Raw genomic sequence first — 41,765 nt, 5'->3', positions numbered from 1 at the left:
GGACACCGCGACCCCCGCCCTCCGGGCGGACGTCGATACTTTGCGGACACTCCCTAGGACAGCATCCGGACCGGTCCCCAGCCCCGGGACACGGGGGGACGGCGATCCGCGGGCGGGCCGATCGGCGCTGGAAGGGCCGCCCCCCGGTGGCAGCCGCCGGACGCTGCCGATGAGGCGACGATGGGGAACGGGGGCTCGGGGGAACGGGATTCGGGAGCGTGGATCTACGCGTCGGAGCCGCAGTGCTCCACCGGGCGGGCGCCGGTGACCTGTTTCCGTAGCGCCGCATGCCACTGATTGCCGTGCGACCGCCGCGCCTCTTCGGGACTGATCCAGCCGCCTTCGAGTTCACCGGTGGATTCACGACGCCATCGACGGCCCTGAGCATCGCGGAACCAGAGTGTCCGTGCCTCGAGCGCGGTGTCGGGCGTCCAGTCCGGGCCGAGTTCAGCGCGTATCACACTGGCGGGAAGGAACACGGTGGAGCAGGGGGCGAGAGCCCGAATGCTCAGGGCAGGTCCGAGGTGTACGGATTCGGCGTTCCTGTCGGACGCACCGGGGATGGCGCTGACCCTCAGGTAGACGTCGGAGACGGGAGCCGGCGAGCGGTTGGTGAGGACCAGACCGGCTCCCCCGTTCTTCTCCCGCCGGGGCCAGACCGTCACCTGCTCGGCCTGCCGACTGTCCGACACGTATGCGTCCTGCACCGACTGTTCCAGTTGATCACGTGCGGTTCGGGAGCCGTAGTAGGTGCTGATGCCCGTGAAGAGTAAACCGGCGACGGCGGCGATGCCCGTCAGCATCGTCGCCGTCGCGTTCCAGTCGACCGCACGCCGACCACTCCCCGGGGCCGGGGGCGCCTCAACCGCCGGGCGTTCGGCCCTCTCCTCCGGGCCGGCCCGCCCACGTCCCGGGCGGCGGATCCGGATGGACCTGAGGCGCAGTCGCTCCCGTGGCATGTCTCTCTCCCCCCGCATGCTCATGGCTCCAGCCCCGAGCTTGTGCTCATACTGGCTCGCTGACGAGCCGGCCGTGCGGACAATCCCTGCTTTGCCCGGCGAGCATCCCTGCGGAGGGCCGGTACGCCGGCTGTACGGGCTGCGCGGCCTGGGTGCCGGACACACTCCTGCGGGCGCGCGGCCGGCCTCCTCTCCGCAGGACGAATGAACGGGCTGAGAAAAGACCTTGGCCGACTGCTCCCCGTATCGGTCGAGTGGCGGCACACAGGCTCATCGAGGGACGAGGGGCGTTTCTTTTCGCGCCACGGCCTCCGTACCCGTGTTTTCCGCCACCTTCTTATGCGCGTGCCCCCGCCGTCATGCCGTTGTTCCCACAGTTGAAGACGCCTTTTACGAGATTTTCCGCATGGTCCCGGCCGTGGCGCTAAATCCCCTCCTCCACAAGGCCTTCACACGGCATACTCAGGTCCGGCAGCCGGACGGCTGCCGGGCGCGTCGTCCCTCGTCGGCACAGGTGACGGCCACACCGCATGACCGGTCGTTCACGGGTGGAATTCCATCGCCCGCACAGTAAACGCTCATTGGTTGACCACGGGAATACCTCGGGCTTCGCGCGGCACGAACACGACCCGGTACGGGGAACAAAGAATTACAAGGGTCAACCACATGCGGATGCCGCCGAATCGAGCTGCTCGATGTCCTCGCACGCTTCTTCACTGGAGGCAGATCATGGCCAAGGCGTTATTCCGTACGGGGCTCCGCACCGCCGGTCTCATGACCGTGGTGCTCGGCTGCACGCTCGGCCTCACCCTCCCGGCGAGCGCCGCCCCCGGGGCCCGGACGCCGGGTCCGTCCGCCGCCGGCACACTGGTGAGCAGGACCGGGACGTCGGTCACCGTCACCGCCGCCGTGGGCCTGGGCAACTCCGTCTCGGTGTGGCAGGTCGGCGACACCATCCGGGTGCGAGACACCGGCGACACCGTCGTGGCCCTCGGCGCGTGCGTTCAGGCCGGCGCCTCGGAGGCCGTCTGCCCGGGGGCGGGGAGCCTCACGGAACTCGTCGTCAACGCCGGCGACCAGGCGGACAACGTCACGTCGCACCTCGCGAGTCCGGGCGTGACCCTGATCGGCGGCGCGGGTGACGACAGCCTCTACGGCGGCAGCGCCAACGACACCCTCGAAGGCGACGAGGGGGCCGACTTCCTCTCCGGCGGAGGGGGCAACGACACGCTCACCGGTGCCGCCGACCCGGACCGGATCTTCGGCGGGGCGGGCAACGACTCGATCGAGGGCCGCAACGGCGCCGACACCATCGACGCGGGCGCCGGCAACGACGTGGTGAACGGCGGTGACGGCCCCGACCGGGTGGTCGCGGGCACCGGCACCGACTTCGTGGAGGGCGGTGCGGGGCGGGACAACCTCAACGCCGTCGACGACACCGGCGGCAACGACTACGTCCAGGGCGGCACCCACACCGACACCTGCACGGCCGACCTGGGCGACAGCGTCACCGAGTGTCCGTGACCGGCGCCCGGCAGCGGGGCGGGGACGTCCCCGTCACTCACGTACCACGACCACGAAGGAGACGCGGAGACATGGCTGTGCGACGAACCCAACTGATCCTGTCGGCAGGAGCGCTTCTCTGCGCCGCGCTGACCGCCACCTCCGCCTCGGCGGCGCCTCTCGCCACCGTGTCGCCCAGGGTCCTCCCGGGCGACACGGTGGTCGAGATGTCCGGTCGCACACTGCTCGTCACCGCCGACCAGGGCGTCGCCAACGACATCACCGTCCGGCGGCAGGGCGGTGTCGTCCTGGTGTCGGACACCGCGGCCGTGATACGCGCCGCGGCGCCCTGCGTCGCGCGGTCGCCGCACACCGCGGAATGCCCGCTGCCCGCCGCCGTCCAGGTCAACGGCCAGGACGGCGACGACGCCATCACGGTCTCCCCGAACGTCGACGCCCCTGCGACGCTGTACGGGGGCGGCGGCAAGGACCTGCTCAACGGCGGCCCCCACGCCGACCACCTGGTCGGCGACGACCCGGCCGGCCCGCCCGGCGTCGCCGCGGCGACGCCGGGCAACGACACCATCAACGGCGGACCCGGCAACGACACCATCTCCGGCCTCGGCGGCAACGACACCATCAACGGCGCGGCGGGCAACGACACCCTCAACGGGAACGAGGGCAACGACACCCTCAACGGCAACACCGGGAACGACACCCTGACGGGTGCGACCGGCAACGACTCACTGAACGGCGAGGAGGGCAACGACACCCTCAACGCCACCGACGGCGTCAGCGCCAACGACACCCTCGACGGCGGTCTCGCCTTCGACTCCTGCACCCGCGACACGGGGGACCCCATGGTCAACTGCCCCTGACCCGGACCACCGCCGACGCCCCGGCCGACCCCACCGCGGTCGGCCGGGCCGGCCGGAGGAGGCGCGTGACCCCGTCCGGGCGGATCGCCGCTGACGTGGACCGCAACTGCTGCGCATGCCGGCCGCGCCGGGGCCCGGCCCGCCGCCGCGTACCGACTTGAGCGATCAGTCGCTCTGCTCCCGCCGCCCGCGGCCGGGCGGGAAGCCGATCTCAGCGGGCCGGGCGCCGGGGAGCACTCGCCACCCCCGACGTCCGGCCGCTCAGCGCGGCATCCAGCGTCTCCTGGGCCATGCGCATCGCCTCGGCGTACTTCGGCTCGGACATGCGCTCCCACGCGCGGTCCGGTGCGACGTCCTCGACCCGGCTCAACACCCACCAGATGTTGCCGAACGGATCCCGCACCCGGCCGCCGCGGTCCCCCCACGCGTTGTCGGCGGCCTCGGTGATCACCCGCGCTCCGTGCGTGACCGCTGCCGCCATGGCGGCGTCCGCGTCCGGGACGTAGACGCGCAGCAGCGAGGGCATCACCGGCCAGTCGGGCCGTCGGTCGAAGGCCAGCACGACCGTGTCGCCGACACGGATCTCGCCGTGGCCGATGGTGCCGTCCTCGACCGGCACCCGGGCAAGCTCCTCGCCGCCGAAAGCGGCGGTGATGAAGTCGAGCAGTGCACCGGTGTCATCGGTGACCACCCACGGCGCGACGCTGGTGTATCCCTCGGGTGCGGTGTGACTCATCGGTCTCGTCCCTTCGTCCGGTCCTTCGCGACATGACGACCCTAGGGGCCCAATAGGACAGGTTCGGACCTGGATCGACCGCGCCCGCGCAGACCACCGCCCGGGGCCCAGCCGTAGCCTTCGGGGCACCTGCTGTCGGGATGACGCCTCAGGGCGACCCGGGCCGTACGAACACCCCGATCCCGTTCGGCACGGCCCGCTGGGCGCCGCCGCTGGGGTGGTTGAGCACGCTCACCCTCGACGCCCCCTCCTTCCGGGCGACCAGCGTGGACGAACCGCCGCCGTCCAGGTTGACGGCGTCCGTGGCGCCCAGGTCCCGCATCGTGTCCGCCACCTCGACGACCGTCAGCCCCGTGCGGAAGCCCGCCGAACCGTCCAGGGCGAGCAGCAGCAGCCGCCGGCCGCCGTCCCGGACGCCCGCCGCCGTGCGGACCGCCGGCGTCACCCGGTCCATACCGTCCAGGGGCTGCCCGCCGCGCAGCACCGGATAGCCGCCCACCGCGAAGCGGAAGGCCCCGCCCTGCATGCCCTGTTCGGCCGCGACCAGCGCGTACGTCACGTGCACCCGGTCACCGACCGCCATGTGCCGCAGCTCCCGCGCGCCCGCCTCCCGGCCGAGCAGTACCTCCGTGCCCGGCTCGATCGTCCCCCGGCCGGGGGTTTCGGCCACCGCCACGACCTGGCCGCCGCGCAGCGTCACCTCGTAGGTCTCGTCGCTGCACGGCGCGTCCCGCCGGGTGTCCGTCCCGCACGTCGCGCGCGCCCGTGACGCGGCGCCCCAGTCCTTGGTGAACAGCCCCACCGAGTCGACCGGCAGCGCGTACTGGTTGAGCCCGCCCAGCGACAGCTCGCCCCGGGCCGACGACACCCGCCCCTCCAGCGCCAGTTCACCGATCCGCGCCAGCCCGTCCTCGCCGACGCCCAGCACCTGGCGGGTGTTCGTCCCGGGCGGCAGGGCGGGCCCGAACCGCTGCCCCGCGGGAACCGCGGCCTTCAGCGCCCGGCCCTCCGCCACCGCCGGGCCCACCGGGGCACCGGTCGCCTCCACACCCGGGTGCTGGGTCTCCGACAAGTGGAAGAAGTCACCGTTGACACCGCCCACCGCCCCCGCGCCGTCCGCGAGCGCCGACAACGAGGAACGCGCCGCCACCGCCCCCGGGTACAGCAGGCCCGCCGACACGCGCGCGTCACCGAGGTCCACCGACAGCAGGTGCGCGCGGGCAGTACCGCGCGAGGAGGTGATGTCGAACCACCGGTACTCCACGCCCGCGGCCACCCGCTGCCACACGGGCGCCGGGGCCGCGGAGGGGGCGCCCGCCAGCGAGGCCCCCAGCAACGACACCAGCAACAGCATCAGAAACGCACGGCCGCGCAGCACGGTCGCAGTCCCCCCACGGTCCAGGGCAACTCCCACAGGTCTCGGAAGAGTTGCCCCACCCGGACCGGCTACGAACCGGTCAGTCGCGAACGAATGAGGAAACGTACGCCATTCGGGGCCTCCAGGGAGAAGCCGCTGCCCCGCCCCTCGACCACGTCCACGATCAGCCGGGTGTGCCGCCATGTCCCGTACTGCGCCCGGGACATCCAGAACGGGACGAGTTCGGCCACCCCCTCCACGGCGAGCGATTCGAGCAGCACGTCCGCGTCACCCGTACGGAACTCGCCCGCCGGGAAGCACATGGGCGCGCTGCCGTCGCAGCAGCCACCCGACTGGTGGAACATCAGCGGACCGTGCGCCGCCCGCAGCCGCCGCACCAGCTCCGCGGCCGCCGGGGTCAGTTCGACGCGCGGCATGTGAGGACTCGTCATCCCCCACATCAACCACACCGCACGTTGCGACGGGGTTGCGCGCCGCCGTCACCGGTTCCGGGCGAACCAGAGCCGCGCGAAGTCCACCGCCTCGGCGAGCCCCACCAGCCGGCACCGCGCCGACCCCACCGCCCCGGACCGTACGGCCCCGCCGCCGTCCCGCTCCAGATCTGCACCCAGCGCGGCGAAGTCGCTGTCGTCGAGGGCGACGTCCTCGTACCGCCACCACCGGCGCACCCCACCGTCCCGCACCACGCAGCGGTACGTGCGCAGCGGCGGCCGCGCCACCCGGTACTCGCCGAGGTGGAAGGCCGTGCACGTGCCGAAGCCCGTCCCCAGCAGCAGGATCCGCGCCCGCAGGTCGTACAGCCGGGCGAGCGGGGAGTCCTCGCCCAGGTGGCAGTCGGGGCGGTGCGCCGAGACCACCTTCTCGGCGTACGGCCCCAGGGCGGCGAACGACGTCTGCGGGTGCGCGCTGCGCACCGCCCCGGGGCTCGTCCGGACGAGCTCCGGCAGCACCCCGAGCCCCGCGTCGCACGCCATGTGCTCCGCGTCGTACGGCGGCATCGCCGCCCGTACGGCCGCCCGCTGCGCCCCGCCGAGCCCGCGCACCCGCTCCCGGTAGGCGGGCGAGGTGTCCGAATTGCGCGCCGTGAACGCCGGTACCACCACCGTGCCGTCCGGCCCGAGCGCCCGGCGCACCGCCCGCAGCACCGCCTCACCGCCGCCCGCGACCGGGCCCACCGCCCGTAACGACGCGTGCACCAGCAGGAACCCGCCCGGCTCCACGCCCAGTCCGGCGAGCTGCGCCGCCAGCTGACGCTCCGTGTGAACCCCGGTCCCGGTCAAAGCCACTCATCTCCGTCCGACGATGGCCGTGGGCGCCCATCGTAGGGCCTGCGGCACCCCTCGTCGGCCCCCATAAGCAGCCAACCCGAGCCCCCGTCAGTACCGCGTCAAAAACCGGCGTCCGCCCGTCAGCACGGCGTGAACGGCGCTCCACCGGCAGGACCGGCCGGGCATACCGTCGAGGCTACGCCCCGGCGGCCTCCCCGCGCCGGGGCCCCGCTCGCTCCGCGGACCCCCTCCAGGAGGAACCCATGGCAGAGCTCCCCTCGGGCGACGATCCCGACCCCTTCCGGCCCGCCCCGGCCGGACCCCTGTACGTCCCCGTCCGGCCGGGGCACCGGGGCTGCGTCGTACGCCTGTTCCGCACCCCGCCCGGCGGCCGCACCGCCGTCGGCTTCACCACCGAGCACCGGCTCACCGCCGCCCTCGGACCGCACCAGCCGTGGATCCGGCTCGCCGCCCCCGCCCTGCGGGCGCTCACCGCGCCCCTGGGCGTCACCGCCGTCACCGTGGACCCCCGCTTCACCGCACCGGCGGCGACCCGCGTGCTGCCCGGCGCGGGGACGGCCCGCCCCACCCGCCCGACCCCCGCGCTGCCGCTGCGGACCGGCTGAAAGGACCGTCCATGACCACCCTCCACACGCCCCCGGAGACCACGGCGACACCCGACGGGAGCGACCTCTCCCTGTGGCCCGCCTCGACGCGGTGCCTGCCCGGCGGCGACCTGTCCGTGGGCGGCGTCCCGCTCACCGGGATCGCCGACCGGTTCGGCACCCCCGTCTACCTCCTGGACGAGGGCGAGGTACGCGCGCGCTGCCGCGCCTACCGGCGGGCCTTCCCGGACGCCGGCGTGTTCTACGCGGCCAAGGCGTTCCTGTCCCGTGCCATGGTGCGCTGGGCCGACGAGGAGGGCCTCGGGCTCGACGTGTGCTCCGCCGGTGAACTCCGGCTCGCCGTCACCGCAGGCTTCCCGCCCGGCGACATGGTGCTGCACGGCAACGCCAAGTCCCCGCACGACCTGGAGACCGCGCTGCGGCTCGGCGTGGGGCGCGTCGTCATCGACAGCCCCTCCGAGATCGCCCGGCTCGCCGCCGCCCTGGGACCGGACGGGCGCCAGAAGGTGATGGTCCGGGTGGCGCCCGGCATCAGCGCCGGCGGCCACGACAAGATCCGCACCGGCACCGAGGACCAGAAGTTCGGACTGGCGATCAGCGACGGCTCGGCGCAGCACGCCGTCGCCCGCGTCCTGGACCGGCCGGAACTCGAACTGACCGGCCTGCACTGCCACCTCGGCTCGCAGATCGCCTCGGTCAAGCCGTACGCCACGGCGGTGCGGCGGATGGTCGGGCTGATGGCGCGCATCCGCGACGCACACGGCGTCGTCCTGCCCGAACTGGACCTGGGCGGCGGCCACGCCGTCGCCTACCGGCCCGGCGAGCGGGCCCTCGACGTCGACCGGCTCGCCCGTACGGTCCGCGCGGCGCTGGCCGACAGCTGCGCCGCCGCCCGGCTGCCGGTGCCCCGGCTGCTCGTCGAACCGGGCCGTGCCGTCGTGGGCCCCGCCGGTGTCGCGCTCTACCGGGTGCTGGCCGTCAAGCACACCGGCGAGCGGCTCTTCGTCGCCGTGGACGGCGGCATGGGCGACAACCCCAGGCCCGCCCTGTACGGCGTGCGCTACACGCCGCGCCTCGTCGGACGGCTCCCGGCGGCCGCCCCGCGGGCGGTCACCGTCGTCGGACGGCACTGCGAGGCGGGCGACGTCCTGGCGGCGGACGCCGGCCTGCCGGGCGACGTCCGCCCCGGCGACCTGCTGGCCGTCCCGGTCTCCGGGGCCTACCACCTGTCCATGGCGTCCGGCTACAACCTCGTCGGCCGCCCACCGGTCGTCGCCGTCACGGAGGGCAGGGCACGGCTGCTGGTCCGCCGCGAGACGGCGGCCGACTTCCGCAGCAGGGACGTCGGACTGTGAACCCGGGCCGGTGCCGGACCCGGCCGCCGCACCGGCCCCGGTCGTGGTCCGGCCCCGGCCCGCCGGGCGCCCGGCCGCCTCAGACGGGCGCGGCCGTGCGGGCCTGGGAGATCACCGTGTCCAGGAGCGCGAGCAGCGCCGCCCGGACGTCGGCGCGGGCCCGCGCGTCGAGCATCAGGACCGGCGTGCCCGGGTCGCGCAGATGCAGCGCCGCCCTGATCTCCGCCTCCGTGTACGGCTGTTCGCCGTGGAAGCAGTTCGCGCCGACCACGAACGGCAGACCGCGGCTCTCGAAGAAGTCGACCGCCGCGAAGCTGCGGTCGAGGCGCCGCGTGTCGACCAGCACGATCGCCCCGAGCGCCCCGTTGAGCAGCTCGTCCCACATGAACCAGAAGCGTTCCTGCCCCGGCGTACCGAACAGGTAGAGCACGACCCCGGCGTCGTCGAGGGTGATCCGGCCGAAGTCCATGGCCACGGTGGTGGCCGCCTTCGACTCGATCCCGTCGAGGTCGTCGATCCCCACCCCGGCCGCCGTCAGCCGCTCCTCCGTGCGCAGGGGTTCGATCTCGGAGACGGTTTCCACCAGGGTCGTCTTGCCGACGCCGAACCCCCCGGCGATGAGGATCTTGACGGGGGCCGCTTCCTGGGCAGGGGTGTCATATCCGGGCAAGGTTGTCCCTGATTCTCATGAGCAGGTGGACGTTGGTCGTCGCGGCCCCCTCCAGGGGCGGCCGGTGGTGGATCAGTCCGCGGTCCGCGAGCTCACCGAGGACGAGCGTCATGGGGGTCAGGCGCATCCCCATCCGCGCCGCGATCTCGGCGACCGCCCGTCCTTCCGGCGGCGGACACAGGGAGAGGACGGCCCGCCACTCGGTCGGCAGGCTCTCGTGGGCGTCCCCGGCGACGGCGGCGGTGACGGTGGTGTCCATGGTGAGGACGGTGCGAGCCGCGGCTGTACGGCCATCGGTCATGGCGTACAGCCGCGTCCTGCGACGGCTTCCGCGCTGCGGCTCGTCGGTCATTACGACGTGGCGGTCCGCGTGCGCCCCGGTGTGCCCAGCCACTCGCCCAGTGCCTGGGCGGTCCGCACGGCCTCGCCGCCCAGCTCACCGAGCCGTGCCTTGCGGGACGTCACGACGATCAGCGTGCTGCCCTCGCCGCAGCCGACGATGCACAGGTAGCGGTCGTCCATCTCGACCAGCTGGCGGATCACCCGCCCGCCGTCGATCTCCCGGGAGATCGCCTTCATGGTCGACGCGATGCCGGAGGAGGCCGCGGCGATGCGCTCCGCCTGCGGACGGTCCAGCATGTACGCGCTCAGCTTGATCCCGTCGTTGGAGAGGAGAACGGCCCCCTGGATACCGGCGATCCGGCTGAGGTTGTTGTCCAGCACGCTGAAGATCATGTCGTTCGGTGTCGTCGTCATGGCTGATCCTGTCGGAGTTCGTTTTCCACTGTCCGGGTGCCCTGCTCGTAGTCGTCCCAGGCGTCGGCCACCTCCTGCGGCGTCGCCTCGTCCGGGGTGACCGCTTCCTCCGCGGCGCGCGGCTCACGGAGTTGCTCGGCCATGTGGGTCTGGGGCACACGCTCGGGGAGGGCCGGCCGGGCGGCCCCCGCCTCCGTCCGCTCCAGGGCGAGCCGGCCCCCGGCGGGCAGCTGCGGCGCCTCGCGGTCCGGCGCCTGGCGGGTCGGCGCCTGGCGGTCCGGCGCCTGACGGGCCGGCAGCTGTCGGGTCGGAATCCGGCGTACCGCCGTCTGCCGGACCGGCAGCGGATCCGCCACCCGCAGGGCCGGTACCTGCCGGTCGGCCGCGTCCGCGAGCCCGGCGGGCGTGAGCGGAGCCACGGAGGCGGACGCGGGGGTGGCCCCGCGCTCCGGCCCGGAGTCGTGGTCCGTCGGCACGAGGAGCTCCCGCGGGAGGATCACCACGGCCGACGTGCCGCCGTACACCGAGCGGCGCAGCGTCACGGTGGCGCCGAGCTGGTCGGCGAGGTGGCCGACCACGAAGAGGCCCAGCCGGTGCGCGTTCTCGGCCAGCACGGAGTACGGCGGGGCCGAGTGCAGGCGCCCGTTCATCTCCGCGTACCTGGCGGCCGTCACGCGCGGCCCCCGGTCCTCGATCTCCACCGACAGCCCGTCGGCCACCAGCTCGGCCCGGATGACGACCTTCGAGCGCGGCGGGGAGAACCGGGTGGCGTTGTCCAGCAGTTCCGCGAGCAGGTGGCTGATCTGGCTGATCACCCGCGGTTCCACGCTGATCTCGTCGAGGGCCTGCCGGTCGATCCGCCGGAAGTCCTCGACCTCGGCCGCGGCCTCGCGCAGCAGGTCGGCGACGCGCATGGGCTCGGTGTGCGGGTCGGGGATCTCGCCGCCCGCCAGGATGAGCAGGTTCTCGATCTGCCGCCGCATGCCGACCGTCAGCTGGTCGGACCGCATCAGCCGGGCCAGCAGCTCCTCGTCGCCGCCGAAGGTGTCCTGCAACTCCTCGGTCAGGGCCAGCTGGCGGCTGACCAGGTTGCCGGTACGGGAGGCGATGCCGGCCGCGAACATGCCGAACCCCTGCCGCTCGGCGGCGAGCCGGCGGTGCCCGTCCACGGACACGGCCACCACCCGGGCGAACGCGTCGCCGACCCTGCCCACTTCGTCCTGCTCGCCCCGGACCGGCGGGAGGGCCCCTTCGTCGACGGGCCGCCCCTGCTGGAGCCGGGCCACCACGCCGGGCAGCGTCTCCTCGGCGACGGTCACCGTCCGGTCGTGCAGGACGCGCAGGCGGCGCAGGACCGAGCGGGTGGTGAACACCACGACGAGCATGACGAGCAGCAGTGCTCCGCCGCTGACGCCGATCAGCCGGGTCACCTGTGCCTCGAGCTCGGCCGCCCGGGCGTTGCCGTGCGCGTGCAGCGCCCGGACCCGCTCGGTGTTCAGCGCGTCGAGCCGGGACGACCAGGTGTCGTGCGCCGCGGCCCAGCCGGTGATGCCGCGGGGCAGCTTCACGCCGGACTCGGAGTCCTTGTGGTCGGACAGGACCTGGTTCTCGATACGGGTCTTCGTCTGCCAGGCGTCCGACCCGCTGATCGTGGTGAACAGGCTGCTCTGCTCCGCCGGCAGGAACGGCACGATCCACCGGTCGTACAGATGGCGGTGCGCGCCCACCGCGTTGACGAAGTCGGCGAACCGCCGGGTGGTCAGCTCCCGGGAGGGACCGGCCAGCGCCAGGATCGCGTCCTCCAGGGCCACCATCTCCGCGGCCGAGAACATGGTGACGACGACACGGCTCTCCTGGGTGAGGCCGGCGTCGTCGGTGTGGCTGAACCCGTCCTCGAAGTAGCGGATCATCTGGCCGATGAGGTCGCCGTAGGAGACGAGCATGCTGTCGGCGCTGCCGATCCGGGCGTCCGCGCGTTCCCGGAGGGCGTCGAGGTCGTCGAGGCCCTTCATGATCTCCTGGAGCCGGCGGTCGGTCTCCTCGGTCCCCGGCCCCGCGGCGTCCGACGACCGGCGGAAGGCGTCCGCGGCCGCGTCGGTGGCCGCGCGCCGGGCGAGCACCGTGTCCTCGGGGACGGGAGTGCCCGCCCACCTGGCGGCGGTCGTCGTCCGCTCGGCCTGCATCTCGACCATGAGCGTGTGCAGGGGCAGACCGATCCGCTCGCCCGCCGCCACGTCGGCGCGCAGGTGCTCCGACTGCGCCAGCAACCGGTCCGCGGTGACGGCCACCTGGGTGCCCATCGCCGTGGTGGGGACCAGCGCCAGCAGGACGAGCAGCGTGCGCAGGCGCACGGTGCGCCGCCGCCGGCGGCGTACCGGTGGGACGGGTGGACCTTCGGGTTCTATGGGAGACATCGGCCCTCGGGAGCGGAATGCGGGGGAGCGGGTGGGCGGGAGACGGCTGGCGGGGACGGTTTGCGGGCGACGGGGACAGGGCGGCGGCCGGGACGGCACAACCCTGTTGAGGGCGTGGGGGGACGGCCGGTCCGGCTGCGGTGACGCATGCGGGTGCCGATCATAACCAGCCACGTCGGATTACGGAGAGGTTGCGTCCGTATTCGTAACGTGGTATTTCAGGCGGCCTTCGGGTGAACAAGAGCCGTGCCGGGCACCAACCCGCCGTTGATCCCGTGATGTTGTGAAAGGGGCGGAGGGGAGCGATTCGGCCACATACGGACCCGGGGGACGCCTCCGGCCGGTGGCTCACGAGGAACCACCGGCCGGAGAAGGGCGCTTGGCGGACGGTCCGGGCCGCCCGGCGCGGACGGGCCCGGGTGGGCCCGGGTGGGCCCGGGCGCCGGGCGCGGACGGGGCGCGGGCGTGCGGCGCGGACCGTCCGGGCGCTGGGCGCGCGGGGAGGGTCTCAGGCGCCGAGCGCCGCCGACACGACCGACGTGGCCTCCTCCTGCACACGGGCCAGGTGCTCCGGGCCCAGGAACGACTCCGCGTACACCTTGTACACGTCCTCGGTGCCCGAGGGCCGCGCCGCGAACCAGGCGTTCTCGGTGGACACCTTGATGCCCCCGATCGCCGCCCCGTTCCCCGGCGCCTCGGTGAGCACACCCGTGACCGGCTCCCCGGCGAGGGTGTCGGCCGTCACCTGCGAGGGCGACAGACGGCCCAGCACGGCCTTCTCCTCCCGGCTCGCGGGCGCGTCGATCCGCGCGTACGACGGCTCGCCGAACCGCGCGGTGAGCGCGGCGTAGTGCTCGCTGGGCGTCCGGCCCGTCACGGCCAGCATCTCGGACGCCAGCAGCGCCAGGATGATGCCGTCCTTGTCGGTGGTCCACACCGAGCCGTCCCGGCGCAGGAAGGACGCGCCGGCGGACTCCTCGCCGCCGAAGCCGAGCGACCCGTCGACCAGCCCGTCCACGAACCACTTGAACCCGACGGGCACTTCGACCAGCCGCCGCCCCAGGTCGGCGGCGACCCGGTCGATCATGCCGGACGACACGAGGGTCTTGCCGACGCCCGCAGCGGCCGGCCACCGCTCACGGTGCCGGAACAGGTAGGCGATGGCGGCGGCGAGGTAGTGGTTCGGGTTCATCAGCCCCCCGTCCGGGGTGACGATGCCGTGCCGGTCGGCGTCCGCATCGTTGCCCGTGGCGATCTGGAACCGGTCCCGCCGCTCGATCAACGACGCCATGGCGTACGGCGACGAGCAGTCCATCCGGATCTTCCCGTCCCAGTCCAGCGTCATGAACCGCCAGGTGGGGTCCGTCTCCGGGTTCACCACGGTCAGGTCCAGCCGGTGCTCCTCCGCGATCCGGCCCCAGTACGCGACCGACGCGCCGCCCAACGGGTCCGCCCCGATCCGCACCCCCGCCGCGCGCACGGCGTCCAGGTCCAGCACCGACGGCAGGTCCCGCACGTACGAGCCGAGGAAGTCGTACCGCCCCGTGGTCGGCGCCGCCAGCGCCCGGGCGTGGGTGAGCCGCCGCACGTCCTTCAGGCCGCCCGTGATGATCTCGTTGGCCCGCTCCTGGATCCAGCCCGTCGCCTCCGAGCCGGCCGGACCGCCGTTCGGCGGGTTGTACTTGAAGCCGCCGTCCGCCGGCGGGTTGTGCGACGGGGTCACCACCACGCCGTCGGCGAGCCCCGAGGCGCGGCCGCGGTTGTGGGTCAGGATGGCGTGCGACACCGCCGGGGTCGGGGTGTAGCCGTCGGCGGCGTCGATGAGGACGGTCACGCCGTTGGCCGCGAAGACCTCGACGGCGGTCACCCGGGCGGGCTCGGACAGCGCGTGCGTGTCCGCGCCCAGGAACAGCGGCCCGTCGATGCCCTGCCCCGCGCGGTACTCGCAGATGGCCTGGCTCGTCGCCGCGATGTGGTCCTCGTTGAAGGCCCCGGCGAGCGAGGACCCGCGGTGCCCGGACGTCCCGAAGGCAACGCGCTGGGCAGGCTCCGCCGGGTCGGGGTGCAGGGCGTAGTACGCGGTCACCAGCCGGGCCACATCGACGAGGTCCTCCGGCCGCGCCGGCCGCCCCGCGCGCTCGTTCGGCATCCGTCCACTCCTCCATGTCGGTCAGAAACACACTCGAAGAACACTCAAGGTGCGATCAGGTACGAGGGTGATGATCGCCCGCCGATCGCGTTTCACACGACTGCCCCTCCGGAGCAACCCGCCGGGGCGTTCGACGAGGGGCATGCCCAGCACGGTGCCGGGCACCCGCATCGCATGGCGATTTTCCGAAAGTTGGCCCGTCCCCTGCTGGCCTCCGCGTTCCTCACCGGAGGTCTGCGCACCCTGCGCGACCCCAAGTCCGTGGCGCCGGTGGCCGAACCGGTCACCGGGCCCCTCTCCGCGCGGATTCCGGCACTGCCCGACGACCCCGCGAAGCTGGTACGGCTCAACGCCGCCGTCCAGGTGGGCGCGGGCGTGCTGTTCGCCACCGGCCGCTTCCCGCGGCTCTCCGCCCTCGCCCTGGCCGCCGGCCTGGTGCCGACCACCCTGGCCGCCCACGCCTACTGGACGGCGGAGGACCCGGAGGAACGCGAGCGCCTGCGGATCGACTTCTACAAGAACCTCTCCCTGCTGGGCGGCCTGCTGATCGCGGCCGCCGACACGCACGGCAAGCCGTCCCTCGCCCATCGCGTGAAGAACGCCGGCTAGCCGCCCGCACGGCCCGCCCCGGCCCCATCGCCCGCCCCGCCCGCCGGTGGCGGGGGAGGGCTCATCGCCCACCGGATCGTCCGGGTCAGCGCGTGCCCCGACGCCCGCACGACGGTCTCCTCGACGCCCGGGAGCCGGGGCACGCCGAGCGGCCGCCGCGCCCACGGCGGCAGCGTGGCGACCGCGTTGGCGGCCAGGACGGCGTACGGGGCCCGGGCGACCCACGGCAGCGGCGGGTGCAGCAGGATGAACCGGGCCGCCTCCCGCGCCTCGCGCGTCGCCCGCAGCTCCGGACGGTACGCGGCCAGCCGCCCGGCCAGCGCGGCCATGTCCCGCGGCGGGTCCACGACCCCCAGGGCGGCCGCCACCCGCGCGGTGTCGGCGACGTACGCGTCGCAGCCGGCCGCGTCCAGCGGGTGGGCGCCGTAGCGCTGGTGGGCGGCGAGGAAACTGTCGACCTCCGCCACGTGCACCCAGCCCAGCAGGTGCGGGTCGGCCGCGTGGTACGGCTCCCCGGCGGAGGTCCTCCCGCGGACCCGCTCGTGCACCTCCCGCACATGGTCCACCGCCCGCTGCGCGTCCTCGGCGGTGCCGTACGTCGTCACCGCCAGGAAGGTACTGGTGCGCTGGAGGCGCCCCCACGGATCGCCCCGGTACCCGGAATGGGCCGCCACCGCCGCCATCGCCAGCGGGTGCAGGGACTGCAGCAGCAGCGCCCGCAGCCCGCCGATGAACATCGACGCGTCCCCGTGGACGGTCCTGATCGGCCGCTCGGGGCCGAACCAGCGCGGCCCCGGCGTGCCATGGATCCGGGCACGGTTGACCGCGCCGCCGGGCCCCGCGACACGGGTGAACAGATCACGGCCCAGACGCTCCCGCACGGTGTCCATGCGGCCAGTATCCGCCCGCCGCACGGGACACCGGGAGGGTCCTGCCGGTCATTCACGGGGCGCGTTACGGCCCGAGGACGGCCCGCCGGTCAGCGCAGGGCGTGCACGGCGGCACCGAACAGCGACGGCAGCCGCGCCGCCGCCGGGACCACCAGCCGGGCCGTGCCCCGCCGGCAGCCGACCCGCACCAGCGCCTCGGTCAGCAGCCGGTGCCGGCGCGACAGCCGCCGCCACTCCCGCTCGTACGCCCCGGGCCGCCCCGCCCGCAGGCACCGCACCGCCGCCTCCGCCGACGCCAGTGCCAGCGACACGCCCTCGCCGGTCAGCGCGTCCACATACCCGGCCGCGTCACCGACGAGCAGCACCCGGCCGGCAACCCTGGCCCGGACCCGCTGCCGCAGCGGCCCGGCGCCCCGCACGGCGCTCGTCGCCGCACCCGCCGCCAGACGGGCCGCCAGCTCCGGGAAACGGCCCAGGTGGACGTCGTACGGGCACCTGACCGTGCTCAGCAGGGCCACGCCGACCAGGTCGTCCGCGACCGGCGTCACGTACGCCTCGCCGCTGCCGGTCCCCGACCAGTGCACCTCGACGTGGTCCGACCACGGCGCCGTCCGGTAGTGCCGCCGCAGCCCGTACCGCCGGGGCCGCCGGTCGGGCAGCTCCAGCCCGAGGTCCCGGCGGACGGGGGAGTGCAGGCCGTCCGCCGCGACCAGCCACCGGGCCCGCAGCCCCGCCGCGGTCACCGCGTCCGCTCCCTGGCGCACCCCGCCGACCCTGCCCTCCACGACCCGTACGCCCAGCTCGGCGGCCCGCCGGGCCAGCGCGGCGCTCAGCTCCGTGCGCCGCACGCCCAGCCCCGCCCCGTCCCGGAACGGCGCCTCCGCCCGGTGGGGACCGTCCACGTACCGGATGCCGCGCAGGGGGTGACCGGCCGGGGCGGCGCCGAGCGCGGCCAGGGACAGCACCCCGCCCGGCATGATCCCCTCGCCGCACGCCTTGTCCACCGGCCCCGGCCGCGGCTCGATCACCACCGCCTCCATCCCGTTCAGCGCCGCCCGGATCGCCGTGGCCAGACCGGCCGGCCCGCCGCCCGCCACCAGCAGGTCGATCACCGCGCCCCGCCCCCGCCCCCGGCACCGGCGGGCACGGGCCGCGCCCCGGTGCCCCCGGCCGCGCCCAGCGCCGCGTCCTCGCAGCGGATCCGCACCACGAGCAGCGCCGCGTCGGCCACCGTGAACAGCACGGCCGTCAGCCAGGCGCCGTGCACCAGCGGCAGGGCGACCCCCTCGACCACCACCGCCACGTAGTTCGGGTGCCGCAGCCACCGGTAGGGGCCGCCGGACACCAGGGGCAGCCCCGGCACCACCAGCACCCGGGTGTTCCAGCGCGGCCCCAGCGTCGCCACGCACCACCAGCGCAGCGCCTGGGCGGCGACCGCCAGGGCCAGCATGCTCCAGCCGAGCGCGGGGACGAACGGCCGCTCCAGCGCCGGCACTTCGAGCAGGCACCCGGCGAGGAGGCCGGTGTGGAGCACCACCATCACCGGATAGTGACCCCGCCCGTACTCCACCCCGCCCCGGGCCAGACTCCAGCGCGTATGGCGGCGCGCGACGACGAGCTCGGCGAGCCGCTCCGCACCGACGAGCAGCACCAGCAGGGCGTACCAGACCACGTGACTCTCCCGTATCTACCAGCGCAGCAGGACCAGTTCGGTGCAGAAGCCCGGCCCCATCGCGAGCAGCACCCCCGGGGTGCCCGGCGGTGGCGGCGCCACGGCCAGGGTGTCGCGCAGGACGTGGAGCACGGAGGCCGACGACAGGTTGCCGACCTCCGCCAGCGAGCGCCTGCTCACGTCGAGGGCGCCGTCCGGCAGGTCGAGCGCCTCCGCCACCGCCTCCAGGACCTTCGGGCCGCCGGCGTGGCTCACCCACGCGGTCACGTCGCGGCGGTCGAGGCCGTGGTCGGCCAGGAAGGCGTCGACGTCGGCGGCGAGGTTCTTGCGCACCAGGTCCGGCACGGCGGGGTCGAGGACGACGCGGAAGCCCGAACCGGTGACGTCCCAGCCCAGCATCCGCTCGGTGCCCGGATAGAGCCGGCTGCGGCCGTCCACCACGGTGGGGCCGCCCCCGGCCCCCGCCGCCGGACGGCGCCGCGCACCGCACGCGACGACGGCCGCGGCGCCGTCGCCGAACAGCGCGGTCGCGACCAGCTGGGCCGGTGGCACGTCACCCCGCTGGAGGGTCAGCGAGCACAGCTCCACGGAGAGCAGCACGGCGACGTCGTCCGGCCGGCCGAGCAGGTAGTCGTGCAGGCGCGAGAGCCCCGCCGCGCCGGCCACGCACCCGAGCCCGAACAGCGGCAGCCGCCTGACGTCCGGCCGCAGCCCGAGGCGCCCGGCGAGCAGGGCGTCCACGGACGGCGCCGCGATGCCGGTCACCGAGGTGAACACCAGCAGGTCCACGTCGCGCGGCGACAGGCCCGCCGCGCGCAGCGCCCCGTCGAGCGCTTCGGCACCCAGCTCCACCGCGCCGGCGATGAACGCGTCGTTGGCCGCGCCGAAGCCGTCCAGGTCCCCGTACCGGTCCAGCGGAAGCGCGGTGTGGCGGGTGCGCACCCCCGTGCCGTCGTGCAGGCGGTCCAGGGCGCGCCGGTCGGCCCCGGCGGGGAGGCAGTGCCGGGCCGCCATGTCGGCGAGGTCCCGCTGGGTGTGCCGGTGCGGCGGCAGGACTCCGTGGACGGCTGCGATCCGGGTCATCGGCGCTCCAGGACGGGGGCATCGGTCACCCATGTGTGCCCTGGTGCCGTGTCGTCGTACCGCACGTTCGCCCGTTGGGCGCCCTCGCGGCCTACGCTCGGCCCGTGAACGCCACCGAACAGCCCGTTCCGGTACGCGGCGGTGCCGTCACCGGCCTGCTGACGGCCTGTCACCCGGGTCCCGCCGCGGCCGTCACCGTGCTGGTGACGGTGCTGGCGGCGGCCGCCGGGCACGACGGGCGGGGCTGTCTCGCGGTCGCCGCCGCGGTGCTGGCGGGTCAGCTGTCGGTCGGCTGGTGCAACGACGCCGTGGACGCCGGACGGGACCGGGCCGCGGGACGGCACGGGAAGCCGGTGGTGTCCGGAGCCGTCGGGGCGGGCACCGTGCGCTGCGCGGCCGTGGTGGCGCTGGTGCTCGCCGTACCGCTCTCCCTCGCCTGCGGCGCGCTCGCGGGCGGCGTCCACCTCGCCGGTGTGGCCGCCGCGTGGGCCTACGACCTGGGCCTGAAGGCGACGGCGTGGTCATGGCTGCCGTACGCGGCCGGGTTCGCCGCCCTGCCCGCCTTGGTCACGCTGAGCCTTCCGGGCGGCCCGTGGCCGGCCTGGTGGGTCGTCGCCGCCGGGATGCTGCTGGGGGTCGGCGCGCACCTGGGCAACGTGCTGCCGGACATCGGCCACGACCTCGTCACGGGCGTGCGCGGGTGGCCGCAGCGGCTCGGCCCGGCGCGGGTGCGCCGGCTGCTGCCGGTACCCCTGGTGCTCGCCTCCCTGCTGCTGGCCTTCGCCGGGCCGCGGCCGGGCGGCCCCGGTGCGGCCGGCGCGGCAGGAGCGGCGGTGGCGGTGGCCGTGGCGGGTGCCCTCGTCGGGCGCGGCCGGCCCCGGGTGCCGTTCGTGGCGGCCGTGGTGGTGGCGGGCATCGACGTGGCGCTGCTGGTGGCGCGGGGCGCGGCGATCACCTGACACCGGTGCGGGCGGTGCGGGCGGTGCGGGTGGTCCGCGCGGTGTGAGCGGTGCGGGTGGTCCGCGTGGTGCCGGCGCGGGTGCGCGGGCGTGCCGGTGGGACGCTCACCCCTCCGTGGTGCCCGGCTGCCCGAGCCGTACCAGGAAGTACCGGACCAGCCGGGCGGCGGTCACCGTGCCCAGGAGCTGGACCCGGCCGCCGCCGTCGCGCTCGACCACCGCGACCAGCGGACTGTGGGTGCGGGCCATCAGCGCCGCCACCTCCATGGGCGTGGCGTCCGGCCCGGCGTACGGGGGTGGGAAGAGCCGCCGCGGCACCCATTCGGCGACCGTGAGGCTGGCCAGCCGCTCGCCGATCTCCGTGTCGATCCGGTCGCCGACGGAGGACGCCAGCAGCGGGTCGTCGATCGCGTACGAGGGGAGCAGCTGCCGCAGGAGCTGGGAGCCGGGCACGATGGCGTGCGGCAGGCCGTCCGCGTCGAGCACCAGCAGGGCCGGCAGGGAGTTCTCGGCCAGCAGCCGCGCCGCGTCGAGGGCGTTGTCGTCGGTCGTGACGTACGGATAGGGCTCAGCCAGATCGTAGGCACGCATGTCGGCCCACCTCACCGCCGGGACGGGACGCCTGCACGTCTCCAACGTAGGCCCGGCGGCCGGGACGCGCGCGCCGGGCGGCCGTCCGGGCGCCCCGCCCGGCGGGGGTCAGTCGCGGGGCGACTGCGTCTGCGCGGCGCGCTCCGCCTGCTTCTCCTTGATCCGCACCGCTTCCTTGCGGACCTCGGCCTGGACCGTGCGCTCGTGCACCAGCCACTCGGGGCTCTCGGCCTTCAGCGCCTCGATCTGCTCGGTGGTGAGGGGGTCGGTGACGCCGCCGCGCGCGAGACCGGAGATGGAGACGCCGAGCTTGGCCGCGACGACGGGCCGGGGGTGCGGGCCGTCGCGGCGCAGCTCCCGCAGCCACTCGGGCGGGTCGGCCTGGAGCGCGGCGAGCTCGGCGCGGGAGACGACGCCCTCCTGGAACTCGGCGGGGGTGGCCTCGAGGTACACACCCAGCTTCTTCGCCGCCGTGGCGGGCTTCATGGTCTGGGTGGTCTGGTGCGACTTCATGCGTCAAGGGTATCGAGCGTGTGCGCGACCTCCGACCACCGCGTGTGCACGGCCTCCGATCACGACCGGTAACCTGGCGGGGTGACAGGCTCGGATGTATCCCCCGCGTTCCGGCTCGCCTACGTCCCGGGTGTGACGCCGACCAAGTGGGTGCGGATCTGGAACGAGCGGCTGCCCGACGTCCCGCTGACCCTCGTGCAGGTGTCCGCCGCGGAAGCGGCCGGCACGCTGCGGGCGGGCGGGGCCGACGCGGGGTTCGTGCGGTTGCCGATCGACCGGACCGACCTCAGCGCCATCCCCTTGTATACCGAGACGACGGTGGTCGTGGTCCCCAAGGACCACCTGGTGGCCGCGGCGGAGGAGGTGTCCGCCGAGGACCTGGCCGACGACGTGGTCCTGCATCCGCTCGACGACACCCTGGGCTGGGAGCGCCCGCCGGGTGTGCCCGCGAAGGAGCGTCCCGCCACGACCGCGGACGCCGTCGAGCTGGTGGCGGCGGGCATCGGGCTGCTGGTCGTCCCCCAGTCGCTGGCCCGCCTGCACCATCGCAAGGACCTCACCTACCGGACGGTGACGGACGCCCCGCAGTCGCGCGTGGCCCTGTCGTGGCCGGAGGACGCGACCACCGACCTGGTGGAGCACTTCATCGGGATCGTCCGGGGGCGGACGGTGAACAGCACGCGCGGCCCGCAGGCCCCGGCCCGGACCGCGGGCGGGAGCCAGGACAGGAGCGGTGCCGCCCGGCGGAAGCCCGCGGCGGGCAAGCCGGCCGGCAAGGGCTCGCGCGGCGGCGGCTCGGGCGCCGCCAAGGGCGCTCCCAAGAGCGGTGGCAAGGGCGCCGGCAAGGGCGGGAAGCGGGGCGGGCCGCGCGGCCGGTCGTAGGTGCGGACGGCGCTGATCCCCGTTGCCGCCCGGCTGTTCGCCGTCCCGGTGACTCCCCGCCGCCGGCCCGGCCGGGCCCGCGCCCTCCCGGGCCGATTCCCGTTCCCTGCCCGGCCGCGCGGTCTGGACCAAACCCTTGACAGGGTCTTCGCTCACTCCTTGAATCACGTAGTGAACCAACCCCTGCCCCGCTCGGTTCCGCTCGGGCCCCCAACTGTCATGCGCATGTCATGACAGCCCGTCGTGTCCAGGAAGGGAGAGTCATGGACTCCCCACGGTTCCTCCGGCGCCTGCTGCTGCCGCTCGCCCCGCTGCTCACCCTCGCGGCGCTCTCCACCGCACTCGCCCCGGCGCCCGGCCCGGCCCCCGCACCGGTGCCCGCCCGCACGTCCGTCCCGGCGGGCGCGGCGGCGCCCGCCTCGACCGCGCCCGCCGCCGTGACGTTCTCCGACGACTTCGACGGGCCCGCGGGCGCCGCCGTCGACGCCGCGAAGTGGCAGACCGAGACGGGCGACAACGTCAACAACCACGAGCGCCAGTACTACACCGCCGGCAACCGCAACGCGGCCCTGGACGGCCGGGGCAACCTGGTCATCACCGCCCGCCGGGAGAACCCGGGCAACTACCAGTGCTGGTACGGGCGGTGCGAGTACACCTCCGCCCGGCTCAACACGGCCGGGCGGTTCACCACCACCTACGGTCGCGTCGAGGCCCGGATGAAGATCCCGCGCGGGCAGGGCATGTGGCCCGCTTTCTGGATGCTGGGCAACGACATCGGCCAGGTCGGCTGGCCCGCCTCGGGCGAGATCGACATCATGGAGAACGTCGGCTTCGAACCGTCCACCGTCCACGGCACCCTCCACGGCCCCGGCTACTCCGGCTCCGGCGGCATCGGCGCCGGCCACACCCTCCCCAACGGCCAGGCGTTCGCCGACGCGTTCCACACCTTCGCCGTCGACTGGAGCCCCGGCCTCATCACCTGGTCCGTCGACGGCACCGTCTACCAGCGGCGCACCCCGGCCGACCTCGGCGGCAGGCAGTGGGTCTTCGACAAGCCGTTCTTCCTCATCCTCAACCTCGCGGTCGGCGGCTACTGGCCCGGCGACCCCGACGGCAGCACCGTCCTCCCCCAGCAACTCCTCGTCGATCACGTACGGGTGACCACCGGTGGCGGCCAGACCGGCGGCCCCATCACCGGCATCGGCGGCAAGTGCGTGGACGTGGCCGGCGCCGGCACCGCCAACGGCACGCCCGTGCAGCTCTACGACTGCAACGGCACCGCGGCGCAGAACTGGACCGTCGGCTCCGACGGCACCATCCGCGCCCTCGGCAAGTGCCTGGACGTGGCATCGGGCGGCACGGCCGACGGAACCCGCGTCCAGCTGTGGGACTGCAACGGCACCCCCGCGCAGCAGTGGGCCGTCCCCGGCGCCCGGGACATCGTCAACCCGCAGGCGAACAAGTGCCTCGACGCCGCCGGCGGCGGTTCCGCCAACGGCACCGGGTTGCAGATCTGGACCTGCACCGGCGCCGCCAACCAGAAATGGACCGTCACGCGCTGAGCACGGACGAAAACAACTGTCGTCCCCGCCCTCCCGGCAGCGAGAATGCGGCATCTCGAACGGGAGGAAACCATGAGCCAGGCATCCCTGACTCTCCACGAGCTGCTGCCGCCGCGGGAACTGGCGGCAGCGCTCGACGCGGGGCACGTCACCCGCAAGACGCACCCCGAACTGCCGCTGTCCCTCTACACGTACACCAGGACGTGCCAGTACGAGGGCGTCTGGAACCGGGTCACCACGCGCTGCCGCGGGCTCGTCGCCGACGACACCACCGGTGAGGTCGTCGCGCTGCCCCTGCCCAAGTTCTTCAACGTCGGGGAACACCGGGCCGGCCGGCCGTACGCCCCCGCGCTGCCGGACGAACCGTTCGAGGTGTACGACAAGGTCGACGGCAGCCTCGCCGTGGTCTTCCACTACGCGGACCGGTGGCGGGTCGCGTCCAAGGGCTCGTTCACCAGCACACAGGCCACCTGGGCGCAGCGGCGCCTCGACGGCAGGGACACCACCGCCCTCACCCCGGGCGTCACGTACCTGGCGGAGATCCTCTACCCCGAGAACCGCATCGTCGTCGACTACGGCGACCGCCGTGACCTGGTGCTGCTCGCCGCCTTCGGCAAGGACGGCACGGAGATACCCCTGGCCGAGGCCGCTCCCGCGTGGCAGCCCGTCGGGTCCGTGGTCACGGTCCGCCCGCCGATGCCGCTCGCCGAGCTGCTGGCCCTCATGGAGGCCGGCACGCTGCCCGGCGGCGGGGTCGCCACCGGCACCGACGCGGAGGGCTTCGTCCTGCGCTTCGCGTCCGGGGTGCGGGCGAAGGCCAAACTCCCGGAGTACGTACGCCTCCACAAGGTGCTGACCGGCGTCACCGAACGGGACGTCTGGCGAGGCCACGGCGTCCAGCGCTTCGCGCACCTGCCCGCCGCGCAGCTGGTGCAGGCGCTGGGCTGCTCGCCGGAGGAACTCGCCGCGTCCGGCGGCCGTCCGCTGGACGCCCTGCTGGAGCAGGTGCCGGACGAGTTCGACGCCTGGGTGCGCGAGGTGACCGCGCGGATCGAGAAGGAGGTGGCGGACCGGGAGCGCGCCATCGACGACGCGTACCGGGCCCTCGCTCCGCTCGCCGGCGACCGTGCCGCCTTCGCGCGCGCCGTGCGGGAGCTGCCCGACGCGGCCGTCCGGCCCGCCATGTTCCTGCGCCTGGACGGGCGCCCCACGGAGCTCGTGACGTACCGTTCGGTGCGCCCGCGGGCGTCCGACCCCTTCAGAGACGACGAGGAGAACCGACAGTGCCCGTAGTGCACGTGATGACGGGCCTGCCCGCTTCCGGGAAGACGACCGAGGCCCGCCGTCTCCAGACCGAGTCGGGGGGCCGGCTGCGCCGGGTCAACCTCGACGACCTGCGCACGATGATGGACCTGCCCACCGGGGAGCGGAACTCCCGGGCCCACGAGCAGACCGTGCTCGCCGTCCAGGATGCGGCGGTCCGCGCGGCCGTCGACGGCGGGTTCGACGTGGTGGTCGACAACACCCATCTGACGCCCCACATACCCAGGCGCCTCAAAGCCGCCGTCGCGGGACGGGCCACGTTCGTCGTGCACGACTTCACCGGCGTACCGGTGGAGGAGTGCGTACGGCGCGACGGCGAGCGGGCCCGGCCGGTGGGGGAGGAGATCATCCGGCTGCTCGCGGAGAAGCACGCGACGGCCCGCCGGGGCGGCTGGCGGCTCACCGGTGCCTGGCTCAACGACCAGGTGCCCGTGGAGCCCTACGTCCCCGACCCGTCGCTGCCGTCGGCGGTCCTCTGCGACATCGACGGCACCCTCGCGCTGCGGGGGGACCGCGGTCCGTACGACTTCACCCGCTGCGGCGAGGACCTGCTCAACGTCCCGGTGCGGCAGGCCCTGCGCTCCTTCCGGCGCGCCGACGACGACGTCGTCGTGCTGCTCTCCGGACGGGGCGAGGAGCACCGGGAGACGACCGAGGAGTGGCTGCGGCGCCACGAGGTGCCGTACGACGAGCTGTGGATGCGGGCCGCGGGGGACCACCGGCGCGACGACGTGGTGAAGGCCGAGCTGTTCGACCGGCACGTCCGCCACCGCTTCGCGGTACGGGTCTCCCTCGACGACCGCGACCGCGTGGTGGCCGTCTGGCGCCGGATGGGCCTGCCGACGTGGCAGGTCGCCTACGGCGACTTCTGAGCCGTACGCCGCCGTCGGATGCGCTCCGGTGCCGTGCCTCTCAGCGCCGGGCGCACGCCCAGGCACCCATGCCCTGCATCGCCGCGAGCCTGCGGGCGGTGGCGATCTGTTCCCTCCTGGTGGCCAGGTCCGCCCGGGGGGCGTACCGCAGCCCGCCCGCCGCCACCCAGCTGGACTGCTTGAACTGCAGGCCCCCGTAGTGCCCGTTGCCGGTGTTGGCGTGCCAGCGGCCGTTGGACTCGCACCTCGCGATGGCGTCCCAGTCCACCCGCCCGCCCGGGCGTGGCCCGGCGGCCTGGGCGGCGGTGGGGGCGAGGAGCGCCAGTACGGCCGACGCGCACAGCGCTGCCGCGGTGAGCCCGCCGAGGGCGCGTCCGCTGCCGGTCCTGCTGGTGTGACGGTGCATCAGGTCCCTCTGGATGGGTCGCGCCCGCCCCCGGCAAGGGACCGGCTGGGTGACTACGACCGTAGGGGCGGGTGCGGCACCCGGCACGCGGTGTTGGGCCCATCGGGTCTGCGGGCGCGCGGAACCGGACCTCGGCCCCGCGGCTGACGCCCGGTCAGCGGCCCGTCCCGGTGAGGTGGTCCGCGACGATCCGCCCCCAGTCCCGCACCTCGGCCCGGCTGCGGGCGACCCGGAGGTCCGCCCCCAGCGCCCGCGCCACCGTCCCGGCGGTCGACAGCGGGTGACCGGGGTCGTCCGCCCAGGCCAGCACCAGGGCCGGCAGGCGCAGCCGGGCGAGCTCCTCCGGGGTCGGCAGGTCGGACTGGGCCAGACCGCGCAGCACGGACGGCAGGACCCGCTCGCCGGGGGTCGGCGGGACGTCGGGGACGCCGGACGCCGCAGGGGGCCGCGGCCCGCGCGCCCGGGCGGCGAGCCACGCCGCGGCGCCCTCCCGCTCGACGGTGTCCGCCGCCCGCCGGTTGGCCCGGGCGTACGCCTCCCGGGTCGTCCAGGCGGTGGGCGGGAGGAGCAGCACCAGGCGGGAGAACCGGTCCGGCGCCCGGACGGCGGCGTGCAGCACCGTGCCGCACCCCATCGAGGAGCCCATCGCGTCGGCCGGCCCGTCCGCGTCCAGGTGGTCGAGGAGGGCGAGCAGGTCGTCGGCGAGGGCGGGGTAGGTGTAGTCGGCGTCCACCGGCGCGCCGGTGGAGCGGCCGTGGGCCCGGGCGTCGTACCGGATCAGGCGCCGGCCCGCGCGTACCACCGGATCCCAGTCGAACAGGCCCATCCGGTCCTCCGCCGCCCGGCCGGCGAATCCGCCGTGCGCGTACACCGCGAGGGGACCGCGGCCCCGGTCCTCGTAGACCAGCTCGGCCCCGCGGTGCCGGAAGACGCGCTCCGCGGCCCTGTGCTCCTCCACTGCCCGCCCTCCGAGTAGCGTGCGGCGATTCCCGCGTCCCGTTCTCCCGGAATGATCACCCTTCGTCCTTAGTGTGATCGTCATGACGCGCACTTCTCCCCGGCCCCGCGGCGACCGCCCCCGCCGCGACCGCCGTCCGGGGTACCTGGCGGCGGCCACCGTCTTCGCCATCGGCATGGCGGGGACGACGCTCCCCACCCCGCTGTACGGCCTGTACCGCCAGGAGCTGGGCTTCTCCGAGCTGATGGTGACGGTCGTCTTCGCCTCGTACGCCGTGGGGGTGATCCTCACCCTGCTGCTGGCGGGCAACCACTCCGACGTGGCCGGCCGCCGCCCGGTCCTGCTGTGCGCGCTGGGATTCGCCGCGGCGAGCGCGGTGTGCTTCCTGCTCGAGGGAGGCCTGCCCGCCCTCTTCGCCGGCCGCGTCCTGTCCGGCTTCTCCGCCGGGCTGCTGAGCGGGGCGGGCACGGTCACGGTGCTGGAGCTGGCACCGCCCGGGCGCAGGTCCCGCGCGGGTCTCGCCGCCACGGCCGCGAACATGGGCGGCCTCGGCTGCGGCCCCCTGCTGTCCGGGTTCCTCGCCGAGTACGCCCCGCTGCCCCTGACCCTGCCGTTCCTGGTGCACCTCGGGCTCGTGGCGGTGGCCTGCGTGATCGTCCTGCTCCTGCCGGAGACCGTTCCCGACCCCCGGCCGAAGGCCCGCCCCAGGCCCCAGGGGCTGTACGTGCCCGCACAGGTCCGGGGCGTCTTCGCGCCCGCGTCCCTCGCCGCGTTCGCCGGGTTCTCGCTCCTCGGCCTGTTCACCGCCGTCGCGCCGAGCTTCGTCTCCCACGCCCTCGGCATCGGCAACCTGGCCGTCTCCGGGCTGGTGGTCTTCTCGGTGTTCCTCTCCTCCACCGTGGGCCAGGCGCTCACCGGCCGGGTGCCGGTGCGCACCGCCCTGCCCCTGGGGTGCCTGGTGCTGGTGGGCGGCCTCCTGCTCGTCGGCGCGTCGCTGTGGGCCGAGTCCCTGGCGCTGATGGTGGCCGGGGCGGTCTGCGGCGGGCTCGGCCAGGGCCTCGCCTTCCGCGCCGCCCTGACCGCCGTCGGGAACGCGGCGCCCCCCGCGCACCGTGCGGCCACCATCTCGTCGTTCTTCGTCGTCGCCTACACCGGCATCTCGCTGCCGGTCGTCGGCGTCGGCGCGCTGACGATGTGGGTGGGCCTGGAGCGCGCCGGGCTGACGTTCACGGCCTGCGTGACCGTGCTCGTCGCGGCCACCGCGCTGCACCTCGTCCGGCACCCCGCGACGAGTCGCCAGGAGTGACGCCTCGTATAAGATGATTTCTCAGTATGTGAGCCCGTGAGACATGAACCCATGAACCGGCGTCGCACCCCGGTGGTGAGGTCATCGCGTTGGACACGCACGAGTCGACCAGTGGCGCACCGGATCAGCCCCTGACCGCGGTGGGCCGCGCGGGCGTGCTCCGCGACCTGCTCCCGATCGCCCTGTGGCGGACCGACGCGGACGGAAACGTCGTCGAGTGGTCCCTGGCCGCGCAGGACGTCCTCGGCCACCGGCCCGCCGACATCCTGGGCCGGCACGCGAAGCACGCCCTCGTCCCCGAGTCCAACTGGGAACTGGCCGAACAACTGGCCCGGAGGGTCGGGGCGGGCGACGCCGTGGTGGCCACCCTCCCCGTCCTGCACCGCGACGGGCATCCCGTGACGATGGAGATGTGGATCTGCCCCGCCGCCGACCGCCGGGGCCGCACGGGCATCCTCGCCATCGCCGTGGAGACCTCCGAGGTCCTCCACATGCGCGACTCGCTGGCGGCCCTGCAAGGGCTGTTCAGCCAGTCGCCCATCGGCCTCGCCCTGCTCGGCCCCGACCTGCGCTTCCTGCGGGTCAACGAGGCACTCGCCCGTATGAACGGCGTCTCCGCCCGTGACCACCTGGGCAAACGCCTCACCGAGGTCGCCCCCGGCATCAACGCCGCCGCGCTGGAGGCCGTGATGCGGGAGGTCCTGGAACGGGGCGAGGCGGTGGTCGACGTCCGCCGCACCGGCCGCACCCCGGCCGACCCGGACCACGAACGGACCTGGTCCTGCTCCTACGCGCCCCTCCTCGACGGCACCGGGCGGCGCCTCGGCGTGGTCGCCTCCCTCATCGACATCACCGACGGCCAGCGGGCGCAGGTCGAGGCCGAGCGGGCACGCCGCCGCTTCGCCCTCCTGGCGGAGGCCGGCACCCGGATCGGGACCACGCTGGACCTGCGGCAGACCGCCGAGGAGGTCGTCCACCTGCTCGTGCCCCGGCTGGCCGACTCCGCCGACGTCCACCTGCGCGAGGAGGTCCTCGACCCCGACGAGGCCGGCGCGTCCACCCAGGGCATGACCCGGCGGGTCGCGATGGCCTTCGACGACCCCTCCGCCCCCGCCGACGCGCTGGCGGTCGGCATCACCTACCGCATCCCGCTCGGCTCGGTCTACGAACGGGTCATCGCCGAGGGACGCCCGATGGACCTCCACCAGAGCGACATCCCGGCCCTGGTCAGCGACCCGCGCGCGGAACGGCTGCGCAGCTACCTCAACCGCCTCGGCTCCGCACGGCTGGTCCCGCTGGTCGCCCGCGGCAAGGTCCTCGGCGCCGTGGTGGTCACCCGCACCCGCGCCCGCGAGCCGTTCGACGAGCAGGACCGCGTCCTCATCGACGACCTGGCCGCCCGCGCGGCACTGAACATCGACAACGCGCTGATGTACACCGGCCAGCGGGACGCCGCCCTCACCCTCCGGCGCAGCCTCACCGACAACGCCCTCCCGCACGTGCCCGGCCTGGAACTCGCCGGGCGCTACCTGCCCACCAGCGACCACCAGGTGGGCGGCGACTGGTTCGACGCCATCGCCCTGCCCGGCGGCAGGACCGGCCTCGTCATCGGGGACGTCATGGGACACGGCATCCACGCGGCCGCCGTCATGGGACAGCTCCGTACGGCCGTGCGCACCCTCGCCCGCCACGACGTCCCCCCGGTGGGCATGCTCGCCTCCCTGGACGCCGCCGTGTCCGACCTCGGCGAGAACGAGATGGCCACCTGCGTGTACGCCGTCCACGACCCGGCCGCCGAGGAGTGCGTCATCGCCCGGGCCGGCCACCCGCCGCCCGCCGTGGCCGGCCCCGGCGGCACCATCGCCTTCCTCGACGGCCCGCCCGGCACACCCCTCGGGACCGGCGTGCGGGACTTCCGCACCGAACGCGTCCCCCTGGGCCCCGGCAGCCTGCTCGTGCTCTACACCGACGGCCTGATCGAGGCCCGGGACCGGGACCTCGACCAGGGCATGGAACAGCTCGCCAGGTCGCTGCGCCACCTCGACCGGCCCCTGGAGGAGATCTGCGACCGCGTCCTCGGCCGCATGCTGCCCTCGGTGGCACAGGACGACGTGGCGGTGCTCCTGGCGAGGGCGCGTCACACCACCGATCCGCCGACGGGCCGCGTCGCCCGCGACCACCTGCACATCTCGGAACGTATGGTGCAAGAGTGGTGACGATGGACACACCGGTGACGACGTTCAGCGAAGGTCCCGAAGACCCGTTCGCCGTCCGGCGCTCCGCCTCGGCGGTGCTGGACGACCGCGGCGCCGTCGTCGGCTGGAGCCGGCGGGCCGAGGCCCTGCTCGGCTACCCGGCCGCGGAGGCGCTGGGACGGAGGGCGGCCGGCTTCCTGGTCGACCCGCGCGACCAACGCGTCGTCATGGAGGCCGTGGCCGCCTGCGTACGCGGCGAGGGCTGGTTCGGGGTCGTACCCGTCCGCCACCGCGACGGCCGGCGGGTCGAGGTGGGGTGCCGGGTCCGCGCCATCGCCCGGGACGCCGACCACCGCGAGTGGTTCCTCGTCGGCGCCCCCGCGGACGACGTGATCCAGTGGGAGACGGACCGGTCCGTCCTGGACGGCCTGTTCCGCCGCTCACCCATCGGCCTGGCCGTGCACGGGCCGGACATGACGATCCTCCGGGTCAACCGGGCGATCGCCAAGTTCAGCGGAATGCGGGCCGAGGAGCACCGCGGGCTGCGCACCAGCGACTTCCTGATCCCGCGCGACACCGACACCGTCGAGGACCAGCTGAAGGAGGTCCTGGAGACCGGCCGGTCCTCCGTCTTCGCCGAGCAGCCGTGCGTACTGCGCCGCGACCCCGCCCGCGAGCTGGTCGTCTCGGTGTCCGCCTTCCGGCTGCACGACCCCGCCGGGCGGATCCTCGGCGTGACCCAGACCATCGAGGACGTCACCGACCGGCACCTCGCCCGGCGCCGCCTCGCGTTGCTCAACGAGGCCAGCGCCCGCATCGGGACCACCCTGGACGTCGCGGAGACGGCCCGGGAACTGGCCGGCGTGGCCGTCCCGGGCCTCGCCGACCGGGTCGCCGTGGACCTGCTCGAACCGGTGGCCCGCGGCGAGGAACCCCTCCGGGACATGACCGGACCGCTCGTCCGCGCGGCCGTCCGCACCGTACCGCCGGACGAGGCGGACGACATGCACCCGGTGGGCCGCACGATGGACGTCCCGCCGGGCACGGTCCAGGCCCGCTGCCTCGCCGGGCGGAAACCGGTCCTGGACACCGGCCCGGAGGGCCCGGCCGCCTCCCCCTCCATGGAGCCGGAGCGGACGGGGGGCGCCCCCGGGCCCGGCGCCCACTCCCACCTGGCCGTGCCGCTGGTCGCCCGCGGCCTGGTGCTCGGCCTGCTCAGCCTCTGGCGGTCCCGGCGCCTCGAACCGTTCGAGGAGGACGACGTCACGCTCGCCGAGGAGTTCGCCGCCCGCGCCGCCGTCTGCATCGACAACGCCCGCCGCTACACCCAGCAGCACCAGGCGGCGCTCACCCTCCAGCACAGCCTCCTCCCGCACACGGTGCCCCGGCACCCGGCGGTCGACGTCGCCCACCTCTATCTGCCCGCCGACGCCACGGCCGGCGTCGGCGGGGACTGGTTCGACATCATCCCGCTCTCCGGGCTCCGGGTCGCCCTCGTCGTCGGCGACGTGGTCGGGCACGGCATCCACGCCGCGGCCACCATGGGCCGGCTGCGGGCCGCCGTCCACACCCTCGCCAACCTCGACCTCACCCCCGACGAGGTGCTCTCCCACCTCGACGACCTCGTGGACCGGCTGGCCGCCGAACAGGAGCCGACCGACGACCTCTCCCGTCAGGTCGTCGGTGCCACCTGCCTGTACGCCGTGTACGACCCGGTCTCCCGGAACTGCGCCCTCGCCCGTGCCGGCCACCCGCCGCCCGCGGTCGTCACCCCCGACGGGCGTGCGAGCCTCCTCGACCTGCCCGCCGGCCCGCCCCTGGGCCTCGGCGGGCTGCCGTACGAGTCCGCCGAGCTGAGCCTCGCCGAAGGCAGCCTCCTCGCCCTCTACACCGACGGCCTCGTCCAGGCCGGCGACCGGGGCACCGACGAGCGCGACGTCGACGAGCGCGTGGCCGACCTGTGCGCCGCGCTCACCGGCCCGGCCCGCGCCCTGGAGGACACCTGCACCGCGGTGCGCGAGGCACTGCTGTACGACCACCCCACCGACGACGTCGCCCTGCTCGTCGCCCGCACCCGGGTCCTGGCCGAGGAGAAGGTGGCCACCTGGGAACTGCCGGCGGAGGCGACCGCCGCCGCCCGCGCCAGGACCCTGACGGAGGCCCGGCTCACCGAGTGGGGCCTGGAGGACATGCACTTCACCACCGAACTGATCGTCAGCGAACTGGTCACCAACGCCTACCGGTACGGCGGCGGCCCCATCACCCTGCGGCTCATCCGCGACCGCCACCTCATCTGCGAGGTGTCCGACGGCAGCAGCACCTCCCCGCACCTGCGCCGGGCGCGCAGCACCGACGAGGGCGGCCGGGGACTGTTCCTGGTGGCCCAGCTCACCGAGCGGTGGGGGACCCGGTACACCCGTGAGGGCAAGACCATCTGGACCGAGCAGGCGCTGCCGCCCGTCAGGCCAGAGCCGTCGCCGCCCCTCTGAGGACCAGTCCGCAGCCGAGCACCAGGACGACGGTGGCCGTGCCGAGCGGCGCCATCCGGTTGGCCAGGGCCACGAGCCGGCCGCGCGGCCGGCGCACCAGCCGCCGCCTGGTGGTCTCCCGCAGCCGCACCACGGCGAACCCGGCGCCCGCGAGGGTGAGCGCGACCCCGGCGCCGTACGCCAGGACCAGCAGGAGGCCGAACCACGCCTGGCCGAGGGCGGCCGCCCCGATCAGCACGACGACGGCGGACGGGCTGGGGACCAGGCCGCCGGCCAGACCCATGAGGATCACCCCGCGCAGGCCGGGAGCGGGAGGGGTGTGGCTGTGCCCGTGCGGGTGGGGGTGCGGGTGACCGTGATGGTGGCCGTGGTCGTGTCCGCCGGGACCGTGACCGTGGCCCTGCGCGTGCGCGTGTTCGTGCGCGTGCTCGTGGGAGTGTTCCTGCCCCTGCCCGTCGTGCCCGTGCCCGTGTCCATGCGCGTGGCCGTGCGTGTGCCCGTGGGCGTGGTGGCGCCGGCGCCAGGCCCGTCGCAGCAGCAGACCGCCCGCCACGGCGACCAGCGTGCCGCTGGCGATGCCCAGCCAGGACACCACCGTGGGCGCAGCGGCGGACCCGGCCGTGATCAGCGCACCCAGGGCGAAGACGCCCAGGGTGTGGGTGAGGGTCACGGAAGCCCCGAGCGTCAGCATGTCCCGCAGGGAACGGTGGCCCCCCGCCGCCGCGGCGGCGGCCATCATCGTCTTGCCGTGCCCCGGGGCCAGCGCGTGCATGGCGCCCAGCAGCACCGACGCACCGAGCGCCAGCAGCGCGAACCCGGCGGTCAGTTCGTGCCGGGCCACCAGCCCGGTGAGCGCCTGCGCCCAGCGGTCCGCGCCCCTGGGCAGCACGCCCGACACCGGGGACCCCGCCTCCTCGTCCGGCCCGGCGGCCGCGGCCGGACCGCCGGCCCGCACGGTGAAGGCGGCCGACCGGGAGTCGGGCGGCGAGGAGAGCAGGTCGTCGGGGTAGGCGGTGAGCCGCCGGGACACCGACTCGGCCGGCACGCCCGCACCGGCCGGTGTCATCCGGTCGCCCCGCACGGTGATCTCGCGCCAGCCCGGGCCGGCCGCCACCGCCGCCGGCGCGTAGCCCAGGCGCGTCTCGTCCGCGCGCGGCAGCGGCGCCGTCAGCACGCACGTCACCCGCAGGGTCTCCAGCCCCGCCTGGCCCGGGCGCACTTCGGCCTCCGCGCCGGCGGCCGACAGCGCACGCGCGTCACCGCCGCCGACGACGAGCCGCGCGTCCTGCGCCGCCGTGTCGCAGCGGCCCGCCGCCCACGCCGACAGCTCGGCGGGGGAGAGCCGGTCGTCGCCGTCGGCGTCGATGCGCCCGCGTTCCTGCGAGGCGGGGATCTCGGCGAGGTCCTCCACGTGGTCCACGGTGAGCTTCCCCGGGGCGACGAGGAGGCCGTCGTACTGGCTGACGGTGAAGTTCCCCAGCGGGTGGGCCTGCGCCGCCTGCGCGGGCAGCAGCGCCAGGGCCGTGCCCGCCAGCAGGGTGACCAGGGCCCGGGCGGTCCGGCGGCGGGTCATGACGTCCCCTCCAGCGCGGTCAGGGCCGCCTTCGCCTCGCGGGCGCCGGTCGCCGAGAAGCCCGGGTTCAGCGCGAGCGCGGCAGCGAGGTCGCGGCGCGCTCCGGCGTCGTCGCCCAGGGCGCGCTCGATCATGCCGCGGTGGAAGAGGAAGGAGGCGTTGCGGTAGCGGGGGGAGAGGGAGGCCGCCTTCTTCGCGTACGTCAGCGCCTCGGCGTGCCGGCCGGCGGTGTGCAGCGCCCAGGCGAGCGCGTCGGCCGTGTGGACGCTCTGGCGGCGCGCCCATTCGGCGCGGGCCGCCTTCAGCGCCTCGGCGGCGTCGCCGTGGTCCGCCTCCACGAGGGCGGACTCGAGGTCGGTGGCGACACCGTTGGCCCGGGCCAGCCGGGTCCAGGTGCGCACGAGGGCGTACTGCTCCCCGGCGTGCTCGCGCCGGCCGAGCGCCTCGTACAGCTCGCCCAGCGCGGCGAGCTGGCCGGGCAGGGGGTGGCGCCGCACCACGTCCTCCAGGTCGGCGACCGCGCGCGTGGTGTCCCCCAGCGCGGCGCGGGCGCGTCCCCGCCCCTCCTGCGCCGCCACGTTGCGCGGATCGGCGCGCAGCGCGGTCCCGAAGTGCCCCGCCGCCTCCTCGAACCGCCCGCGGCCGAACTCCAGTTGGCCGAGGGCGGTGGCGACGTACGCCTCGTCGGCCGGGGTGTACGCGGACTCCAGCGCCCGCCGCAGCACCCGGCGGGCGCCGTCCGTGTCGCCGCGCAGTTCGAGGACGTACGCGTACCGGGTGAACACCGGGATGCCGGGCCGCCGCCGGTCCGCGAGCCGTACCGCGGCCAGCGCCGCGTCGTAGCGGCCGAGTTCGACGAGGGCGTCGACCCGGGTGGACAGGGCCCGCTCGCTGTAGGGGTTCACCCGCAGCGCGTGGTCCGCCAGGCCCAGCGCCCCGGCGAAGTCGTGCCGCGCGGCCGCCAGCGCCGCCAGGCCGGCGAGGGCCGCGTCGTTCCCGGCGGCCGGGCGCAGCGCCAGCGAGCGCCCGAACGCCTTCTCGGCCTGCGGGTACCGGGTGGGATCGCCCCCGGTGCGCGCCTGCTCGACGTACGCCGCGCCCAGGGTGGCCCACCCGGTGGCGTCCCGCGGCTGGTCCCGGAGGTGCCGCTGGAGCGCGGCGATGCCCTGCGCCAGGTCCCCGGCCGCCAGCCGCTCCACCGGTACGACCGCCGCGAGCGCCGGTGCGGCCCGCCGCGGGGTGGCGTCGCCGTCGGCGCCCGAAGCCACCGAGCCGGCGGTGAGCCCGAGGGCCACCGCCACGACCGCCGCGATCCGCCACCGCCCGTGCCGCCCGTCCCAGCGGGCGAACTGCGGCTTCCGTACGAGCATCGGTTGTGCCTTCCTGGTGTTGCGCCGGATGTGGTGGCCCGGCAGCGCCGTGGGGGGAAGGAACGCTGCCGGGCCGTCATGGGGGGAGGGAGGGGCCGGGGTGTCAGCCGAGCCAGGAGCGCTGCTCGGGCCGGCGGCGGGAGCGCGACCACATCGCCCGGCCGAAGCCGACGAGCAGGACCAGCAACGCCCCCGAGGCGGCCGACGCGAGCATCACGGTGTTGTCGTCCCACGACGAGGTGAGCGACGACACCCCGCCCGACAGGCCGGTGGCGTCCGCCTTGGTCGACGCCTCGGCCGCCTTGGCGTCGGAGCCGGCGGTGGGCAGGGCGACGTAGGGGAAGGTGCGGCCGAACTCCTTGTCGTTGGCGTCGACGGCGTCACCGAGGTCGTTCTTGGCACCGACGAGTTCGCCCTCGACGGCCTGCAACGCGATGTCCAGCACGTCGTCGGTCAGCCGCCGCCCGTTGGGGAAGCCGGCGTTGTCACCGTCCAGCACACCCAGGCGCTTGGGCTCGGCGACCGGCTTGATGGAGGTGTTGAGGCGCAGCATCTCCGACGGCTTGCCGCCGGGCTGCTGGTTGAGGCCCTCGACACCGGTGAGGAACACCGAGACGAGGTCGTTGCGCGGCTCCGCCGGTGCCTTGATCTTGTAGATGCCCTCGATGAGCTTCGGCAGCTCCGGCTCGGTGACGTTCTTCAGGAAGTCCCCGTCGTTCTCCGGCGACGAGGCGTTGAACTTGTCCTTGTCCTTCACCGGGTTGACGACCTCGTTGACCAGCGGCATGCCGAGCCGGGACACCCGCGTCCACTCGCCCTCGGCGTTCCTGCGCTCGGTCGTCGCGTAGACGCCGACCACCGGCTGCTTCTCCGACTCCCGCAGGTACGAACTCGGCACCTGGAGGGCGATGGTGTTGACGTTGTACCCCTTCAGGGTGTCGTTGCCCACCTCCGACAGGTCGCCGCCGTACAGCAGGTCGAAGACCCGCAGGTCGAGGAAGAACGGGTCGTCGGCCTGGCCGGCGAACGCCTTCAGACCACCGGGGACCTTCCGCACCGCCTGGTCGCGCAGCTTCTGGTAGTCGGGCATCGACGCCTTGCCGACGTTCGACGGCGCGACCGGCAGGTCCTTCGCCAGCTGGTGGTGCGAGGCGACCTTCCCGTGCTTCAGGCGCTGCAGCTCGATGTCGTACGTCTGCGTGAAGTTGAGGTCCGGGTCGTCCAGGCTCTCCACGGCCCCGGTGTTGTAGAGGAAGGTGTTCTCGTTCTTGCGGTGGTCCTTGAACGTGAACCGGTACAGCAGGTCGTCCTGCGCGTCGCCGTCGCTGTCGACGTGGATGTCGTAGCGCGCGTCCTCGGCGAACGGGAAGAAGTTGGGCCCGCCCGCCGGTTCCTGGAACGGCAGCCAGTTGGCCACGAGTGTCGTCGAGTCCGGATGGTCGGGACTGACGAACGCGTACACGTCAGTGGTGTCGAACTGCGGCTGCCCCGATATCAGGGGGGCCTCCCGGTGGCTGGAGGCACGCGCCGTCTCCGGCAGCAGCATGCCCGCTCCGGCGGCCGCCAGGGCTCCGGCGGCCAGCGCACCGCAGGTCAGCAGGGCGACGCCCTTGATCCGCGGCATCCGTCCGCTTCCGGGGGTTGAGCTTGCGGTCATCTCGTCCGTCCTTCATGAGTCATCGCGTCCGTTCCGGCTTGCTTGTCGGACCAGTACGTGCGCAGCGGCCGTTGTGTTCGGTGTGGGGGTCTCATCGCGGCCCGGCGGCCGGCGGATCCTGGAAGCGGGCCGCGACGGTCCGGACCTCGACGGCGTAGTGCCCGTGGGTGCCACCGCCCGGCTGGAGCCGCGGGATGCGGTACGTACGCCGCGGGGTCTCGCGCCCGCCGGTGCGGGCGCCGTCCTCCGTGCCGCGCACGTCCTGGTGGGGCGGCCGGCCGGGCCTGTCGGCGGGCGCGGCATCGCCGCCGCCCAGGGCGCCCAGCGCGCCGTGGCCGAGCATCGAGGACACCACCAGGAGCCCGCCCACCGCGCCGACGCCGCAGGTACCGGCCCAGCGCCGCTTCTGCGCCTCGGCCGGCGGGGCGTACTCGTGCTCGTGCCCGTGTTCCGCGTGTGTCGCTTCGCGCGCCCACAACGGCTCCACCGTCACATGCGGCGGAGCCGTTGTCCCGAGCCCACCGGTCCGGTGGAGTTCGGCGCGGGCGGCGTCCAGGTCGTCCAGCACCCGCTGGAAGGAGTCCATGATCGACTGTGCGGAGCCGGGTTCCGCGCCCGGGGTGCGCGGGGGTTGGTCGTCGTCAACGTACAAGGCGGTGCTCCTCGCGGGGGGTACATGCCTTCCGTCGCGATCCGGAGGTGACGGGGACCGCGTTGTGTTGCTTCGTCGTCAGGCAATACGCAGCGCGAGCGAGCTTGTCTCATCCCGCCGTCGGAGACGGTTCCGCCGTGCGGCTCACCTCCACCGGCAGGTGGGGGAGGTGGTGGCCGAGCCGCTCCCGCTTCGTCACCTGGTAGAAGAGGTTCTCCGTGCGCGGCGGGATGAGCAGCGGCACCTGCTCGCGGACCGCGATGCCGTGCCGCTGCAACGCGTCCCGCTTGCGGGGGTTGTTGGACAGCAGCCGCACCGACCGCACTCCGAGGTCGTGCAGCATGCCCGCGGCCCCGCGGTAGTCGCGGGCGTCGTCGGGGAGCCCGAGAGCGAGGTTCGCCTCGACGGTGTCCAGCCCCTCCGCCTGCAACCGCATCGCGCGCAGCTTCGCCAACAGGCCGATGCCGCGCCCCTCGTGGCCCCGGAGGTAGACGACGACGCCCCGGCCCTCGCTCACCACCGCGCGCAGCGCCGCGGACAGCTGCTCGCCGCACTCGCAGTGCCGGGAGCCGAAGGCGTCCCCGGTCAGGCACTCGGAATGGAGACGGGTGAGGACGTCCTCGCCCGCTATGTCCCCGTGGATGAGGGCTATTTGTTCCTCGCCCCCGTCATGGTCCAGATAACCGGCGGCAAGGAAATCGCCGTACTCGGTGGACAACTGCACATTCACCACGTGTTCGACGCCCGTCCGGCGAGTGGTGTCATGGAGCACATCTTCGGTACCTATCATGGGCCGATCTTATCGGGTAACCTCCGGCAGTGGGTGGGAAACTGACGAGAGGAAAGGGGCGGGGAAGATGAGGGTTCCGCAGCCGCGGATGCCGGCACTGGGTATGCTGCCGCTGGAGACGACGACGGACGACGTGGAAGGATCTCACGCCGAGGTCGCCGTCCTTCCCATAGGGAGTTTCGAGCAGCACGGCCCGTTCCTCCCCCTGATGACCGACACCGTCGTCGCCTGCGCCATCGCGCGCGAGGTCGCGGCCGCGCACCCGGTGCACCTGCTCCCACCAGTGACGATCTCCTGCTCGCACGAGCACGCCGACTGGCCGGGGACCGTCAGCATCTCCGCCGCCACGCTGTACGCCGTCGTGCGGGACGTCGCCGCCTCGCTCCGCCGGTCCGGAATCGAGAACCTCGTCCTGATCAACGGGCACGGCGGGAATTACGTTTTGCGCAATGTGGTGCAGGAGTCCGCGGGCAGCGGAACGCGAATGGCATTGTTCCCCGGATCGGCCGACTGGGACGTCGCGAGGGAAAAGGCGGGAGTACTCACCTCCGCGCACAGCGATATGCACGCGGGCGAGTTGGAGACCTCCATTCTGCTGCACGACCATCCGGAACTGGTCCGGCCCGGATACGAGACCTCCGACTGGACTTCCGGCGACCGCAAGCATCTGCTCTCGCTCGGTATGCGGGCCTATACGGAATCCGGAGTCATAGGCCGCCCCTCCCGGGCGACGGCCACCAAGGGGAAAGAATTGCTGGCCGCTCTCGCCGAATCATTCGGGGAATACCTTTCGCTGCTGTCCGCGGACTCCCGGCGGGACGCCCGGTGACCGGCGACCACCGCGTCGTGGACGCGGACGCGGCATGGGAGCGGCTGCTGGGCATCCGGTCCGTGGCGGACGCCGTGTCCGCCGGTCTGGTCCCCGGCCCCGACGGCCGGATGCGCTGGCGGCACGGTACGCCGGGCGCGGACGACCTGGCCGACCGCTACCTTCCGCTGTGCCTGGCCGGCCCCCGCCTCACCTTCGCCCAGCTCGGCCAGAGCCTCGACGGCTTCATCGCCAGCCGCACCGGGGACGCCGACTACGTCACCGGCGAGGAGGACCGGGCGCACCTGCACCGGATGCGTGCCCTCGCCGACGCGGTGGTCGTCGGCGCCGGCACCGCCGTCGCGGACGACCCGCGGCTGACCGTGCGCGCCTGCCCCGGCACCGACCCCGTGCGCGTCGTGCTCGACCCGCACGGCCGGGTACCGCTGGGGCACCGGCTGTTCACCGACGGCGCGGCGCCGACCCTGTGGGTCGTGGGCGCCGCCTGCGGACGGGGGCCCGAGGTGGCGGGCCGCGACGGGGTGGACGTGCTGACCCTGCCCGACCGCGCGGCGTTCGCGCCCCGCAACCTGGTGCGCGAACTGGCCGCCCGGGGTCTGGGCCGCGTACTCGTGGAGGGCGGCGGCGTCACCGTCTCGCGCTTCCTGCACGAGGGTGCGCTGCACCGGCTGTACGTCACCGTGGCGCCCGTCCTGCTCGGCGACGGCGTGCCCGGACTGGCCTTCCCCGGGCCCGCGTTGATGCGGGACGCGCTGCGTCCCCCCACGCGGCGCGTCCGGCTCGGCGAGGACACCCTCTTCGAGCTCGACCTGGGCACGCCGGACCCGGGTGAACCGGTCGGCCACGAGCACGCCCGCGCCGGGCAGGCTCGCGGCGAGGCTCAGTAGCCCGTACACCACGGACACGGACAGGCCCTGGGCCGCGCCCAGCCCGGCCGCGCCGAAGGCCCAGGCGGTGGCCCCCTCCCGGGGCCCCCAGCCGGCCACGTTCAGCGGCAGCGCCATCGCCAGCAGGGCCAGCACCATCAGCGGCAGCAGCACGCCCGCCGGCGCCGTGACCCCGGCGGCGCGGGCCGCGAGCAGGAACATCGCGAGGAACCCCACCAGCACCGCGGCGGACGACAGCAGCACGCCCGCCCAGACGCCGGGGCCCGGCGGCCGCCCGGACTCCCCGGCGGCGTCCCGTCCCGCGGCGGCCGGGCCGCGACGCCGCCGGACGGCCACCACCGCGGCCAGCCCGCCCCCGAGGAGCGCCACCACGACCGCGCCGGTCACGGCCGGGCGCGCCTGGGCCGGCACCGCCGAGGGCGACGCGAGCAGCAGCACGGCACCCACCGCGACCAGGACCACCTGACCGGCGACCCGCTCCAGGACCACCGCCCGCACCCCCCGGCCCATGTCCCCGGCGCTGCGCCCGTGCCGCACCGCGCGGTGCACGTCACCGAGGACCCCGCCGGGCAGCACCGCGTTGAGGAACAGGGCGCGGTAGTAGTCCGCCACGGCCCGCCCGAACGGCAGCCGTACGCCCACGGCCCGCGCCACCAGGCACCAACGCCACGCGCTCAGCACGGTCGTGCACACGCCGATGCCCACGGCGGCCACGAGGGCCGGACCGTCGACGCCGCGCAACCCGTCCACGAAGGCACCGACGCCCTGCCACCACACCACCACCGCCAGGACGGCCGCCCCCGCGACCACCCCGAGACGCCGCCGCACCGCCGCACCCACGCGCGCCCGCACCGTGGCGCCCCGCACCGCCGGGCCGCCCGGCCGCATGGCGGCCAGCGGCGCCCGTTCCGCCGTGGCCGGACGTCCCGGCCCCTCGGCGGCTCGCACCTCCGCGCCCCCACCCGCCCGCGCCGCGGGGCGCCGTACCGCGGGGTCCGGTCCCGG

At 74.7% G+C, this 41,765-nt stretch carries 38 protein-coding genes and 1 pseudogene; 15 read left to right on the top strand and 24 right to left on the bottom strand.

The features are described 5' to 3' along the window. Positions 1-224: 224 nt before the first annotated feature. Positions 225-803 carry a hypothetical protein gene (locus A4V12_RS18225; protein WP_159028883.1) on the bottom strand — a complete coding sequence of 193 codons (579 nt, stop codon included), beginning with the start codon at positions 801-803 and terminating at the stop codon, positions 225-227. Between the two features lie 885 nt (positions 804-1,688). On the opposite strand from A4V12_RS18225, the gene A4V12_RS18220 reads away from it, so the two are divergent. Both A4V12_RS18220 and A4V12_RS39780 read left to right on the top strand, forming a co-directional pair. Next, positions 1,689-2,483 carry a calcium-binding protein gene (locus A4V12_RS18220; RefSeq protein WP_064070420.1) on the top strand — a complete coding sequence of 265 codons (795 nt, stop codon included), beginning with the start codon at positions 1,689-1,691 and terminating at the stop codon, positions 2,481-2,483. A 71-nt stretch (positions 2,484-2,554) separates the two neighbouring features. Further along, positions 2,555-3,340, top strand: coding sequence for a calcium-binding protein (locus A4V12_RS39780; RefSeq protein ID WP_064070419.1), 786 nt, complete (start codon positions 2,555-2,557; stop codon positions 3,338-3,340). Between the two features lie 211 nt (positions 3,341-3,551). Here the strand turns inward: A4V12_RS39780 and A4V12_RS18210 are convergent, their stop codons facing one another. The 4 genes from A4V12_RS18210 to A4V12_RS18195 form a co-directional block, all read right to left on the bottom strand. Then, positions 3,552-4,076: a VOC family protein gene (locus A4V12_RS18210; RefSeq protein ID WP_064070418.1), complete on the bottom strand. Its 525-nt coding sequence runs from the start codon at positions 4,074-4,076 to the stop codon at positions 3,552-3,554. A gap of 148 nt (positions 4,077-4,224) precedes the next feature. Continuing rightward, positions 4,225-5,430 carry a phosphodiester glycosidase family protein gene (locus A4V12_RS18205; protein ID WP_064070417.1) on the bottom strand — a complete coding sequence of 402 codons (1,206 nt, stop codon included), beginning with the start codon at positions 5,428-5,430 and terminating at the stop codon, positions 4,225-4,227. A gap of 92 nt (positions 5,431-5,522) precedes the next feature. Next, positions 5,523-5,885, bottom strand: coding sequence for a DUF779 domain-containing protein (locus A4V12_RS18200; RefSeq protein WP_064070416.1), 363 nt, complete (start codon positions 5,883-5,885; stop codon positions 5,523-5,525). A gap of 48 nt (positions 5,886-5,933) precedes the next feature. Next, a complete protein-coding gene (locus A4V12_RS18195) occupies positions 5,934-6,734 on the bottom strand; it encodes an aminoglycoside N(3)-acetyltransferase (protein WP_064070415.1) in 801 nt (266 codons plus the stop codon). Positions 6,735-6,985: 251 nt separating this feature from the next. On the opposite strand from A4V12_RS18195, the gene A4V12_RS18190 reads away from it, so the two are divergent. Beyond that, on the top strand, positions 6,986-7,348 hold the full coding sequence (locus A4V12_RS18190) for an SAV_915 family protein (protein WP_064070414.1): 363 nt from the start codon (positions 6,986-6,988) through the stop codon (positions 7,346-7,348). A gap of 11 nt (positions 7,349-7,359) precedes the next feature. After that, positions 7,360-8,703, top strand: coding sequence for a diaminopimelate decarboxylase (gene lysA, locus A4V12_RS18185; RefSeq protein ID WP_064070413.1), 1,344 nt, complete (start codon positions 7,360-7,362; stop codon positions 8,701-8,703). Positions 8,704-8,782: 79 nt separating this feature from the next. Here the strand turns inward: lysA and A4V12_RS18180 are convergent, their stop codons facing one another. The 5 genes from A4V12_RS18180 to pgm form a co-directional block, all read right to left on the bottom strand. Further along, positions 8,783-9,373 carry a GTP-binding protein gene (locus tag A4V12_RS18180; RefSeq protein WP_064070412.1) on the bottom strand — a complete coding sequence of 197 codons (591 nt, stop codon included), beginning with the start codon at positions 9,371-9,373 and terminating at the stop codon, positions 8,783-8,785. Continuing rightward, positions 9,360-9,674, bottom strand: coding sequence for a DUF742 domain-containing protein (locus A4V12_RS18175; RefSeq protein WP_234372220.1), 315 nt, complete (start codon positions 9,672-9,674; stop codon positions 9,360-9,362). Before A4V12_RS18175 ends, A4V12_RS18180 begins: the two co-directional genes overlap by 14 nt. Positions 9,675-9,724: 50 nt before the next feature. After that, a complete protein-coding gene (locus tag A4V12_RS18170) occupies positions 9,725-10,129 on the bottom strand; it encodes a roadblock/LC7 domain-containing protein (RefSeq protein ID WP_064070410.1) in 405 nt (134 codons plus the stop codon). Continuing rightward, positions 10,126-12,480 carry a sensor histidine kinase gene (locus A4V12_RS18165; RefSeq protein ID WP_234372219.1) on the bottom strand — a complete coding sequence of 785 codons (2,355 nt, stop codon included), beginning with the start codon at positions 12,478-12,480 and terminating at the stop codon, positions 10,126-10,128. The genes A4V12_RS18170 and A4V12_RS18165 overlap by 4 nt, the downstream gene beginning before the upstream one ends. Before the next feature lie 571 nt (positions 12,481-13,051). Beyond that, a complete protein-coding gene (gene pgm / locus A4V12_RS18160) occupies positions 13,052-14,692 on the bottom strand; it encodes a phosphoglucomutase (alpha-D-glucose-1,6-bisphosphate-dependent) (RefSeq protein ID WP_064070408.1) in 1,641 nt (546 codons plus the stop codon). Positions 14,693-14,866: 174 nt separating this feature from the next. Here pgm and A4V12_RS18155 point away from each other — a divergent pair, with 174 nt between their 5' ends. After that, the gene (locus A4V12_RS18155) at positions 14,867-15,301 is read left to right on the top strand and encodes a DoxX family protein (protein ID WP_079137113.1); all 435 of its coding nucleotides are present in this window, start codon (positions 14,867-14,869) and stop codon (positions 15,299-15,301) included. Here A4V12_RS18155 and A4V12_RS18150 read toward each other — a convergent pair. The 4 genes from A4V12_RS18150 to A4V12_RS18135 all read right to left on the bottom strand — a co-directional run bounded on the left by A4V12_RS18150 (position 15,298) and on the right by A4V12_RS18135 (position 18,946). Further along, positions 15,298-16,191, bottom strand: a complete 894-nt coding sequence (locus A4V12_RS18150; RefSeq protein WP_064070407.1) for an oxygenase MpaB family protein — start codon at positions 16,189-16,191, stop codon at positions 15,298-15,300. The genes A4V12_RS18155 and A4V12_RS18150 overlap by 4 nt on opposite strands. A gap of 89 nt (positions 16,192-16,280) precedes the next feature. Next, positions 16,281-17,303 (bottom strand): NAD(P)/FAD-dependent oxidoreductase, encoded by a 1,023-nt coding sequence (locus tag A4V12_RS18145; protein ID WP_064070406.1) that lies wholly within the window; start codon positions 17,301-17,303, stop codon positions 16,281-16,283. Continuing rightward, the gene (locus A4V12_RS18140; RefSeq protein ID WP_064070405.1) at positions 17,300-17,863 is read right to left on the bottom strand and encodes an isoprenylcysteine carboxyl methyltransferase family protein; all 564 of its coding nucleotides are present in this window, start codon (positions 17,861-17,863) and stop codon (positions 17,300-17,302) included. Before A4V12_RS18140 ends, A4V12_RS18145 begins: the two co-directional genes overlap by 4 nt. Before the next feature lie 15 nt (positions 17,864-17,878). Next, entirely contained in the window at positions 17,879-18,946 is a 1,068-nt protein-coding gene (locus tag A4V12_RS18135; protein ID WP_064070404.1) for a type III polyketide synthase, read from the bottom strand. Between the two features lie 104 nt (positions 18,947-19,050). Between A4V12_RS18135 and A4V12_RS18130 the strand changes: the two genes are divergently transcribed. Then, a complete protein-coding gene (locus A4V12_RS18130; RefSeq protein WP_064070427.1) occupies positions 19,051-19,905 on the top strand; it encodes a UbiA family prenyltransferase in 855 nt (284 codons plus the stop codon). Between the two features lie 105 nt (positions 19,906-20,010). Here the strand turns inward: A4V12_RS18130 and A4V12_RS18125 are convergent, their stop codons facing one another. Continuing rightward, a complete protein-coding gene (locus tag A4V12_RS18125) occupies positions 20,011-20,496 on the bottom strand; it encodes a CBS domain-containing protein (RefSeq protein WP_064070403.1) in 486 nt (161 codons plus the stop codon). 108 nt (positions 20,497-20,604) lie between these two features. After that, a complete protein-coding gene (locus A4V12_RS18120) occupies positions 20,605-21,009 on the bottom strand; it encodes a DUF5997 family protein (RefSeq protein WP_064070402.1) in 405 nt (134 codons plus the stop codon). 81 nt (positions 21,010-21,090) lie between these two features. On the opposite strand from A4V12_RS18120, the gene A4V12_RS18115 reads away from it, so the two are divergent. From A4V12_RS18115 to A4V12_RS18100, 4 genes are all read left to right on the top strand, one after another. Then, a complete protein-coding gene (locus A4V12_RS18115) occupies positions 21,091-21,891 on the top strand; it encodes a LysR family substrate-binding domain-containing protein (RefSeq protein WP_064070401.1) in 801 nt (266 codons plus the stop codon). A gap of 263 nt (positions 21,892-22,154) precedes the next feature. After that, entirely contained in the window at positions 22,155-23,453 is a 1,299-nt protein-coding gene (locus A4V12_RS18110; RefSeq protein WP_064070400.1) for a glycoside hydrolase family 16 protein, read from the top strand. Positions 23,454-23,525: 72 nt separating this feature from the next. Then, positions 23,526-24,746: an RNA ligase gene (locus tag A4V12_RS18105; protein WP_064070399.1), complete on the top strand. Its 1,221-nt coding sequence runs from the start codon at positions 23,526-23,528 to the stop codon at positions 24,744-24,746. Beyond that, entirely contained in the window at positions 24,737-25,648 is a 912-nt protein-coding gene (locus A4V12_RS18100) for an AAA family ATPase (protein WP_079137112.1), read from the top strand. The genes A4V12_RS18105 and A4V12_RS18100 overlap by 10 nt, the downstream gene beginning before the upstream one ends. A 40-nt stretch (positions 25,649-25,688) precedes the next feature. On the opposite strand, the gene A4V12_RS18095 is transcribed toward A4V12_RS18100, so the two are convergent. Together A4V12_RS18095 and A4V12_RS18090 are read right to left on the bottom strand one after the other, a co-directional pair. Next, positions 25,689-26,054: a transglycosylase family protein gene (locus tag A4V12_RS18095; RefSeq protein ID WP_079137111.1), complete on the bottom strand. Its 366-nt coding sequence runs from the start codon at positions 26,052-26,054 to the stop codon at positions 25,689-25,691. A gap of 154 nt (positions 26,055-26,208) precedes the next feature. Then, positions 26,209-27,012, bottom strand: a complete 804-nt coding sequence (locus A4V12_RS18090; protein ID WP_064070398.1) for an alpha/beta fold hydrolase — start codon at positions 27,010-27,012, stop codon at positions 26,209-26,211. Between the two features lie 82 nt (positions 27,013-27,094). Here A4V12_RS18090 and A4V12_RS18085 point away from each other — a divergent pair, with 82 nt between their 5' ends. The 3 genes from A4V12_RS18085 (at position 27,095) to A4V12_RS18075 (ending at position 33,002) form a co-directional block, all read left to right on the top strand. Then, positions 27,095-28,318 carry an MFS transporter gene (locus tag A4V12_RS18085; protein WP_064070424.1) on the top strand — a complete coding sequence of 408 codons (1,224 nt, stop codon included), beginning with the start codon at positions 27,095-27,097 and terminating at the stop codon, positions 28,316-28,318. 89 nt (positions 28,319-28,407) lie between these two features. After that, a complete protein-coding gene (locus tag A4V12_RS18080; RefSeq protein WP_064070397.1) occupies positions 28,408-30,534 on the top strand; it encodes a SpoIIE family protein phosphatase in 2,127 nt (708 codons plus the stop codon). Between the two features lie 2 nt (positions 30,535-30,536). Beyond that, positions 30,537-33,002 carry a SpoIIE family protein phosphatase gene (locus tag A4V12_RS18075; RefSeq protein ID WP_064070423.1) on the top strand — a complete coding sequence of 822 codons (2,466 nt, stop codon included), beginning with the start codon at positions 30,537-30,539 and terminating at the stop codon, positions 33,000-33,002. On the opposite strand, the gene A4V12_RS18070 is transcribed toward A4V12_RS18075, so the two are convergent. The 5 genes from A4V12_RS18070 to ribA all read right to left on the bottom strand — a co-directional run bounded on the left by A4V12_RS18070 (position 32,974) and on the right by ribA (position 39,044). Continuing rightward, positions 32,974-34,575 (bottom strand): sulfite exporter TauE/SafE family protein, encoded by a 1,602-nt coding sequence (locus A4V12_RS18070; protein WP_064070396.1) that lies wholly within the window; start codon positions 34,573-34,575, stop codon positions 32,974-32,976. The genes A4V12_RS18075 and A4V12_RS18070 overlap by 29 nt on opposite strands. Continuing rightward, the gene (locus A4V12_RS18065) at positions 34,572-35,945 is read right to left on the bottom strand and encodes a tetratricopeptide repeat protein (protein WP_064070395.1); all 1,374 of its coding nucleotides are present in this window, start codon (positions 35,943-35,945) and stop codon (positions 34,572-34,574) included. Before A4V12_RS18065 ends, A4V12_RS18070 begins: the two co-directional genes overlap by 4 nt. Before the next feature lie 103 nt (positions 35,946-36,048). Next, positions 36,049-37,602 carry a DUF4331 domain-containing protein gene (locus A4V12_RS18060; RefSeq protein WP_064070394.1) on the bottom strand — a complete coding sequence of 518 codons (1,554 nt, stop codon included), beginning with the start codon at positions 37,600-37,602 and terminating at the stop codon, positions 36,049-36,051. Positions 37,603-37,693: 91 nt separating this feature from the next. Beyond that, positions 37,694-38,254 (bottom strand): hypothetical protein, encoded by a 561-nt coding sequence (locus A4V12_RS18055; protein WP_064070393.1) that lies wholly within the window; start codon positions 38,252-38,254, stop codon positions 37,694-37,696. Between the two features lie 109 nt (positions 38,255-38,363). Continuing rightward, on the bottom strand, positions 38,364-39,044 hold the full coding sequence (ribA, locus tag A4V12_RS18050; protein ID WP_064070392.1) for a GTP cyclohydrolase II: 681 nt from the start codon (positions 39,042-39,044) through the stop codon (positions 38,364-38,366). Positions 39,045-39,132: 88 nt separating this feature from the next. Here ribA and A4V12_RS18045 point away from each other — a divergent pair, with 88 nt between their 5' ends. Both A4V12_RS18045 and A4V12_RS38845 read left to right on the top strand, forming a co-directional pair. Then, positions 39,133-39,873: a creatininase family protein gene (locus tag A4V12_RS18045; protein ID WP_107415432.1), complete on the top strand. Its 741-nt coding sequence runs from the start codon at positions 39,133-39,135 to the stop codon at positions 39,871-39,873. Next, positions 39,870-40,760 carry a dihydrofolate reductase family protein gene (locus tag A4V12_RS38845; RefSeq protein ID WP_107415430.1) on the top strand — a complete coding sequence of 297 codons (891 nt, stop codon included), beginning with the start codon at positions 39,870-39,872 and terminating at the stop codon, positions 40,758-40,760. The genes A4V12_RS18045 and A4V12_RS38845 overlap by 4 nt, the downstream gene beginning before the upstream one ends. On the opposite strand, the pseudogene A4V12_RS35175 reads toward A4V12_RS38845, so the two are convergent. Further along, positions 40,704-41,648, bottom strand: a pseudogene (locus tag A4V12_RS35175) (lysylphosphatidylglycerol synthase transmembrane domain-containing protein); the annotation flags it as partial. The gene A4V12_RS38845 and the pseudogene A4V12_RS35175 overlap by 57 nt on opposite strands. Between the last annotated feature and the right edge of the window lie 117 nt (positions 41,649-41,765).

The sequence above is a fragment of the Streptomyces noursei genome, assembly GCF_001646665.1.
Lineage (GTDB): Bacteria > Actinomycetota > Actinomycetes > Streptomycetales > Streptomycetaceae > Streptomyces > Streptomyces lavendulocolor.
The sequence above is the reverse complement of the archived record's forward strand: the minus strand, read 5'-3'. Positions and strand labels throughout refer to the sequence as shown.

Coding starts and splice junctions, on each gene's coding strand:
- A4V12_RS18060 (WP_064070394.1), bottom strand. CDS start 37,602: ATGACCGCAAGCTCAACCCCCGGAAGCGGACGGATGCCGCGGATCAAG.
- A4V12_RS39780 (WP_064070419.1), top strand. CDS start 2,555: ATGGCTGTGCGACGAACCCAACTGATCCTGTCGGCAGGAGCGCTTCTC.
- lysA (WP_064070413.1), top strand. CDS start 7,360: ATGACCACCCTCCACACGCCCCCGGAGACCACGGCGACACCCGACGGG.
- A4V12_RS18220 (WP_064070420.1), top strand. CDS start 1,689: ATGGCCAAGGCGTTATTCCGTACGGGGCTCCGCACCGCCGGTCTCATG.
- pgm (WP_064070408.1), bottom strand. CDS start 14,692: ATGCCGAACGAGCGCGCGGGGCGGCCGGCGCGGCCGGAGGACCTCGTC.
- A4V12_RS18120 (WP_064070402.1), bottom strand. CDS start 21,009: ATGAAGTCGCACCAGACCACCCAGACCATGAAGCCCGCCACGGCGGCG.
- A4V12_RS18200 (WP_064070416.1), bottom strand. CDS start 5,885: ATGACGAGTCCTCACATGCCGCGCGTCGAACTGACCCCGGCGGCCGCG.
- A4V12_RS18085 (WP_064070424.1), top strand. CDS start 27,095: ATGACGCGCACTTCTCCCCGGCCCCGCGGCGACCGCCCCCGCCGCGAC.
- A4V12_RS18175 (WP_234372220.1), bottom strand. CDS start 9,674: ATGACCGATGGCCGTACAGCCGCGGCTCGCACCGTCCTCACCATGGAC.
- A4V12_RS18045 (WP_107415432.1), top strand. CDS start 39,133: ATGCCGGCACTGGGTATGCTGCCGCTGGAGACGACGACGGACGACGTG.
- A4V12_RS18205 (WP_064070417.1), bottom strand. CDS start 5,430: ATGCTGTTGCTGGTGTCGTTGCTGGGGGCCTCGCTGGCGGGCGCCCCC.
- A4V12_RS18225 (WP_159028883.1), bottom strand. CDS start 803: ATGCTGACGGGCATCGCCGCCGTCGCCGGTTTACTCTTCACGGGCATC.
- ribA (WP_064070392.1), bottom strand. CDS start 39,044: ATGATAGGTACCGAAGATGTGCTCCATGACACCACTCGCCGGACGGGC.
- A4V12_RS18095 (WP_079137111.1), bottom strand. CDS start 26,054: ATGCACCGTCACACCAGCAGGACCGGCAGCGGACGCGCCCTCGGCGGG.
- A4V12_RS18135 (WP_064070404.1), bottom strand. CDS start 18,946: ATGACCCGGATCGCAGCCGTCCACGGAGTCCTGCCGCCGCACCGGCAC.
- A4V12_RS18125 (WP_064070403.1), bottom strand. CDS start 20,496: ATGCGTGCCTACGATCTGGCTGAGCCCTATCCGTACGTCACGACCGAC.
- A4V12_RS18110 (WP_064070400.1), top strand. CDS start 22,155: ATGGACTCCCCACGGTTCCTCCGGCGCCTGCTGCTGCCGCTCGCCCCG.
- A4V12_RS18105 (WP_064070399.1), top strand. CDS start 23,526: ATGAGCCAGGCATCCCTGACTCTCCACGAGCTGCTGCCGCCGCGGGAA.
- A4V12_RS18070 (WP_064070396.1), bottom strand. CDS start 34,575: ATGACCCGCCGCCGGACCGCCCGGGCCCTGGTCACCCTGCTGGCGGGC.
- A4V12_RS18170 (WP_064070410.1), bottom strand. CDS start 10,129: ATGACGACGACACCGAACGACATGATCTTCAGCGTGCTGGACAACAAC.
- A4V12_RS18150 (WP_064070407.1), bottom strand. CDS start 16,191: ATGGACACCGTGCGGGAGCGTCTGGGCCGTGATCTGTTCACCCGTGTC.
- A4V12_RS18065 (WP_064070395.1), bottom strand. CDS start 35,945: ATGCTCGTACGGAAGCCGCAGTTCGCCCGCTGGGACGGGCGGCACGGG.
- A4V12_RS18190 (WP_064070414.1), top strand. CDS start 6,986: ATGGCAGAGCTCCCCTCGGGCGACGATCCCGACCCCTTCCGGCCCGCC.
- A4V12_RS18075 (WP_064070423.1), top strand. CDS start 30,537: ATGGACACACCGGTGACGACGTTCAGCGAAGGTCCCGAAGACCCGTTC.
- A4V12_RS18155 (WP_079137113.1), top strand. CDS start 14,867: ATGGCGATTTTCCGAAAGTTGGCCCGTCCCCTGCTGGCCTCCGCGTTC.
- A4V12_RS18210 (WP_064070418.1), bottom strand. CDS start 4,076: ATGAGTCACACCGCACCCGAGGGATACACCAGCGTCGCGCCGTGGGTG.